Here is a 54642-nt window from a genome sequence, read left to right as displayed (position 1 = left end):
CCTCAAGAGCATTAACCAATCCTTGTTTGACTTGTCCGAGATCAAGCGTGTCCAAAATCTGGAGAAGCAAGAGCAAGGCAAGTACGGGCTTTGACCCCCCCATCGCCTGCGAAACTCCACCGTTTTTACTTGCTTGGCACGCCAGTTCTTAAGGCGGGCCTTCTTCTGTTGATTGTTCGGAGGGAACATCGGAATTCTGTCAGTTTCCCCCCGGTCGCCTTTGCGTGCTCCTTGATCGGCTTGATAGGGCGTTTGGCTCGTTCTCAGCAGGCACAGGACGCCTGCGTCATGTTCAGCACCCTTCTTGGCTTACTATTGGGCAGTGCTGTCTATCGGGCCTCTTTGCGGCTCTACGGGCCGTCCGTATCATGCGGACATTTTGTGTGTGTGATTATTGGTTCGGTGTGGCAGGCTGGCCGAAGCGCTACCATGGCGGGGAGGCGAGAGGATGTTGAAGCCCGAACACTGGCCCCTGAAGTTGGCTGGGGCATTTTGGTTCCTACTGATAGCAGGTGCAGATCTGGTCTTTCCAGGGACAAACTATTCCGCCGGCCTTGTGCTATTTCTGGCGATCCTTCTGGGTGCCGAAGCGCTGGGAGACAGGCACGGCCGACGGGGCAAGTGATGCAGCCGCGCGCTTGGTATTTTCGTACTCCTAAAGGAACGACCCATGGCCCTTCCTACACTTCGGGGCATGCGAAGATGGAGGCGGCGCGGCTGGCCAGCAAACGACCGAAACTGGAGGCCGAAACCGCGTTGATCCTTTGGCGATCGCTGGCAAAGTCTGGCTGGCAAATTGGGCACAGGGGAACCAAGTTCATCCGCTAAGTTGCGGATCGACAATTCGGCCATCAGTCGCAGATTATCAGCTTTGTAAAGCTGGCGGCCGTTTGAGCAAGTTGCTCTGGTGGTAGCGCTCCTGTCCCGGCCTCGACTGTTGGCGATACGCTGTTTTGCGCAAGGAATAGCTTCGCAATCTCACCCCGGATTGCGAAATTTACGTTCTGGGGAATGTCGCCAATGGCATCTTGCACGACCTTCGCATCCAGCTTGGAAACGACGACACCGACAATTTTTCCGGCACTGTCTAGCACTGGACCGCCCGAATTTCCCGGTTGTACGGGAGCAGAGATCTGCATTCGGTTCGGGTCTCCCTTCAGCCCCTTCAGGCTCGTTACAGCCCCTCGGGTCACGTTCAGCCCATCGAGCAAGCCATTCAGGGGGAAGCCCGCAACCGTCACATCAGAATTTAGCATGGCGGGGTTCGGTGAGAAGCTGGCGATAGGTTGCCCGGCAAGGGACGCACTGCGCAACAAGGCGAGATCGAAAGTGCCATCCGATGCAACCACGGTCATAGGCACTGCATCAATCGTGACTGACCGGCAATCCGCAATGACGTGCGCGTTGGTTAGGACGTCCCCAGCGGAAGAGACGACGAAACCCGTGCCTGAGCTGCTACCGCTATCTTGATCTGTTGGCGCCGTATCATCGGCGGCAGGTTGGGCAGGGACCGGAGAAGCTGCCGGTTTAGGTTTCGGCGCTGAACCCTCGTTGAGCATCGCCTGTGCTAACGCCCAGCCGCGCGACAGTTTGCCCTCTGGCAAATAGATCGGTGGCGCGCTGCCCGGACGGATGCTGCCACTTACAGCCGCAAAAACCCCCTTATCGACCTGAGCAGCGGAGAGCATGATCGTTGACCAGCCACCGCGGCGATAGTCTGACCGCGTGTAAAGGGTCAGGCCGTCGGCAGTTTGCGCGCTTGTTACCCATACATCGGCCCGTCTCAACAGGTAAGGTTCGGAACCCGGCCGAGCCCTATCAACAGTGAATTGGTGCAGTCTCGCGACTTGGGAGGCATCGCCTCGAGTCAGGGAGTAACCCAAGGAACTCTCTGTGTGGTTCCAGTTGCTGAAAATCTGCGAAACTTGACCGGGGCGAATTTGGCTCGTGGGAACCAGCAGGGATACATCAAGAGCGGGAAAATACTTCTCTTCCCAGCCTCCTGCCCGAAAGACGTCGGCATAGATGCCCGCGATAACGACAATGGCCCAGTTCGGCACGATCCCATTGAAGTTATTGACCGTGTTGGCCAGGTGCCGCTCAAGCGCTCTCTGGCTACCAGATCCCCAAGCGCCATCTATAATCCCGTTATATTCCCCACTGAACGCCAGTGCCGCTTGCAGGAAGCGCTTTTCGCTTGGGGTCAGGAGCCGCGCGTCAAATTCCTGCTGAAGCTCGCTGGCAGTGAAGGCTTGGGCGGGGCAGGTCATTGCCCCGAAGGCATATAGGCTTGCCGCAAGGAATCTCATGGACCAATGACCGTTTAGGCTGATCGCCACCCCCAAACCAAGGGAGTGGTCAGGGGATCGGCCTCAGGGTGTTCCGTTCCCCGAATGATAGCCAATATCCTTTCGACCGGTCCAGAGGCAGCGCGGAACTTTTGAAACCCTCAGATCGTGCGTGATTGGCAGGAAAGGCCGCGCTGTGGCTCAACCCACGCCATCTCCTTCAATCGGCTGCGAGCCTTCCCCTGGCCGTCGATAGACGTATCCCATTGGCTGTTGAACTTGTCGGGCATCAACATGGACAGAAACGGGACTCACCTTTGCATCGCTGGCGAGAAACTCGACCATGCGGGCGCGGATCGCTTCGCTCTTGCTGTTCATCATCAGATCAAGCGCCACTTCGAGAGCCCTGGCCTTGTAGAGCGCGCGCTTGGCGTCTGTGCCTTCAACAAAACGGTGCTGGGCCTCTGATAAGGTGCTCTGAACGTCCGGCCGCTTCATTGCCTTATGCCAGCCCTGCGTTGACATGCCGGCTGACTTGCAGGCGTCGGCTATGGTCGCGCCCTCTTCGACACGTAGCCTGATGGCTTCGCGCAGTTTGGATGAAATACGGGCGGAACGTTTCGGCGTGAGGGTGATGATCTTGGACATAAGGCAAAGATGCGCGCCCGAAGGTGACTATACGATGCACGGTCCAAGAGATCTATTGCGTTACCACTGCGTGCGCGGCGCCGCGAAAAGGCAGTCTAGCTAGATAAAAAAATGGAAAATCCGAAGTGCGGGCGGGGGTGGAGTATACCCAACGGCGCGCGCGATTTTTCCCCCGCCCCCCTCCCGGTCGAACCCCCTCCACCCCTCCCGATCAGGGGCGCTAGCCGGAGGCGATGGCAAGCCCCTCGCTGTCGCAAGGCTTGTCAGTGGCTTGCCAGTTCGAAGAGCGCTTGGTCAGGCCAGCGCGGCAACCTCGGCATGAGCGCGACGCACAAGAGTATCCTGCCCGATGAAGTCACACTTGTTGGCTTGATCGAAAGACATGGCAACCAAGGCCCAGACATCGGAGGCGGTGCGCGCCGGCATTATCTGCGTCAAGCGTTCAACTTCCGCCGCCTCGGCAAGATGCGCATGGATTTCGGCATCTTCTGTTGCCGCATTTGCTGAGGCCATAGCCGAGCGCCAGTGCGCAAAGGCCTGAGAGATGGATTCTACGTGGCTAAGATTCATTGGTTTCGTCCTTCTTGGTTCGTGTTTGTGGTCTGCTGCCAAAGATGCAGCAGGAGGACAAATGAACGCTACCGAACGTCTCTCGGTGGGAAAATCGGCGGGATGGCGTTCAGCCTTTGCCGAAATTCTTCAGTTTTACATGATGTTACTTGGATTATTTGGTGGCGAGGGGGGGACTCGAACCCCCGACCCTGCGATTATGAGTCGCATGCTCTAACCAACTGAGCTACCTAGCCACTTGGCGGGCTGATTATGGCGGGGGGGCGGGGGCGTCAAGGGGAAATCGCCGTTTGCCGGGTATTGGCGCGGGGCAGGGGGCTGGGTTACGGGCCGGTGGTCAGCGAAAGCGGTCGATAAGCTTATCCAGCGGGCTGCGGGTATCGGCGACAGGCTCGGGCTTCGGGGCGGACTTGGGGCGCGGCCGGGTGTCGGCCTGCGGTGCATCCTCGCGGCCCGTGCCAGAGCGGGGCGGCGCGGTACGCAAGGCCACGGCATTCATGAAGCGGGCGGTATCCCCTGCGGCAAGGTCGGTGGCACCGTCAGAGATGCCGCGCAACAGGTCATCCAGCCAGTCCTGATCGGCCTTGGCGAAATCATGCAGCACATAGGCCGCGACCGCATCCTTGTGGCCCGGATGGCCGATGCCAAGGCGGATGCGGTGATAGGCCTCGCCCAGATGCTGGTGGATCGAGCGCAGTCCATTGTGGCCGGCATGCCCCCCGCCGGTCTTGACGCGGGCCTTGCCGGGGGCAAGGTCAAGTTCGTCGTGAAAGACCGTTACATCGGCCAGCGGCAGCTTGTGAAAGGCCACGGCAGATTGCACCGACTGACCCGACAGGTTCATGAAGGTTTCGGGCTTCAGCAGAACCACCTTTTCCTCGCCCAGCCGCCCTTCGGCCACCAGACCCTGAAACGCCTTGCGCCAGGGGCCAAAGCCGTGGTCTGCCGCGATGCGGTCCAGCGCCATGAAACCGATATTGTGGCGGTTGCCCGCGTATTTCATGCCCGGATTGCCCAGGCCCACCCAAAGTTTCATGGCTACCCCCTGTGTCTGCCCTTCCTGCCGGGTTCGGCTGCAAAAAGCAAAGGGCGCGAAGGTTTCCCCTCGCGCCCCGATCAGCCTTGCGGCCGAAATCAGGCTTCGGCGGCTTCCGCAGAAACCAGACCCGACGGTGCCGCGATGTTCGCCACGGCGAAGTTGCGGGCGACGGTGGGCTTGGTGCCCGCAGGCAGAGCGATGTCTTCAATGTGGATCACATCGCCGATCTGCTTGCCGGTCAGGTCAACCGTGATGTGGTCGGGAATATCACCGGCCAGCACTTCCAGTTCGACTTCGTGGCGAACCACGGTCAGCGTGCCGCCGCGCTTGAGGCCGGGCGACGCTTCGTGATTCACGAAATCGACGTGGATGAACAGGTTGATGCGCGATTCGTCATGGATGCGCATGAAATCGACGTGGGTCGGCAGATCCTTGACCACATCGCGCTGCACGCCGCGGCAGATCACATGCACGTCGTCCTGACCTTCGATCTTCAGATTGAAGAGCGTTTGCAGGAACCGGCCAGCCTTGAGCCGCTTGAGCAGGTAGTAGTAGTTGATGTTCAGAGCGAGCGGCTCTTTGCCGTCGCCATAAACGATTCCGGGTACGTTGCCCTCACGACGAGCTTGACGAGCGGCCCCCTTGCCTGTCCCCGTCCGTACCGCAGCGGTGAAGTCTTGAGCTTCGCGAGCCATGGTATTCTCCTGATAAATAAGTCCGCCATCCTCCAAGGGTGCATGGCGCGACCGGGGGCCTATAGCGGCGAATCACCCGCGTGGAAAGCGGAAAAGTGCTGTGTGCGACGGCGCTGCCGGGCGCGATGTCGGCGGCGGGCTTGCCGCGGTTGGGGTGTCAGGCTAGGCGCTGAGGCATGATTTCCGCCCGTCTGATTACACTGGCCCGCGCACCTTTGGCCACCTTTGCCGCCATGGGCGTGCTGTGGGGCGGCTTTGCGGCCGAACTGCCAGACACCAAGGCCATGCTGGGTGTGGACGAATCCGCGCTTGGTCTGTTGCTGTTCATGACGCCGCTGGCGGCGGTGGCGGCGATGCTGGTGGCGCCCTGGCTGGGTGCGCGGTTGGGGCGGGTGGCGCTGCCAGTTGCAACGCTGGCGATGGCGGCGGCCTTTGTGCTGCCGGGGCAGGTGGGTGCGGTGGTCTGGCTGTTTCCGCTGGCGATGCTGGCCTGCGGCGCGACCACCGGTTTGACCGATGTGCTGATGAACGCGCGTGTCGCGGATCTGGAGGCGCAGACCCGGCTGCACATGATGAACCTGTGCCATGCCGCCTATTCCTTTGGCTATGCCGGGGGCGCGGTGGCCGTTGGGGCCATGCGCGATGCCGGTTGGCCACCCGCAGCGGTTCTGGCGGCGCTGAGTTTGGTTGCGGGTGCCATGGCGCTGACCACGCTCGAGGCCGATGGCCGGATTGGCGGCCTTGCCCGCCCCAAGGATCGCGCGGCGGGGCGGCTGGGGCTGTTGCCCTTGTTGGGCGGCGCGATGGTGCTGATTGCATTTCTGACCGAGAATGCGGCCGAAAACTGGTCGGCGCTGCATATCGAGCAGACGCTGGGCGGATCGCCCGCCCATGGTGCGATGGGACCGGCGGTCATGGCAATGACCATGGGGCTCGCGCGGCTGGTGGGGCAGGGCATGGTGGCGCGGGTCAACCCGGTGCGGTTGCTGACGGCGGGCGCGGCGGTATCGGCCACCGGCGCGCTGATCGCTGCGGGGGCGGTGAACCCGGCAATGGCCTATGCGGGATTTGTGGTCATGGGCATCGGGTCATCGGTGATTGCGCCGACGACCTTTTCGCTGGTTGCCAATCGTGCGGCACCGCAATCGCGCGCCCGTGCGGTGGCGCGGGCCACGCTGTATGGGTATTTCGGCTATTTCGTCGGGCCGCCGGTGTTCGGCTATATTGCCGGGCATCTGGGGCTGCGGACGGCCTTTGTTGTCGCGGCGGCGATGCTGGTCTTTGTGCCACTGCTGGCACGGCTGATCGGCAATGACCGGGTGTGAATCGCTTGACGACCGTTCGGAATCCCCCTAAAGGCCGATCAGCGAATATCGGGAGCGTACCGCTGGTGCGCCCCCTCTCTGTTTTGACACGAAGGATCACGACCATGTCGCGCGTCTGCGAACTGACGGGCAAGGGCCCGATGAGTGGCAACACGATCAGCCACGCCAACAACAAGACCCGCCGCCGGTTCCTTCCGAACCTGAACGAGGTCACGCTGATTTCCGACGTGCTGGGCAAGGCGTTCAAGCTGCGCGTCTCGGCCGCCGGTCTGCGCACGGTGGACCACCGTGGCGGGTTGGATGCGTTCCTGGCCAAGGCCAAGGATGACGAGCTGTCGGTTGCCGCCCAGCAGATCAAGAAAGACATCGCCAAGGCTCAGGCCGCCGCCTGATCTTTGCCGATCGCCAATAGGGGCCCTGCGTGCGCGTCACGCGGGGCCTTTTGGCTTTGGCGGGGTGACAAGCTGTCGCTTGGCCCCGGCGCGGCGCTGGGTTAAAAGGCGGGCATGATGCGGCATCATCCCATGATCGGCCTGTTTCTGGCGCTGTGTCTGGCGCTGACCTCGGTCAGCCTGGCAGTGGCGCGGGTGCAGGCGCCCATGGCGGGCTGGGTCGAGGTGTGCGGGACCACAGGGGCGATGGCTGTCGATGCCGATGGCCGCCCTGTCGGCCCGGTGCATCTGTGCCCCGATTGTATCGCGGCCTTTGCCGTGGCCGATCTGCACGGCGCGCAGCCGGATGCGGTGCCGCCGCAAGGCTGGGCGCATCTTGCGGTAGGGCACCTGCTGCCCTCGCAATGGGCGATGCCGCTGCTGACGGTCGAGGCGCGGGGGCCGCCGCCAAGGTTCTGAACAGCTTTCGTTTCAGATCAATCACAGGACAAGTAACATGACTTCGATCCGCACTTTTCTGGCCGCCGCTGCGGCTGCCCTTGCGCTGGCCCAACCCGCCCTTGCCCATGACACCCACCCCGAAGGCATCCATATCCATGATGCCTATGCCCGCGTGAATGGCGGTATGGGCAAGACCGGGGCGGTGTTCTTCATGATTCACAACAATACCGGGAAAGATCTTGTCATCACCGGCGTCGCCTCCGATGCGGCCAAGGTGGTGGAACTGCACACCCATGTCGAAAGCGCCGATGGCGTGATGCAGATGAACAAGATCGAAGGCGGCGTGCCGCTGCCGCAAGGCGAGATGCACGAATTTGCCCGTGGTGGCGATCATATCATGCTGATGGGGCTGACCAAGGATCTGAAAGATGGCGACAAGTTTGCCGTCACCCTGACCTTTGACGATGGTGAGACCGGCAGTTTCGAAGCAGTGGTCGATAACCAGCGCAAGGCGGGTGCTTCGATGGACATGGATGGCATGATGATGGATGGCATGGACCACAGCGCCATGGGCCACAGCTCTCCTTGAAGCGACGACAGCGCCCGGCCATGCCGGGCGCACCCCTCCTTAAGGTGCCCGATGATCCCGTTTCAGACCCTGCCCGACGCCCTGACGCCCGAAGATTGCGACCGGATCATCGCCGCCGTGCAGGCCAGTGCGATGAAGGATGCAGGTCTGGTGCGCGGCCAGACAGCGCATCATTTGCGCCGGGCAGAGATTGCCTGGCTGGATGACATTCCCGAAGGGGCCTGGGTGATGGACCGCATGGTTGGCCTGATCGCGCAGGCCAACCGCACCGCCTTCAACTTTGACCTGACCGATTTCGGCGAAAGCGCGCAGGTGGCCCGTTATGGGGCAGAGCGCGAGGGGCACTTTGGCTGGCATTCCGATATCGGGGCGGGCACCTGGGCGGCAAAGCGCAAGCTGACGGTGGTGGTGCAATTGTCGGATCCCGCCGATTACGACGGCGGCGCGCTGGAGCTGTGGCCCGACAGCAATGTTGCCACTGCACCGCGCCAGCGCGGGCTGGCCACGGTGTTCCCCAGTTTCGAGCTGCACCGGGTGACACCTGTCACCCGCGGCACCAGATGGTCGCTGACGCTGTGGGCGCATGGCCCGGCGTTTCGCTAACGGTCCAGCGCCCTCATCCAGTCCAGCGCCTGCGACGTGATCCGGTAATGGCCGGTGATGGGGAATGACATCAACAGGTCTTCCTCTTGTGCGCCGCCACCAATGTTATGAAGGATCAGGTGCTGGTCACCGTCGCTGTTCATCTGATCCGAGACGATACCGATATGCGGCAGGTTGCCCGGCAGCCGCCAGGTGACCAGATCGCCCGGCTGGTATTCGGCGGGATCGTCGCTGACCGGCAATTCGGCGCCCGCGCGTTCCAGCATCGCTTGCAGGTTTGGCACGCGGCGATGGTCGATATTGGCATCGGGGCCAGACAAAGCCCAGTTCTGCGGATAGGCGTCAAAGGCGCGGATCATGTCGGCATGGACGACGCGCTGAAGATCCAGCCCCCAGCCGGTGCGAAAGGCGCGGATCAGCACATCGGTGCAAACCCCCCGGTCGGGTGGAACATCGCCGCCGGGGTATGACAGGCCAACATAGGTCGGGTCATACCTGATGGTCACGCCAACCTGTGCGCGGGCGGCGGTGATCAGGGCGGGCATATCCTGTGCCGATGCCGGCGGCGTGGCCAGCAGCAGCGCGAAAAGGGCAACAAGAAGCAGACGCATCGGCCCAGATTGCCGCAAGGTTGCCATCCTTGCCAGAGGACTGCACAGGGGCAGGCATCTTCCCGCCAGCGTGTCCATGCGGTATCAGCAGGCATGGCCATTACCTTGACCCGCCTGACCGACCTTGCCGCCCATGGCTTCGATGACATCATCGACGTGCGCGCCCCCGCCGAATTTGCCGACGATCATCTGCCCGACGCCATCAGCCTGCCGGTGCTGGATGATGAGGAACGCGCACGGGTGGGCACGATCTACAAACAGGTCTCGCCTTTTACGGCGCGCAAGCTGGGGGCTGCGCTGGTGGCGCGCAACGCCGCCCGGCATCTGGAGGGGGTCTTGGCCGACAAGCCCGGCGGCTGGCGTCCGCTGGTCTATTGCTGGCGGGGCGGGCAGCGGTCGGGGTCATTCGCGTCGATCCTGTCACAGATCGGTTGGCGGGTGGAAACCATCGCAGGCGGCTACAAGGCATGGCGTGGGCTGGTGGTCGAGGCGCTGGGGCAGGTGCCGGATCGGGTGCAGGGCCGGGTGATCGTGCTGGATGGCAACACCGGCAGCGCCAAGACCGAACTGCTGGCTTTGATGGCGGCGCAAGGTGTGCAGGTCATTGATCTGGAGGGGCTGGCCAACCATCGCGGATCGCTGTTCGGCGCGATGGGTCCGCAACCCGGCCAGCGCGGGTTCGAGGGGCGGCTGGCCATGGCGCTGGCCAGCCTGGACCCGGCCCGCCCCGTGGTGATCGAGGCGGAAAGCGCCAAGGTTGGCGAGCGCAGCCTGCCTGCGGGCTTGTGGCGCGCCATGTGCGCCGCGCCGCGCATCGTGCTGACGGTGCCGGTGGCGGCGCGCGCCGCCTATCTGGTGCGGGCCTATGACGATCTGTCCGCCGATGTGGCGCGGCTGACGGCCATTATCGAACGGCTGCGCCCGCTGCATGCCGCCGGTGTCATCGCCCGGTGGCAGGCGCTTGCCGGGGCCGGAGAGTTTGGCGATCTGGCGCAAGAGCTGATGATTCAGCATTATGACCCGCGCTATGCCAAACACCGCAGCCGCATGGCGGTGCCGGTGACAGAGGTTGAGGCCACCAGCCTTGACCCCGCCGATCTGCGGGCGCTGGCGGCGCGGTTGGTCAGGGTTATTCAATCGTTTGATTGAATAACCTCAATCCGGGGCGGTCCGGCCACGACCTGCCCGATCCGCACTGCGTCATACCCCGCCGCGCGAAGCCGTTCCAAAATTTCCTCTGCCTGCTCGGCAGGAACGGCGGCCAGCAGGCCGCCCCCGGTTTGGGGATCATGCAGCAACGCGCGCAGGGGGCCTTCGGGCAGCATCAGCCGCCCCACCGTCAGCGCGCGGTTGGCGGGCGCGAGGCTGGAGCTTTCGCCAGCGGCAGCAAGCTTCATTGCGCCGGGCAACAGGGGGATGGTCGCAGCCTGCACCTGCGCGCCGCAACCAGAGGCATCCAGCATTTCCAGTAGATGCCCGGCAAGGCCAAAGCCGGTGACATCGGTCATCGCACGGGCAACCGGGGCCAGCACGGCGGCGGCGGGGCCAGAGGATTGCGTCATCGAGGTCAGGGCAGCAGCGACCGCCTCTCCCAATATCAGGCCGGGCAGGTGGACCACCGCCATTTCGGCGGCCATGATGGTGCCGGTGCCAATAGCTTTGGTCAGGATCAGAGCATCGCCCGGTTGTGCGCCCCCTTTTGTCAGCGCGCGGCGGGCAAGGCCGGTGACGGTAAAACCAATCGTCAGCTCACCCCCGACCGAACTGTGGCCGCCGACAACATCGGCCCCGGCCTCGGCAAAGGTGGCGGCGGCTTCGGCCATCACCTCGGCCAGCGTTTCGGCGGATTTGGTATCGGACATGCGGGGCAGGATAACTTGCGTCAGCGCCGCCTGCGGGGCGGCCCCCATCGCCCAGATATCCCCAAGCGCATGCAGGGCGGCGATCCGCGCCATCAGGCGCGGGTCATGGGTAAATCTGCGCAGGTGGTCGGTGGTGATGACCTGCACCCCCCCTTGGGCGCGCAGGATCGCGGCATCATCGCCCCGACCTGACAGCACATCGGCGCGGGCGGGCTGCGGCAGCGCCGCCAGTGCCCCGGCCAGCGCAGGCCCGCCCAGCTTTGCCCCGCAGCCACCACACAAAGGTTTCGGCCCGATCACCTCGGCCAGTCCGGGCACTGCATTGGCGGGCAAAGCGGGGGCCGGCATGGCGGGAAAATCACCGAACATGGCCATGAACTTGCGGTCGATCCGGTCTTTCAGCCGCCACAGCCACGGCCCGCCCGCGCGCAGGCCGAACTTGTCGGCCACCGCCGCCTTGTCGCCGGTTGACACCAGCTTGAGGTAGTCGCGCTGTGGATGGTAGGTGCGCAGCGGCGCCCCGGTCAGCGCGGCGCGCAGGTTGTGAAACAGCACCGGCGCCTGCCGGACGGCAAAGACCCCGGCCTTGGGGCGCGGGGCGTGCGTCATGTGGGCGCAATCGCCCGACGCAAAGACCTGCGGGTCAGAGGTTTGCAGCGTGGGGCCAACGGTCACAAAGCCGCGTTCCAGCGCCAGCCCGGTTTCGCCCAGCCAGCCCTGCGGGCGGCTGCCCGCAACCGTCAGCACGAAATCGGCCCCCAGCGTCTGGCCATTGGTCAGCGCAACCTCGGTTGCCGTGGCGCCAACCGGCGTTTCGCCGGTGACAATGGCAACGCCCGCCTTGGCCAGATGGTCCAGCAGGCTGCGTCGTGCGCCTGCGCCGATATGTGGCAGGATTTCCGCCGCCCTTTCCACCAGCGTGATCTTGGGTTGCGCCCCGCCCGCCCGCAGCCGGTAGGCCGAGGCGAGTGCCAGTTCCACCCCACCCACCCCGCCGCCGACCACGACCACACGGGGATAGGCAAGGCGGCGGGCCACAAACGCCTCCCACGCAAGGGCATAATCGCCCAAGGGTTTGGCGGCGGTGGCATGGCGGGCAAAACCGGGCAGGTCGGGCAGATCTGACCCGATGCCGATATCAAGTGAGGCAACATCATAGGGCAGCGGCGGTCGGTCGTGCAGCACGATCTGTCGGGCGGCGGTGTCGATCCCCGCAGCACGATCCAATATCAGGCGCGCGCCTGCGAACCGTGCAAGACGCACCAGATCAATCATGATCTCGTCCCGCCGGTAATGCCCCCCGATCAGGCCGGGCAACATGCCGGTATAGGGGGCGACCGGGCCTGGGTTGATCAGCGTCAGCCGCGCGCCGGGCAGCGGGGCCATCGCCCACATCCGCGCCACAAGCGCGTGGGCATGACCGCCCCCCACCAGCACCACATCGCGCATCACCGGATAGTCAGCCTGCATGGCCTGCCCCCTTTTCAGGGTTACCCTAGCGGGCGGGCGAGGCAAGGAACAGGTGCCCCGCCTGCTTGACGGCGGAAGCTTGCGGCCCGAAAGTCGGCCCATGGCGCCGCGCCCCCGCATACAGATCTCGCAGACTCTGCGGCTGGAGTTGAACACCAGCCTGCAAGTATCGATTGGCCTGTTGCGCACCGATGCAGCAGGGCTAAGTCGGTATCTGGAGGAGCAAGCGGCCACCAACCCGCATCTGCGGTTGACCCCGCCCGCCCCTGCGCCAGGCGACTGGTTGCCCCGGTGGAGCGGCGTTTTCGCCTCGGCAGGTGGTGGGGCGGATACCGAGTTCCTGCCCTCGGCCGGGCCAAGCCTTGCCGCCCATGTCGTGGCCGCCATCGAGGCGATGCGCCTGCCGCCCCGCGCCCGCCGCGTGGCGGAGGCGCTGGCCGATGCGCTGGAGCCGTCGGGCTGGCTGGGCCGGCCGTTGACGGTGATGGCCGATGAGGCGGCGGTGACGCTGGCCGAGGTGGAGGCGGTGTTGAAACAGTTGCAACAGATTGAGCCGCGCGGGTTGTTTGCCCGCGATCTGGCCGAATGTCTGGCCTTGCAGGCGCAGGAAATGGATGCGCTGGATGGTGCGATGCAGGTGGTGCTGGCCAATCTGCCGCTTCTGGCATCGGGCCAGACGGCGCGGCTGGCGCGGTTGGCGGGCTGTGACGAGGCCGGGGTTCTGGCGCGGTTCCGCCTGATCCGGGGGATGAACCCCAAGCCGGGGGCCAGCTTTGCCGGGCCGGGTGCAGCCGCCCCGCCACCCCGAGAGCCGGACCTTTTGGCGCGGGCGCGGCCCGAGGGGGGGTGGGAGATATCGCTGAACCGCTCGGCCCTGCCCACGCTGGAGGTGCGGCGGGCCGAGGCGGGGGATGCTGCACAACTGGCCGCCGCAAGGGCGCTGCAACAGGCTGTGAAGGCGCGCAATGCCACTCTGTTGCGCGTCGGCCGCGAGATTGCCGCCCGGCAGGAGGCGGCGCTGAACGACGGGGCTGCCGCGCTGGAGCCGATGACCATGGCCGATCTGGCCGAGGCGCTGGGCCTGCATAAAAGCACGATCAGCCGGGTGGTGGCGGGCACCTGCCTTGATACGCCGCGCGGGGCGTGGTGGCTGCGCCGAATGTTTTCTTCGGCCCGGCAGGGAAGTGGGGGGGCGACCTCTGCCGCGGCGCTGCGCCACCGGCTGCTGGGTCTGGTGGCGGGCGAAGACCCGCAGCGCCCGCTTTCGGATGCCGCCCTTGCGCGGGCTTTGCTTGCCGACACGGGGGTGGACCTGCCACGCCGAACCGCCGCGCAATATCGCGCCGATGCGGGCATTCCCCCCGCCCATCGCCGCCGTCGCCGCTAGGGTTTGGGGGGCCTGCCCCGCCCAAGCTGGCGAAGGCCATCGCCTTCGCCACACGGTGCAGTGGCAATCTGCACCGCCCGCCCCCCATCCCCCGGAGGGCGCTTCCCGCGCGCCCGGATCAGGCGCTGGCCTCTGGTAGTTCCGGCGGAACCGTCTCTGGCGGAAAGGTCGCGCACGGGCGGGGAAACGCCATGCGTTTCCTGATCTGCCCGCACCGAACCCTTGCCCCTGCGTCAATCCACCCCAAGACGGTCGCGAACGGGCAGGTTGCGGTCGCCGGGGGGCTGACCTTCGGGGCTGGGCGGGCTATGTCATCCCAGCGAACAGGACGGAGCGTCAGATGGCCTATTTCCTTGGGGTGGATACCGGCGGAACCTATACCGATGCGGTGATCGTGGACGAGGGCGCGCAGGCGGTTCTGGGCAAGGCCAAGTCGCTGACCACGCGGGCCGATCTGGCCCTTGGCATCGGGCGGGCGGCGGATGCGGCACTGGCCGCTGCCGGGGTGCGGGCCGACCAGATCGCGCTGGTCTCGCTGTCTACCACGCTTGCCACCAATGCGCTGGTGGAAGGGCAGGGGGGCCGCGTCGCGCTGGTCTTCATCGGGTTCGATGCGGGCGATATGGAGCGCGGCGGTCTGACCGAAGCGCTGAAGGGCGACCCGGTTATCTTGCTGGACGGCGGTCACAACCACGCGGGGGGCGAGGCTGCGCCGCTGGATCTGTCAGGGCTGGAGGCGCAACTGGTCGAACTGGCCGATCAGGTGATGGGCTTCGCCGTCGCCGCGCGGTTTGCCACGCGGAACCCGGCGCATGAGATTGCCGCGCGCGATCTGATCCGGCGGGTCACAGGGCGGCCTGTGACTTGTTCGCATGAGCTGTCGGCGCAATTGAACGGGCCGAAGCGGGCGCTGACGGCAGTGCTGAACGCGCGGCTGATCGGCATGATCGACCGTCTGGTCGCGGCCTGCGAGCGGCATCTGGAAACGGCGGGCATCAAGGCACCCCTGATGGTGGTGCGCGGCGATGGCGCGCTGATTTCGGCGGCTATGGTGCGCGAGCGTCCCATCGAAACCATCCTCTCTGGCCCCGCTGCCAGCATCGTCGGCGCGCGCTGGCTGACCGGGGCCAAGGATGCGCTGGTGTCGGACATCGGCGGCACCACAACCGACATCGCCCTGCTGAAAGATGGCCTGCCAGAGATTGACCCCGCAGGCGCGCAAGTGGGCGGGTTCCGCACCATGGTCGAGGCGGTGGCGATGCGCACCTGGGGCCTTGGCGGTGACAGCGAGGTGCATCTGTTGACGGCTGGCCTGACCGGGGGCCTGCGGCTTGGCCCGCGCCGGTTGATGCCGGTATCGCTGCTGGCGGTGGATGCGGGGCCGATGGTTCATGCCGCGTTGGACCGCTGGCTTTCGACCGAAACGGCGGGCGAGTTTGACGGGCGTTTCGTGGTGCCGATGGGCGGGCAGGCCGGGGGGCTGACCACGCGAGAAGCGGCGGTTCTGGCCCGCATCACCGAGCCGATGCCGATGGCCAGCGCCCTGACCAGCCGGATCGAGGTGGCGGCGCTGGAGCGTCTGGTGGCGCGGGGGTTGGTGATGATTTCGGGCGTGACGCCTTCGGACGCGAGCCATGTGCTGGGGCGGCTGGACGCATGGGATGGCGAGGCAGCCACAAAGGCGCTGACCCTGATCGCTCGGCGGCGGACGGGGGCGGGTGAGCGGTTTGCAGCGGATGGTGCAACCCTTGCGCAAAGCATTATCGACCAGTTGACCGACCAGACCGCCGATTGCCTGCTGGAAGCCGCCTTTGCCGAAGACCCGGCCTTTGCCGGGCAGGATGCGGGCGCGCTGGCGCGTCATGTGCTGCTGGCGAAGGGGCTGGTGAACCATCGCGGCGTCATCGCCCTGTCGGCGCGGCTGAACGTGCCGGTGATCGGGCTGGGGGCCTCGGCACCTTCCTACTATGGCGCGGTGGGCGAAAAGTTGGGCTGCGAGACGATCCTGCCTGAACACGCCGGTGTGGCCAATGCCATCGGTGCCGTGGTGGGGCAGGTCAGCCAGCGGGTGTCGGGGCTGGTCTCCTCTCCCGCCGCGGGGCGGTTCGTGGCGCATCTGGCGGATGGGTTGCAAAGTTTCACCACGGCAGAGGCCGCACTGGCCGCGATGGAGGCGGGCCTGCGGACCGAGGCCGAGGCGCGGGCACGGCAGGCGGGGGCCGAGGATCTGCACGTCATCGCCAGCCGTGAGTTGCGCGAGGCCGAGGTGGAGGGCGCGAAGATGTTCATCGAGGGTATGGTGACGGTGGTGGCCTCGGGTCGGCCACGGGTGGCGCACTGACGCCCCTCACCCCGGCCCTCTCCCCCGAGGGGAGAGGGAGAGTGCCCCATGGCCATGGCGCGCGCTTTGCCCATGCAGCGCCCCCTCTCCCCTCGGGGGAGAGGGTAGGGTGAGGGGGTCACCTCTCCGTCAGCTTCAACTCGATCCGCCGGTTCTGTGCCCGCGCGTCGGGGCTGTCGCCTTCCGCAACGGGCCGGTATTCACCAAACCCGGTTGCCGCCAGCCGCTCGGGCGGAAAGCCCAGCACTTCGGACATATAACGCACCACGGCCAGCGACCGGGCCTGCGAAAGCTGCCAGTTGTCCTTGAATTCGCCCGTGCCGGACAGGGGCACATTGTCGGTATGGCCATCAACCCGGATGATCCAGTCGATGCCGGGCGGAATTTCCGGCAGCACCTCATTCAGCGTCGCCACCACCTGCGCGATCTGGGCCTGCCCTTCAGGGGCAAGGTCGGCCGAGCCCGGCTGGAACAGCACTTCGGAGGAAAACACGAACCGGTCGCCCACAACCCGCACACCGGAGCGGCCGGCCATGATCTGGCTGATCTGGCCGAAGAATTCGCTGCGGTATTTGGCGAGGTTTTCGTTCTCGTTTTCCAGCCGCTTGCGTTCCGCCTCTTCCAGCTCCGCCCGCTTCTTTTGTTCCGAAGCCACCTGCGCCAGCGCGGAATTAAGCTGGCTGCCCAACGCATCCAATTGCACCTTGGCTTCGGCATCCTTGACGGCAGAGGCATCCAGCACTGCCTGCAAACTGCCCAACTGGCTGCGCAGGGCGGCGATCTGCTGGTTCAGCAGTTCCATCTTCTGCGCGGCCTCGACGGTCTTTTTCTGTTCTGCCGTTAGCGCGGCCTGCGCCACAGCCAGCCGGGCGGCGCGGTCATCACCCGTGGTTGCGGCCTTGGCGGCATCGGTGCGGGCGGCGGCGAGCAGGGTCAGCGTTTCCTCGGCCCGCTTGCGCTGTTCCTCCAGCGCGAGGGTCATCGAGGTCAGTTCGGTCTCGCTGCCCTTCAGCTTTTCCCGCAGCGCCTGCATGGCGGCGGCATCGACCAGACGGGCAGCTTCGGCATCGGAAATCTTGGTCTGCGCTGCCGTCAGCGCCGTCGCATCGGCCTGCCCCTTGGCGCGCAGATCGGCGACCAAAGCCTCCAGCGCCTCGCGCCTTGCGGCGGCAAGGCGGGCCTCTTCCGCCGATTTGTCGATCTCGGCGCGGGCCTTGGCGACGGCGAGGTCCAGCGCCTCTTTTTCCGAAAGCAGCTTGGTCTGCGCGGTTTGCAGATCGGTCACCTGCCCACGTGCGCTGTCGCGTTCGGACAGCAGGCTGGCCACCTGCGCCTCAAAACTCGTGATCCGGCCTTGCGCCGTGGCAAGGTCACCCTGCGCTGCCTGCAACTGCCCGGTCAGCGTGGCGATCAGGGCGGATTGCTTGTCGCCCTCGGCCTGCGCGGCGCTCAGCGAGGCCGACAGGTTCCCCACCTGCGCCTGCAAATCGGTGGCCTTTTGTTTTTCCAGGCCCAAGGCATCGGCCAGTTGCGCGACGGTCTGGTTCAGGTCGTCCAATTCCGTGGTCTGGGTGGTGATCGTGTCGCGCAACACGGCCTGCATCACGGTAAAGATGGTCAGGATGAACATCATCACCATGAGGAGCGTCGTCACCGCATCGACGAACCCCGGCCAGATATGAGAGGAATCGCGCCGGCGCGACAGGCCCATGCTTCAAGCCCGCCCACGCGCCAGTTGCCGCACGGCGGCGGTTAGCGCCGACAGGTCGGAACGCAGGTCGGTGACGGATTCCTGCCGCCCCGCCGCCAGTTCCTCCAGTATCCGCAGCAATTGCACGTCGATTGACCGCAGGCGCATCCGGCTTTCGGCATCGACTTGCGATTTGCTGTCCTCGCCAGTCAGGGCGGCGATCAGACGGTCTTGCCCCTCGGCCATGCGTATCAAGGTGGCGGCCTTTCCCTGTTCGGCCACGGCTACGCGGGCCAGTTTGGCGATGGCCGCCGTCAACTGATCCAGCTTTTCATCCGTCGCTTGCCGGTTCGCCTCGCCCTGCGCGATCAGGGTCTGCAACACCTCGACCTGACCTGTCACATGGTCCAGCATCGCCGAAACGGCGGCAGTCTCGCCATCGCTTTCCGGCCCGGCAAAGCCGAGGCGGGTGATCGAGGACAGCCATTCCTCCAGCTCTCGGTAAAACCGGTTCTGGCCGTGGCCCGCGAACAGCTCCAGCAGCCCCAGCACCAGCGATCCGGCCAGACCCATCAGGGATGAGGAAAACGCCGTGCCCATGCCGCCCAACTGGTTTTCAAGGCCACCCATCAGTTTCTGGAACACCTGAAGGCCGCTTTCCCCCTCTTTCGGGGCAAGGCCGCGAATGGTTTCCACCACCGCAGGAACCGTGGTGGCAAGGCCGTAGAAGGTGCCAAGAAGGCCAAGGAAAATCAGCAGGTTGATCAGATAGCGGGTAATATCCCGCGCCTCGTCTATCCGCGTTGCCACCGATTCCAGAATAGAGCGGGACGAGGAGGACGAAATCTGCATCTTCGCCCCGCGCGACCGCAGCAGCGCGGCAAGGGGGGCCAGAAGACGGGGCGCTGCCGCCTCTTCCGCGCCGGTATCGTGGCGGACAAAGCGTTCGATCCAACTGACCGATTGGGCAAGGGTGAACACCTGCCAGAAACAGGTCAGCACCCCAAGAAAGAACACAGCGGCGATAAAGCCGATCAGATAGGGGTTGGAATCCACAATCCCGATCAGCGTGCCATGAATGGCCCAGACCCCCGCCCCGATCAGGGCGCAGGCCACCAGCATGAACACGATCTGACGGATCGGCTGGCTGAAATAAGAGGGGGTCGCGCGGTCTGGTTTTTCCATCGGTTGGTCCGAAGGTGCTGCTCGGGCGCAAGCATAGCAGGCGGCGGGCGGCTGCCAAGCAAAACCCGTGCGACACCTGGTCTAAAGTGCGTGAACGCGCGCCACCAGCCACTCCAGATCGGGGTCGCCGATGCCCAGCTGCGCTAGATGCTGTGTGGTCGCGGTCAGATAGTCGCGGTTCGGGCCGCGCCCGCCCACGGCATGGGCGATGATCTGGGCCTGCTCTTCCAGCCGCAAGTGGCAATATTGCACATGGTGGGGGTCGATCACATAGACCAGCGCGCTGACTTGCGCGCCATCCACCAGATCAACCGGCAATTCGCGCTCCAGATAGGCGGAGGAAATCAGCTCTCGTTCCCGCAGATCGGCCAGCGTTTGCGCCTCAGCCCCCGGGGCGACGCGAAAGGCCACGCCGTCGCAATGCGCGCCGGGCAGGGCATCCAGCGCCAGCACAAGGCCGGGCTTTTCCTCGGTGCCGCGATGATGGATCGAGCGCATGCAAAAGCTGCGGTGCCAGTCGTGCAGTCGCGCCACGCGAAACTCGGCCACCGGAAAGCCCGGATGCCAGATCAGCGAGCCATAGCCGAACACCCACATGTCATGCGCCATAACTGGCCCTCCTGTTGCCAGCGGTGTAATCAGGCGGGGAAGCGAAAGGAAGCCCCGGACATGCGTGCCCTGACCTGGATTGTGGTTGTTGTTGCGGCGCTGTGGGGGGGATTCTGGTTCGTGGCCAGCACCGCTGTGCAGCGCGGGGTCGAAGGGTGGTTCACCGACCAGACCGCCAGTGGCATGGTGGCTGAAAAGGCCGGGCTTCGGGTGGCGGGCTTTCCCAACCGGATTGACCTGACGGTGACGGGCCTGCACCTGGCCAACCCTGTGACGGGGGCAGGATGGCGCGCGCCCGAGGTGCAGGTTTTCTCGATGTCGTGGAAGCCCTGGCACCTGATTGCGGCGCTGCCGGGCGGGCAGGTGCTGGATCTGCCGGGCCAGTCAGTCACGCTGGACGGCACGGACATGATGGGGTCGCTGGAACTGCATCCTGGCACGGCGCTGGGGCTGAACCGCATCCGGGCGGATGGACAGGGGGTCAAGCTGACATCGACCGCAGGCTGGACGCTGGCGGCGGCCAAGGTGGTTGCCGCGACCGAGGAAGACCCCAGCATGGCCAACACGCATCGTCTTGGCCTGACGGTCGAAGAGGTATCGCCCGATCCGGCCTTTGTGCGGGCGCTGGCCGATCCGGGCTTGCCCGCCGTCATTCCGCGCCTGCATCTGGATGCCTATGCCACGCTGACCGCCCCGATTGACCGTTTCGCGGGGCAGACCCATCCACGCCTGTCGGGGCTGGACCTGAAGGACCTGAGCCTTGACTGGGGCCCGCTGACGGTGAAGGCGGTGGGCAAGCTGGTGCCCGATGCGACAGGTCTGGCCGAGGGCGAAATTGCTTTGACCATCACCGACTGGCGCCGCGCGATGAAGGTGATCGTGGCGATGGGCGCGCTGACACAGGATCAGGCGGATGTGCTGTCTAACGGGCTGGAAACGCTGGCCAAGGCCGGGCCGGACCCCGATGTCTTGAACCTGCCATTGCGGGCAGCGAACGGGCGGCTGTCGCTGGGGCCGTTCCCGTTGGGGCCTGCGCCGCAGTTGGATTAGCGACAGTAGGCACCATAGCTGTAATGCGCCGTGTCGAAATGCAGATGATTTTCGTGGAACCCGTCCGATCCGGGGCCAAGCGTGGTGCCAAAGATGCCGCAGGCGGCTTTGTGGGCGCGGCGGATCTGGGCGTTGTAATCGTTCAGCACGGTCCAGCTTGACCCGTCGCTGAAGGTGAAGCCGGCGATGTCTATGGCGTTGCCCCGGCCATGTTCGCTGATCTTGTTGCCCTTCACATTGTTGCGGGGGCGACAGATGTAGCTGGCCGCGATCTGCAATTCGACCACCTTGCGCCCGCGCATGGCGGGGCGCAGACCACCCTCGATCCAGCGGTGGAGCGCGACGGCGGTCTGGCAGTTGATGGTGGCAGGTTGCGACAGGCGGATGCCTGCGACAGCTGTTACACGGATCGGTTCCTCGACCCCGCAGCCCTGCACCTTGGACGAGATGGGCGCCAGCTTTTCACCGATGATGTCTGGGTCACCACAGATCGCGCCGCCTTGCGCCTTTTTGCGCTTGCGCTTGCTGCTGCGGGACTCGGGCATGGGGTCCGGCATCGGTGCGGCGGCCAGCTCCACCTCGGGCGCAGGCAGTTGGCCAAGGTTTTCGGGGCGTGGCCGGGGCCGCATCGAGCTTTGCATCGTGGCTAATGGCAGCAAGGCTTCGGGTTGCGGTGCGGACTGGGCCAGTGCGGCAGGTTGGGCCAGTGCGGCAGGCCGGGGTCTGGGGCGCAATCCGGCGCGCAAAGTGGCCAGCGGCACCAAGGGTTCGGGTTGCGGTGGTGTTGCCATCACCTCAGCCACCTCAGCCACCGTTGCCGTCGCAGGGCGTGGCTTGGGCATAAGCGAGGTCGCGGGGGCGTCGGCCCGGACCGGCAGGGCCGCCAGCGCGGCCAATAGACAAAGAGTGCGGGCGGCCCCGGCCCGCATCATTCGCCCGGTTTGGCCGGGGGCGCCACGCGGCCGAAATCGGGGGCAGCGGTGTCTTGCCCGGCTTCGATGATGCCACGGCGAATGGCGCGGGTGCGGGTGAAATAATCGAACAACTGCTGCCCGTCGCCCATGCGGATAGCGCGCTGGAGGACAAAAAGCTCCTCGGTAAAGCGGCCGAGAATATCCAGCACGGCATCCTTGTTGGTCAGGAACACGTCGCGCCACATCGTCGGATCACTGGCAGCAATGCGGGTGAAATCACGAAAGCCAGAGGCGGAATACTGGATGACTTCGGAGTTTGATACCCGGCGCAGGTGATCGGCCACGCCCACCATGGTATAGGCGATCAGATGCGGGGTGTGCGAAACGACGGCCAGCACAAGGTCGTGGTGGGCGGGGTCCATCTCATCCACTTTGGCGCCCATGCCCTCCCAAAGGGCACGCAGGTGCGCCGTAGCCTCTGGCGAGGACTGCTCAATCGGTGTCAGCAAGCACCAGCGGTTGACAAACAGGCTGGCAAAGCCCGACCGGGGGCCGGAATGTTCGGTTCCGGCAAGGGGATGGCCGGGCACGAAGGCCACGCCTTCGGGCAAATGCGGAGCCACCGCCTCGATCACGGCCTGCTTGACGGAGCCGACATCTGTCACCGTGCAGCCGGCGGCCAAATGCGGGCCAATCTCGGCGGCAATGGCATCCATCGCTCCCACCGGCACGGCCAGTACCACCAGATCAGCGCCCTGCACCGCCGCTGCCGCAGTATCGAAAACCCGGTCGCACAGGCCGATTTCCAGCGCCGTCGCGCGGGTTTCGGGCGATTTCGCATGGCCGACAATCTCGCCCGCCAGCCCGTTTTCGCGCATGGCATGGGCCATGGACGAGGCGATAAGCCCCAGCCCGATCAGGGCGACGCGCTGGTAGATCACCGTCATTTCATGCCCTTGAACTGTCCGATGGCATGGGCCACGCGCCGGCACGACGCCTCATCCCCCACGGTGATGCGCAGGCAGTTGGGCAGCTTGTAGCTGGCCACTCGGCGCACGATCAGGCCCTGTTGTTGCAGATAGGCATCGCAAGCCTCAGCCTCTTCCACGCTGGCAAAGCGGGCGAGGATGAAGTTGGCCATGGAGGTATCAGACGGAACGCCCAAAGCCGCCAGCGCCTCGGCCAGCCATACGCGCATGCGGGCATTGTCGGCCCGGCATTTGTTGACGTAATCTTGGTCGCGCACGGCGGCCTCGGCGGTATCAAGCTGGGTGTTCGACAGGTTAAACGGCCCGCGAATGCGGTTCAGCACATCGATGATCGCCTTTGGCCCATAGGCCCAGCCGATGCGCAAACCCCCCAGACCATAGATTTTGGAAAAGGTGCGCGTCATCACCACGTTCTCGCGCGCCGATACCACCGAGGCCCCGCCGTCGAACCCTTCGACATATTCGGCATAAGCCCCGTCCAGAACCAGAATCGCCTGCGGCGGCAGGCTGTCGGCCAGCCGTTCCACCTCGGCCGTCGAAATCATCGTGCCGGTCGGGTTATTTGGGTTGGCCAGAAACACCAGACGCGTGCGGCGGTTGCAGGCCTTGAGAATGGCATCCACATCCGTCGTGCGATCGCGCTCTGGCACCTCGACCGGGGTGGCACCCACCGCCATGGCGCTGATGCGGTACATCAGGAACCCGTGTTCGGTGAAGACCACCTCTTCCTTCGGCCCGGCATAGGCCTGGCACAGAAAGGTGATGATCTCATCCGAACCGACACCGCAGATGATGCGGGCAGGCTCCAGCCCATGCACCTCTCCGATCGCCTCGCGCAGCGGGGTGTGGTCGGTCGAGGGGTAACGGTGCAGCGCATGAACCGAGCGCGCGAAAGCGTCCTTGGCCTTGTCGGACGGGCCGAAGGGGTTTTCGTTTGACGACAGCTTCACGGCATTGGCCACGCCTGCGACGGCGGCCTTGCCGCCCTCATACAAGGCAATGTCCATGATACCCGGCTGCGGGCGGATCAGGTCGCTCATCGGAATCCTCTGGGGTTCGTGGCGCGGGTTTTAGCCGGGGGGGGGCGTCAATGCCAGCAGCAATTCTGTCACGCCATGCGGGACTTTATTTTGATCAAATTATTCGCCATAAGGAATCGAACCACAGCGGAGGCCCCCATGACTGCCCCCAAGACTGCCCCGATGACTGCTGAAGTGATAGCCGGAATTCCCGTTGCACGGCTTGAGTCTTTCGCCAAGCGTGAAGCGAAACGCTATGCCAAGGCGCGGCCAAAGGCGAAACACGCGTTGGAGGCCGGGGCAAACGTGTTTCTGGATGGTGTGCCGCTGCACTGGATGAAAGACTGGCCGATGCCGCATTTGCCGTTGGTTGCCAAGGCTCATGGTGCAGTGATCGAGGATATTGACGGCCACAGAATCGATGATTTCTGCCTTGGCGATACCGGCAGCATGTTTGGCCATTCGCCTGCCCCCGTGGCCAAGGCGATCCGCCATCAGGCCCGCCGCGGCCTGACCTATATGCTGCCCACCGAAGATGCGTTGGAGGCCGGGCGGCTCTTGTCCGAGACCTTCGGTCCGATGCGCTGGCAGATCGCCACCACCGCCACCGATGCCAACCGCTTTGCCATTCGCGTGGCGCGGGCGGTGACGGGGCGGCCCAAGATCCTTGTGTTCAACGGTTGCTATCATGGCACGGTTGATGACGCGATGGTGGAACTTGACGGGGGTAAAACCCGCAATCGACAGGGCCTGATGGGGCAGGTGGCGGATCTGACCCTTGGCGCGGTCTGTGTGGAGTTCAATGATCTGGCTGCGGTCGAGGCCGCACTGTCCAAGGGCGATGTCGCCGCCATCCTGACCGAGCCGGTGATGACCAATTCCTGCATGGTGCTGCCCGATGCCGGGTTCCACGACGGGTTGCGCACCCTGTCACGCCGCCATGGCGCGCTGCTGATCATGGATGAGACGCATACGATTTCCAGCGGTCTGGGCGGCTATACCCGCGTGCATTCGCTGACCCCTGATATGTTCGTGGTCGGCAAATGCGTGGCGGGCGGCATGCCCACCGCCGTCTGGGGCATGACCGAGGAACTGGCTGCCCGCTACTCCGAGGCGAATGCTAATCGCGCGCCCGGCCATTCCGGCATGGGCACCACCTTGTCGGCGAACCCGATGCAATTCGCCTGTCTGAAGGCCAACCTGTCGCAGGTGATGACCGCCCCGGCCTATGCCCATATGGAGAAACTGGCCGAGCGCCTGTCGCATGGCCTGCGCAAGGTGATCGGCCGGGTCAAGGCACCGTGGCATGTGGTGCGCGTTGGCGCGCGGGTGGAGTTCATCTGTGCGCCCGGCCCGCTGAGGAATGGCGCCGAGGCGGGCCTTGCCCACCAGCCGCAGGTTGAGGCCGCGCTGCATACTGCGCTGTTGAACCAAGGCTGTCTGATCGCACCCTTCCACAACATGATGCTGATCAGCCCCAAGACCAAAAAGGCGCAAGTGGACCGCCTGATCGCCGCCTTCGATACCGCCATCACCGAACTTTTCGCCTGAGAAAACCATGACACAAGCTAACAGCCCCTCCGGCTCCACCGTCGCCGAAGCCGAAGCCTTCCTCGCCGCCCATCCCGAGATCGAAGCCTTCGACATCATCCTGCACGATTCGAACGGCATCGGGCGCGGCAAGATCATCCGCCGCCATGAACTGCTGTCGATTTACAAGGGCGGGCGGCACATGCCGATCTCGATCCTCGGCCTCGATATCTGCGGTGAGGATGTGCATGAGACCGGGCTGATATGGGATGAGGGCGACGGCGACCGCCGCGCCTGGCCCATTCCCGGTACGCTGGTGCCGCTGGCCGGAACCACCCCGCCGCGCGGCGAGGTGTTCATGTCGCTTTACAACCTCGATGGCAGCCAGATGACCTCTGACCCGCGCCACGCCTTACAGCGGCAGGTCGATGCGCTGGCAAGCGAAGGGCTGTTTCCGGCAGGGGCGTTTGAGCTGGAGTTTTTTTTGCTTGAGAATGAGCGCGACGCGAACGGCAAGATGATCCCGGCGCGCGATGTGCTGGACGGGCGGCGCAACTCAAAAACCGATGTCTATTCGGTCGATCAGCTTCACGGCATGTTGCCGCTGTTCAATGACATCTATGAAGGGGCCAAGGCGGCGGGCATCAAGGCGGAAACGCTGATTTCCGAATTCGCGCCGGGCCAGTACGAACTGACCCTGCATTACCGCGAAAACGTCATGCAGGCAGCGGATGACCTGATGCGGCTGAAGCGGCTGGTCAGAATGCACGCGCGGCTGCATGGCCGCACCGCCTGCTTCATGGCCAAACCGAATGAGGATTACGCCGGGTCGGGCATGCACTTCCATGTCTCGCTGCAAGACGCCAAGGGCACCAATGTGTTCATGGAGGCGGTTGAGGGCCAGTGGAGCGACACCATCCGCCATGCCATCGGTGGGTTGCGGCAGACCATGGGCGAATCAATGCTGGTCTTCGCCCCCCACGCCAACAGCTGGCGTCGCTTTGCCAGCCAAAGCTATGCACCGGTCTCGCCCACCTGGGGCGTCAACAACCGCTCGGTCGCGCTGCGCATCCCGGCGGGCGACATCCGCGCCCGGCGGGTGGAACACCGCCCGGCAGGCGTGGACGCCAACCCCTATCTGGTCGCGGCCACCGTGCTGGCAGGCATCCGCCACGGGCTGAAACATCGCATCGACCCCGGCCCCGAGGTGACGGGAAACGGCTATGATGCGGTGACGGATATCGTGATGCCCGACGATTGGCGCTCGGCCATCAAGGCCGCCACCGGATCGACTTTTCTGAAAGAGGCGCTGGGCGAAGAGATGCACCGTACGTTCACCGCAGTGAAGGCCGCCGAATATGCCCGCGTCATGCGCACGGTCAGCGAAGTAGACTTCGACCTTTACCTGCATACGGTGTAAGGGCGGACCTGTCGGCAGCGGGGGCGCTTCGCCCCCCGCACCCCCCGAGGATATTTCCAGAAGGGGAAGGTGAAAGCGTCGCTCTTTCCCTTCCCCTTCTGGAAATATCCTCGGGGGGTGCGGGGGTGTGAAACCCCCGGCGGTTGCGGTCAGCGCACGGCGTCCAGTTCGGCGTCCTTCATCCGACAATCGCGCGCGCTGTCGGGGGCGCAAGCGCGGGGGGACAGGTCTTTGGTCAGGCAGATGCGGACCTCTTGGATCATGCCCTGGTCGCAGGTCACGGTGATTTCGTCGCGTGTAAGGCCGGGGTTCGCCTCAAGGAACGCATCCTCGATGACCGAGGCGGGCAAGGTCATGTCTTTGCGGATTCGGGCAAAAACCGGCGGCAGGGTGATGCTGTCATGCGCGGCGCGGGCAGTCTTGTAGAAATCGGGCGCCGACTGGCCTGCGCAGCGGCCGTGTTTTTTCCACTGATAGAAGGCAAGGCCCGAACCGCCCATGATATCGGCCATTGCTGCCGTCTCGGCGCGGGTCGGGTCGCGCTGGGCGGTGCGGCAATAGCTGGGCCAGCCCTGCTCCTTTTGCGGCCAAAGCCCGTGCAGCACCCAGGTCAGCCCGCGCCCAGTCTGGCATTGCGGATCACCCCGCGCATCGCCGGTCAGCGCGCACCAGTTTGATGACCAGGACAGCGACATCACATAATAGTCGAAATCGCCCGCCCGTTCACCCTCGGCCCAGGCAGGGGCGGCGAAGCAAAAGGCTGCGAGGGCAAGGGCCAGTCTGCGCATTTCCACTTTCCCTTTGCTGCATTTCGCGCTATGGCCACGGCTGAACTCCCTGAAAACGTGGAATTCGCGGGCCTGAAAACCTGCCGCCGTTTTCCCGGCTTGGGAGAGATTTGTAAAGGTCCACCCGCGTGGTGGGACAAAGCTGTAAGGAGCGAGAGATGAACAAGCCTCTCATGGCCCGCGCGACCGCCGTCTGGCTGGTGGACAATACGACGCTGACCTTTCGTCAGGTCGCCGAATTCTGCGGCATGCACGAACTGGAAGTGCAAGGCATCGCCGATGGCGATGTGGCAGGCGGGGTAAAGGGGTTTGACCCCATCGCCAACAACCAGCTTGACCAGATCGAGATTGACCGGGGTGAAAAAGACCCGCTTTACAAGCTGAAGTTGAAATACAACGCGGCGGCTGTGGGTGAGGAAAAGCGCCGTGGCCCGCGTTATACGCCGCTGTCCAAGCGTCAGGATCGCCCGGCCGCCATTCTGTGGCTGGTCAAGTTCCACCCGGAACTGAGCGATGGCGCGATTGGCAAGCTGGTGGGCACCACCAAGCCGACGATTCTTGCGATCCGCGAGCGAACCCACTGGAACATCAACAATATTGCCCCGGTCGATCCGGTTGCGCTGGGTCTGTGCAAGCAGTCGGAACTTGACACCGCCGTTCAGGCTGCCGTGCGCAAGCGGGCCGCCGATGGCGTGGTAATGACCGATGACGAGCGGCGCAAACTGGTCTCGACCGAGCAGTCGCTGGGCATGGCACCCGATGCGCGGGTGCCGAACGGACTGGAAGTCTTTGGCGACGACGAGGAAGAAGACAAGCGCGGCCCTTCGGACTTTTCAAATGCCGAAAGCTTCTTCAACTTGCCGCAAGGCGGGCATGACGACGACGAGGATGACCACCGCTAAGGCGGGTTGCCCAAGGTATCAAAAAGGCGCGGAAACCTCCGCGCCTTTTTTTATGTACGGATTTTGGCTTCCCGTTACTGTGCCCCTCCCCACAATGTGGAGGGGGGCCTTGGCAGGCGGGTGGTGGAAATGCCGGTCTAGCGGGCCAGCAGCACAGGCACTTGCGCCTGTTCCAGCATGGCGCGGGTGGCCCCACCCAGAATCGCCTCGCGGAAGCGCGAATGGCCATAGGCACCCATGACCAGAAGATCGGCGTCGATGTCAGCGACGTGGCGGGCGATCACTTCGGATACTTTGGGCAGCGATTTGGCCAGCACGCTGACCTCGGCCTTGGCCCCATGGCGCACCAGCATCTGGCACAGATGACCGCCGGGGTCTGACCGTTCCGGGCCGTGCTGGGGCGGATCGACCACGGTGATGTCAACCTTGTCGGCCGATTTCAGGAAAGGCAGGGCGGCGCGGGCCGCAGCCATCGCCTCGGCCCCCTGGTTCCAGGCCAGCACAATACGGCGCGGCACCGGGTTTTCGGGCAAGCCTTGGGTCGGCAGCACGATCACCGGAACCCGGCCTTCGAACAATGCAGCCTCGACCACAGCTTCGGAATCGGCCCCCTTGCCTGCACCGTAGGGGCGTGCCAGCACAACCAAATCGGCAAAGCGCGCGCGCTGGGCTACCAGATCGGTCAGCGCGCCGATCTGGGTGACCGCCGCCTCGACGCTATAGCGCAGGTCTTCGGGCTCGGCTTTCAACGCCTCGGTCACGGCAGCTTCGATGGTGCGGGCATCCTCTTCGGCGCGCTCGATGGCGATCTGCATCAGTTCGGCACCCGATCCTATATAGGTATAGCCAAGCTGGGTGCGGTCGATGCCCAGAACCAGAATGTCCAGGTGGGCATCCTGAGAGCGGGCAAGACGAGAGGCGGCAGCAATGGTGCCGGGCACGTCTGCCACGAAGTTCAGGACGGTGAGAAGTGATTTGTAGGCCATGAGGAGGGTCTCCCTTGCGGCTGATTTCCTGATTGAAGTCTTGCCCGTGTTACGAATTGGCGCATTGACCTTGATCAAGCCGAGATCACTATTGCGTTGACATGGATCAAGGCCCGGTTCGCGCACATTTGCGACAAGCGGCCTGTCAAAGTTCCCGGCGGGTGCGTGGTTGATTCCCGCGCGCAAGACCGGGGCGCACAGACGAAGGGACGCAAAATGTGGGATTACATAAAACTGATCGTGCTGGGCGCGGTGGCGGTTCTTGCCGCTATCGCGGCCAACTATGCGCACGATCTGCCTTATATGGTGAATGCCATCGTCGTCATGCTTGCTGCTGCCATCACCTTTGTGTGGCAGTTGCGGCATGTGGGCGAGTCGGCTGTTCACCCTCAGAACGAATATCTTGACAGCGTGATCCGCGCCGGGGTGATCGCGACGACCTTTTGGGGGATCGTCGGGTTTCTGGTCGGTGTGGTCATCGCCTCGCAACTGGCCTTTCCCTCGCTGAACATTTCGGGGGTCGAGGGAATTCTGAACTTTGGTCGCCTGCGGCCGCTGCACACCTCGGCGGTGATCTTTGCCTTTGGGGGCAACGCGCTGATCATGTCGGCATTTTATGTGGTTCAGCGCACCTCGGCGGCGCGGCTTTGGGGCGGGAACCTGGCGTGGTTCGTGTTCTGGGGCTGGCAGTTGATGATCGTTCTGGCCGCCACCAGCTATGTGCTGGGCGGCACCCAGGGCAAGGAATACGCCGAGACGGTCTGGTACATCGACTGGTGGATCGTCGTCGTCTGGCTTGCATTCCTGCTGGTGTTCATCGGTACCCTGTGGAAGCGCAAGGAACCCCACATCTACGTTGCGAACTGGTTCTACCTGTCGTTCATCATCACCATTGCCATGCTGCATGTGGTGAACAATCTGGCGATCCCGGTCTCGATCTTTTCTTCGACCTCGGTTCAGGTCACGGGCGGGGTGCAGGATGCCATGACGCAATGGTGGTATGGCCACAATGCGGTGGGCTTTTTCCTGACGGCCGGTTTCCTGGGGATGATGTACTACTTCGTGCCGAAACAGGCAGAGCGGCCTGTGTTCAGCTACAAGCTGTCGATCATCCACTTCTGGGCGCTGATCTTTCTGTATATCTGGGCCGGTCCCCACCACCTGCATTACACTGCGCTGCCTGACTGGGCCTCGACCCTTGGCATGGTGTTCTCGGTCATGCTGTGGATGCCGTCCTGGGGTGGCATGATCAACGGCCTGATGACGCTGTCGGGTGCCTGGGACAAGCTGCGCACTGACCCGATCATCCGCATGATGGTTGTCTCGATCGGCTTTTACGGCATGTCCACCTTTGAAGGCCCGATGATGTCGATCAAGGCGGTGAACTCGCTGTCGCACTATACCGACTGGACCATCGGTCACGTTCATTCCGGCGCGCTTGGCTGGAACGGCATGATCACCTTTGGCGCTCTGTATTTCCTGACGCCGCGCCTGTGGAACCGCGAAGGTCTTTATTCGCTGAAACTGGTGTCCTGGCACTTCTGGCTCGCCACCATCGGGATCGTGCTTTACGCTGCCTCGATGTGGGTGTCGGGCATCATGGAAGGCCTGATGTGGCGCGAAGTGGATGCCAACGGCTTCCTCGTGAACGCCTTCGCCGACACCGTGGCTGCGAAGTATCCGATGTATGTGGTGCGGGCTGTGGGCGGGCTGATGTTCCTCGCCGGTGGTGTGATCATGGCCTACAACCTTTACATGACCGTCAAGGCCCAGCCGGTGAAAGCCGTGGTGAATGCCAACAACTTCGTTCCGGCGGAGTGAGGGGGAAAAGATGTCCATTCTCGACAAACATAAAAAGATCGAAACCCACGCCACGCTGCTTCTGGTCCTGTCCTTTCTGGTCGTGACCATCGGCGGTCTGGTAGAGATCGTGCCCCTGTTCTACATCCAGAACACCATCGAGAAGGTGACAGGGGTTCGCCCCTACACCCCGCTCGAACTGGCGGGACGCGAGATCTATGTGCGCGAAGGCTGCTATGTCTGCCACAGCCAGATGATCCGCCCGATGCGCGACGAGGTTGAGCGCTATGGCCACTACAGCCTTGCGGCGGAATCGATGTATGACCATCCGTTCCAGTGGGGGTCCAAGCGGACCGGGCCAGACCTTGCCCGCGTCGGCAACCGCTATTCGAACGCCTGGCATGTTGATCACCTGACCAACCCGCAGGCGGTGGTGCCGGAATCGGTGATGCCGAAATATGCCTTCCTGTCGGGCCATGTGATCGACGGGCAGTATATCGCGGATTCGATGTGGGCGAACCGTGTTGTCGGTGTGCCTTACACCGATGACATGATGGCCAACGCCAAGGCGGACTTTGCAGCGCAGGCTGATCCCAATGCCGATACCGCCGGTTTGCAAGAGCGTTACGGTGCGGCGGCGTTCAAGCATCTGGATGTGACGGTTGCAAACTTTGACGGTCAGCCTGAGCTGACCGAAATGGATGCGCTGATCGCCTATCTTCAGGTGCTGGGCACGATGGTGGACTTTTCCACCTACACGCCCGATCCGTCGCGGTAAGGGGGGCAGCATGGAACTTTACAGCCTGCTGCGCGAATTCGCCGACAGTTGGGCGTTGCTGCTTCTGACGTTGATCTTTGTGGGGGTTTTCCTCTGGGTCTTCCGTCCGGGCAGCCGGGCCATTCACGACGACATCGCGAATTCGATCTTCCGCAATGAAAAGCAACCCGCCGCAGAGGGGGCCGATCAGGCCCCCGCCATGCGGCCCGCGAAGGAGGCGTGATGTCATGTGCGCCAAGCAAGTAAAAAAGGTTCAGGCAGAGGTTCCGACCACGGGACACAGCTGGGACGGCATCGAGGAATACGACAATCCGATGCCACGCTGGTGGGTTTGGGTGTTCTACCTCTCGATCCTGTTCGCCATCGGCTACAGCATCGCCTATCCGGCCTGGCCGCTGATCCATGGGGCCACCCGCGGCTTCCTGGGTCAGAACACCCGCGCCGATGTCGATGCCGAGATCAAGCGCTTTGACGATGCCAATGCCGCCATCAAGGCCAAACTGGTTGCAGCCCCGCTGGACCAGATCGCCCAGGATGACGAGTTGAAGCAATATGCGCTGCGGGCCGGGGCCTCGGTTTTCAAGAACAACTGCGCCCAGTGCCACGGAGCAGGGGCAGCGGGCGTTCAGGGCAAGGGCTATCCCAATCTTCTGGACAATGACTGGCTGTGGGGCGGCACCGTGGATGACATCCACACCACCGTAACCCACGGCATCCGCAACACCACCGATGCCGACGCCCGCTATTCCGAAATGCCGAAATTCGGCGTGGATGCACTGCTGGAACCGGCACAGATCGGTGATGTGGTGGAATATGTCCTGCAAATCTCGGGTCAGGACCATGACGCGGCCAAGGCTACGGCGGGCGCGCAACTGTTTGCCGACAATTGCGCGGCTTGTCACGGACCAGAGGGCAAGGGCGACCGTGCGCAAGGCGCGCCGAACCTGACGGATGCAATCTGGCTTTACGGCGGCGACCGCGACACCATCACCCATACCGTAACCTATGCGCGGTTCGGCGTGATGCCCAATTGGAACGAGCGTCTGTCGGAAGACGAAATCCGCGCCGTGGCGACCTATGTCCACAGCCTTGGCGGCGGTGAATGATCCTGCCCTGACGGGTGACGAAAGGGGGCCTTCGGGCCCCCTTTTTCATGTCCGGTCTTTCCGGTTCAGAACCTGTCGCGGCCCGGCAGGTGCCAATGGGGCGGCGCGGGCCAATTGCGCGGCGTTGGCGGTTCGTCGCGGTCATCTGTCCGGGCCGCAATTCGGAAAGCATTGGCAAGAAGGGTCAGCATGGCATCCTCGCATCGTGTAAGTTCATCACTTGAATTTACGCCAGTTTGGCGCATCCTGACAGGAAACCTATTTCGCATACCGTAAGTCAGGCTTACATGGACATCTGGAAGATCCTGCCACCCCTTGCCGCGCTGCGCGCCTTTGCCGCTTGGTCTGATACCGGGTCGATGACGATTGCTGGCCAGCGGCTGAACGTCTCTCATGCCGCGATCAGCCAGCAAGTCCGCGCGCTGGAGGGGTATCTGGGCCTGACGCTGGTGGATCGCAGTACCGCGCCGCCACGTCTGACGGCGGATGGTGCGCGGCTGGCCGATTCCTTGCGCGCGGGCTTTGGCGGCATGGCGCGCACCATTGCCGAATTGACCGGGGCCGACGCCGGGCGGCCCTTGCAGATCACCACCTCGCCCAGTTTCGCAGGCGCCTGGTTGTTGCCCCGCCTGACCGGGTTTCGCGCGCTGCACCCCGAAATCAGCCTGATGCTGGACCCGGCGACAGAGCTGCGCGCCCTGACCTCTGGCGGGATCGACCTTGCGATCCGCTATGGCCTTGGTCAGTGGACGGGCGTCGAAGTGCAACTTTTGATGCCGACGCCCTTGGCCATCGTGGCCGCTCCGCATCTGGTTGAGGGCGTGGGCCAGGGCGATCTTGCGGCGCTGACCCATCTGCCCTGGATCCATGAGCCGGGCACCGATGACCGCTGTGCCCTGTTCGGCAGCCATGGCCTGACCGTTGAGGGGGGCGGCATGGTGTCGCTGCCCGGCAATCTGATGATCGAGGCGGCACGCATGGGGCAGGGCATCGCCATCATCTCGCGCCTGCTGGTGCAGGGCGATCTGGAGGCTGGGCGGTTGCGCCTGCTGCACCAGATTGACAATGGCAAGGGCTATTGGCTCGTGCGCCGCCCCGGCCCACAGCGCCCCGAAGCGCGCGCCTTTTCCCGCTGGATTCTTCAGGAAACCCGCGAATTTCGCCCCGTTTGATTCAGGTCAAAGTGCGGGCGGGCGGATTGTGCATTTCTATCCCCACGCTGCGATGCAGATCGCGGCCCGGCACCGACGCCCCATCCTGTTCGCGCGTTTCCTGGGGGCGTCGGCGCCACTTTTCACGGCCCGGCTTTGGTCGGGCCTTTTTGTTTGCTATCCTGCCCGCGCCGCCATGCCGCATCGAAATGTTATCTTGCGGATAAGAGATTGATGCAGGTCAATGCGACCAGACGGTCAGGCGCCGATAGGGTGCAGGACCGGAACAGCCAAACGGCCGGAGCAAGCCCTGTGAGCACGCCAGATACCAACCCACCCAGCCTTTATGTCGCGCGTGAGCCGATTTTCCCCAAGCGAGTGAAGGGCAACTTTCGCACGCTGAAATGGTGGCTGATGGCGGCCATGCTGGGGGTTTATTACATCACGCCCTGGCTGCGCTGGGACCGGGGGCCTGCGCTGCCCGATCAGGCGGTGCTGCTGGATCTGGCGAACCGGCGGTTCTTTTTCTTCATGATCGAGATCTGGCCGCAGGAATTCTATTTCGTCGCGGGCCTGCTGATCATGGCGGGGCTTGGGCTGTTCCTGTTCACCAGCGCGGCCGGTCGGGTCTGGTGCGGCTATGCCTGCCCGCAGACGGTGTGGACCGATCTTTACATTCTGGTCGAGCGCTGGGTCGAAGGCGACCGCAACGCCCGCATCCGCCTGTTCCGCCAGAAATGGGACGCCGAAAAGATCCGCAAAAGTGCGATCAAATGGACGCTGTGGTTGCTGATCGGGCTGGCCACCGGCGGGGCCTGGATTTTCTATTTCACCGATGCGCCGACACTGGCGCGCGATCTGGTGACGGGGAACGCCCACCCCATCGCCTATACCACCATGTTCATTCTGACCGCGACGACCTTTGCCTTTGGCGGGTTCGCGCGCGAACAGATCTGCATCTATGCCTGCCCCTGGCCGCGGATTCAGGCCGCGATGATGGACGAAGACACCCTGACCATCGGCTACCGCGAATGGCGCGGAGAGCCGCGTGGCAAACCGGGCGTCGCGGGCAACGGCGACTGCATCGACTGCATGGCTTGCGTGAATGTCTGCCCGATGGGAATCGACATCCGAAACGGCCAGCAACTGGCCTGCATCACCTGCGGTCTGTGCATCGACGCCTGTGACGAGATGATGGACAAGGTGGGCAAGCCGCGCGGGCTGATCAGCTATCTTGCCCTGACGGATGAGACGCGCGAGCGTGCGGGCCAACCGCCGAAATCGGTGTGGAAGCATGTGTTCCGCGCCCGCACCGTGCTTTACACCGCGTTGTGGGCGTCGGTGGGCGTCGGGCTGGTGGTTGCGCTGTTCCTGCGCTCTCCCATCGACGTGAACATCACGCCCGTCAGGAACCCTGAATTTGTCGTGTTGTCGGATGGGTCCATTCGCAACAGCTATGATCTGCGGCTGCGTAACAAATACGGGCAGGACCACTGGTTCGCCTTCTCGGCCACCACTGACCGGGGCGAGACGTTCGTTCTGTCGCTGGAGGGCGAGGACAGCCTGAAGGTCCGGGTTCCAGCCAACGAGACCAGCACCCAGCGCTTGTTCATCACCGCGCCCGCTGGCACAATCGGGGCCACAGCCGACCGCAGCGAAATTCGGCTGTGGGTGCAGGATCTGGGCGCTGTCGATGGCACGGCTGCCGTGCCGGGGCGCGACAGGGTTCACAAAGACACCGTGTTCAACGGAAAGGCGAACTGAGATGACCGAACTGACCGGCAAGCATGTTCTGGCGATCACCGTGGCCTTTTTCGGCGTGATCATCGCGGTGAATACGGTTCTGGCCGTCAAGGCGGTCAGCACCTTTCCGGGGCTGGAGGTGGAAAACTCTTACGTCGCCTCGCAGACCTGGGACAAGGAAATGGCGGCGCAAAAGGCGCTGGGCTGGCGACTGACTGAAGATTACGACGAGGCGGGAAAGGAGCTGCTGCTGACCTTTACCGACAGCGCAGGCCAGCCGGTTCAGGTGCAATCGCTCAAGGTTCTGGTGGGGCGCCCGACCGAAGCCAAGGATGACCTATACCCCGATTTCGCGCATGAGGCCGGGGTTTATGTGGCCAAGGTGCCGTTGGCCCCCGGCAAATGGATGCTGCATGTCGAGGCCGTGGCGCAGGATGGCACGCTCTATCGTCGCCGCATCGACCTGATGGTCGAGGGGTAAAGCCATGACCGCCCAGCCGGAACCCGCCGACTTTGTGCCCGCCGCCTCGGCCTGCCCTGCCTGTGTGGCGGCCCCTTCGGCTGAACGGCTGGCGCAACTGGCGCAGCATCACCATGCGCGGCTGATGCTCTCTTTGCCGACAGCGCATTGCGCGGCCTGCATTTCCACGGTGGAAAACGCGGTGCAGGCGGTGCCGGGGGTGCAGGGCGCGCGGGTCAATCTGACCCTGAAGCGCGTCGCGGTGGATGCGGAGGCGCATGTCACCGCTGCTGATCTGATCGAGGTGCTGAAAGGCGTGGGGTATGAGGCGCATGAGCTGGACCCCGGCCTTCTGACCGCGACCGAGGCTGACAAACAGGCACGCGACATTCTGATGCGGCTGGGCGTGGCGTTCTTTTCCATGATGAACATCATGCTGCTGTCGGTCGCCGTCTGGTCGGGGGCCGAGGGGCCGACACGCGATCTGTTCCATTGGATTTCCGGGGCGATTGCCTTGCCGACGGTGCTGTTTTCCGGCCAGCCCTTTTTCAAATCGGCCTGGATGGGGCTGCGCGCCCGCCGGGTGAACATGGATTTCCCGATCTCGCTGGCGCTGGTTCTGGCCACCTCGATCTCGATCTTTGAAACCTTCGAATCCGGCAGCCATGCCTATTTCGATGCCGCCGTTATGTTGTGCTTTTTCCTGCTGCTGGGCCGCTATCTGGACCAGAAAACCCGCGCTGTGGCCCGGTCGGCGGCCGAGGAACTGGCCGCTTTGGAGGTGCCGCGCGCGACGGTGTTGGTGGATGGGGCAGAGGTGGTGCGCCCGATTGCCGAGGTGGCGGTGGGCGATCTAGTGCTGGTGCGTCCCGGCGGGCGGATGCCAGTGGATGGCGTGGTAACCGAGGGCGCGTCAGAACTGGACCGTTCGCTGCTGACGGGCGAAAGCCTGCCGGTCTTTGCCGGGCCGGGCATGGTGGTTTCTGCCGGAGAGGTCAACCTGACCGGCCCCCTGACGCTGCGGGTAACGGCGGCGGGGCGCGATTCCAGCCTGCACCGCATGGCCGATCTGGTTGCGGTGGCAGAAAGCGCACGCACGAAATACACCACGCTGGCCGAGCGGGCGGCGCGGCTTTATTCGCCGCTGGTCCATACCCTGTCCTTTTCCGCCTTTGCCTTTTGGATGTGGAAAACCGGTGGCGATGTGCGCTTTGCCATCAACATCTCTGCCGCCACGCTGATCATCACCTGCCCTTGTGCGCTGGGGCTGGCCGTGCCTGCCGTGGTGACCTCTGCCAGCGGCAAGCTGTTCCGCAAGGGCCTGCTGATCAAGCACGGCACCGCGCTGGAGCGGCTGGCCGACGTGGATACGGTGGTCTTCGACAAGACTGGCACCCTCACCATGGGCACGCCAGAGGCGACCAATCTGGCCGATCATCCGCGTCAGGCGGTCGAGGTGGCGGCGGCGCTGGCGGGGGCATCATCGCACCCGCTGGCCGTGGCGCTGGCGCAAGCCGCGCGTGCGGCAGGTATTGCGCCCGCAAGGGTGGAGGATCTGCGTGAGGTGCCGGGCTACGGCATCGAAGGGCGCTGGAAGGGCCAGACCGTCCGCCTTGGCCGCGCCTCGTGGTGCGAGGCGGAAGAGGCGGTGATGACCGCCACTTATCTTTGCACCGGCGAGGGCAAGGCCCGCGCCTTCACCTTTACCGACCGCCTGCGCCCCGGTGCCGAAGCGGCGGTTGCGGCCTTGACCGTGCAAGGTAAACACATCCGACTGATTTCGGGCGATACCGAGGGCGCGGTGGCAGCCCTTGCGCAGCGGTTGGGTATTGCCGACTGGGCCAGCGGTGCGCTGCCTGCGGAAAAGGCGGCGCTGGTGCGTGACCTGACCGACAGGGGCGCTCGGGTTCTGATGGTGGGCGACGGGCTGAATGATACGGCGGCACTGGCGGCGGCGCATGTCTCGATCTCGCCCGCCACGGCGCTGGATGCGGCGCGGACGGCTTCGGATATCGTGCTGTTGGGGCAAGACATGGCCCCCATCGCCGATGCCACCCGGATCAGCAAACAGGCACGGCGGCGGATTATCGAGAATTTCGCGCTGTCGGCGGGGTATAATGTGATCGCGGTGCCCTTGGCGCTGATCGGATCGGCCACGCCGCTTGCGGCGGCGCTGGCGATGTCGCTGTCGTCAATCACCGTTTCGATCAACGCGCTACGGCTCAAGTGATGAGGCTGACGTAATGGAAATCCTGTCGATCCTGATTCCGGTTTCGCTGTTTCTGGGCGGCATCGGGCTGGTGGCGTTCTTCTGGGCAATGAAGACGCGGCAGTTTGACGACCCGCAGGGTGACGCGAACCGGATTCTGACCAAGGATTGGGACGACCACCCAAGGCCATAACCAAGTTCCTTCGAAGGAACTTTAGTCTAGGCGCGACCGGCCGTGGCCGAAAGGGTGATGGGGTCGATGCCCATGGTTTTCAGCGCAGCCCCCCATTTCGCCGGATCATCCTCGGCAAAGATCAGCGCAGGTTCGGCCTCGGCGGTCAGCCAGTCGTTGCGGGCAATCTCATCTTCCAACTGGCCCGGGCCCCAGCCGGAATAACCCAAGGCCAGCAGCGCGCGATGGGGCCCTTCGCCCCGCGCCAGCGCTTCCAGCACGTCCAGCGTGGCGGTCATGCCGTAGCCGCCGGGGATTTTCATCGTCGTCTCGCCCCCGCGATAATCGCGCGAATGCAGCACAAAACCGCGCCCGCGTTCGACCGGACCGCCATAGCGGATGCGAATCTCGCGGCCCTCTTCGGCGCGGGGAATCTCCAGATGCTCCAGCAGGTTTGACAGCGACAGGTCGGGGATCGACTTGTTGACGATCAGACCCATCGCGCCCTCATCCGTATGGGCGCAGATCAGGATCACGCTTTTTTCAAAACGCGGATCGCCCAAGGCTGGCATGGCAATCAGCAGCTTTCCGGTCAGGTCCATCGAATCGCCCCCCATAGGATAAGGATGGGCGCTTGGGCGGCGATGCTCAAGCGCCCATCGCCCAAAGTTGATTTCCATGGCGGCAGGCTTTGCCTATGGTGCAGGGCATGATGAAAACGGTTCTTGCCCTGACCGCGTTGCTTGCAACGCCTGTCCACGCCTTCAGCCAGGATGATGTGCTGTCTGGTCGGTTGTTGCCCGGCTGGCGGATGGAGAACGGCAATCAGATGGCTGCGATGGATCTGCGCCTGTCGCCGGGCTGGAAAACCTATTGGCGCGCGCCGGGTGAGGCGGGGATTCCGCCCGAATTCGACTGGTCGGGGTCGGACAACATCAAGGCGGTGCGGTTTCACTGGCCCAGCCCGTCGGTGTTTCATTCGAACGGGTTGCAGACTGTGGGCTATCACGACGCGCTTGTCCTGCCGGTCGAGATCACGCCGAAAGACCCCTCGCGCCCGGTGACCGTGCGGCTGCGGGTTGATCTGGGGGTGTGCAATGACATCTGCATGCCTGCAGAGCTGAGCTTTTCCGGGCAGTTGCCGGCTGCGGGCAAACCCGATGCGGCCATTCGCGCCGCCCTTGCCGATCAGCCGCGCCGGGGCGCCGATGCAGGGCTGAAGGCAATCTCTTGCACCGTGGCACCCATCGCCGATGGGCTGCGCCTTACCGCGCGGATCGACCTGCCCAAGCGTGGGCCGGAAGAGGTGGTGGTGATCGAGAATGGTGACCGCAGCGTCTGGGTGTCCGAGGCCGATACCGAGCGGCAGGGGGCGTTGCTGGTCTCATCTGCCGATATGGTGCCCCCGGGCGGCGGGGCCTTTGCGCTGGATCGTAAGGGGGTAACGGTGACGGTTCTGGGCGAAGGCCGGGCGGTCGAGATTGCGGGCTGCCCCGCGCCGTGACCTGCAATAGTGCGTGCAAAGCACGCACCCTACCCAAAGGATGAAACCGCGGCGCTGTTGGCCCATAGGGTGGGCGCTTTGCACGCACCACTCACCCCACGCACCATCACCGACCCGGCGTCACGCCCCATCCAGCCGCGCCTTCAGCGCCAGCAGGTCGGCCCAGGCGTCACGCTTGGCCAGGGGCGTGCGCAGCAGATAGGCGGGGTGCGTCATCGGCAGCAGCGGTTTTCCCAGCGCCTGCGACCAGTTTCCCCGCGCCTTCAGAATGCCCTTCGCCCCGGTCAGGGCCAGCAGAGGCGTGTTGCCCATGACAACAATGACCTGCGGATCAACCAGCGCGATGTGCCGCTCGACAAAGGGCTGCATCATGGCAATCTCTGCCGGCTCCGGGTCACGGTTTGCCGGGGGGCGCCACGGCATGACATTGGTGATGTAAAGTGCCGCCTCACTGTCGGGGGATTGGCGCGACAGGCCGATGGCGGCGAACATCCGGTCCAGCAACTGCCCGGCGCGGCCCACGAAGGGCAGGCCTTCAAGGTCTTCGTCCCGGCCGGGTGCCTCACCTAGGATCAGCACACGCGCCCGTGGGTTGCCGTCGGCGAACACGGTGTTGCGGGCGCCCTTTTTCAGCTCGCAATGGTCAAAGGCGGCAATCGCCTCGCGCAGCGCGGCCAGATCGGGCGCACGCGCGGCGGCGGCGCGGGCGGCGGCCACCGGGTCTGGCTTGTCCTCTATCGTCGGCGGCGCGGGCTGGGGCCTTGCAGCTTCGCCCCGTGCAGGGTCATTGCGGGCGGGCGCTGCGGGCCGGGGTATCTGCACCTTGGGTGCTGCCTCGGCCAGATCATAGCGGTTGACCGGCCCTTCCATCAGCACATCGGTCACGCCCAGATCGGCCTGCCAGGCAAGGGCGGCCAAAGCCGCCTCCCAATCCGCACCGATCTGATCCGCGATTCCCATGGGCGTCAGGGTAGGGCCATGGCCGGGGCGCGGCAAGGCGGCTTGCCCCGCGCCTGCCCCTTTGCGATAAGCACCCAAACCAGCCGGAGAAAGCCCATGACCTTTCGCGCCCGCCACCTTTTGGGGATCGAGCAGCTTTCGCCGCAGGAAATCGTGACCGTCCTTGATCTGGCCGACCGCTATGTCGATCTGAACCGCCGCACGGTGAAATCGTCCGACGTGCTGGCGGGAATGACGCAGATCAACATGTTCTTTGAAAACTCCACCCGCACGCAGGCCAGTTTTGAACTGGCGGGCAAGCGGCTGGGGGCGGATGTGATGAACATGTCGGTCGCGTCCTCCAGCGTGAAGAAGGGCGAGACGCTGATCGACACCGCGATGACGCTGAACGCCATGCACCCCGACCTTTTGGTGGTGCGGCATGGGGCCAGCGGGGCGGTCAACCTTCTGGCACAAAAGGTGGATTGCGCCGTGCTGAATGCAGGCGACGGGCGGCACGAACACCCGACGCAGGCCCTGCTGGACGCGCTGACCATCCGCCGCGCCAAGGGCCGTATCCAGCGCCTGACCGTGGCGATTTGTGGCGACATCGCACATAGCCGTGTGGCCCGTAGCAACCTGATCCTGCTGGGCAAGATGGAAAACCGCATCCGCCTGATCGCCCCCCCCACCCTGATGCCTGCGGGCGTGGGCGAGTTCGGGTGTGAGCTTTACGACAACATGGCCGAGGGGCTGAAAGACGCCGACGTGGTGATGATGCTGCGCCTTCAGCGCGAGCGGATGGATGGTGGCTTCATCCCGTCGGAGCGGGAATATTACCACCGCTATGGCTTGGATGCCGAGAAACTGGCCCATGCCAAGCCCGATGCCATCGTGATGCACCCCGGCCCGATGAACCGCGGGGTCGAGATCGACGGTGAGATCGCCGATGACATCAACCGGAGTGTGATTCAAGAGCAGGTGGAAATGGGCGTCGCCGTCCGCATGGCCTGTATGGACCTGTTGGCACGGAACCTGCGGGCCGAGCGCGGGCGGCGGGCGGTGGAGAGCTATGTGTGAAGGCCGAAAGCTGGCAGCACTACTTTCGTCCTGACGAACGCCTGCTGTGGCAGGGTGCGCCCGTTGCAGGCTTTCATCAGCGCAGCAAATCATTGTTTCTGATGATATTCGGCCTGCCTTTCCTTGTCATCGGCATTGCCGTTTTCATCTTTGGTGTCCATCGCCTGTCCGTGGCCCAAACCACCTCTGACGCAGGATTGGCGGTGTTTTTTGCCGCCTTTGGCCTGCCCTTCGGCGGGGTTGGCGGGTTTCTGGTTTTTGGCCCGTGGATCGAGGCGCGGACGGCGGCGCGCCATGTCCGCTATGCCCTCAGCACACGGGCGGCCTATGTCTCGCGGTCCGCATTTGGCCGCAAATTGAGCGTCTATCCGATCCTGCCCGCCACGGCGCTGGAGTTGGAAAAGGGCAAACGCGCTGACAGCCTGTGGTTTCATGCGCGGCTGGAGCGCGACTCGGATGGTGATCTTGGCACAGTACGCGCCGGATTTGAAAACATCGCCGATGCTGAAAACGTGTATCATCTCATTCGCGCGCTACAGGACAATCCACAGCCATGACACCCGACCCCCACCGCAAACCCACCAAATCCGAGATGCGGACCGGCGGTATGGTTGCCACCGCCGTCCTGGTGTTTCTTGTTCTTTTCACCGTCGCTTTCGTGGTTCTGGCGGGCTAACATCGGGCCAAGGGGCGGAGGAGCAGCCATGGCCCGGATTGAACGTGACAGCATCCATGCCGCCCCGGCCTCTTTGCAGGGTGATGAAAAGCTGGTGGCGACCTTTGCACCTGATTTGCACAGCTATCTGAAAAGCAACGCCATTCTGGCCGTGATCGCCGCTGCGGGGGGCGGGGTGGCCTTGGTTGCCTTGGGCAGCCCCTATCCCTGGACGGGGCCGCTGGCCGCGATATTGGCCATCGGGTTGCGCGCCGCTTTTCTGAAATCCGAGGTGATGCAGGAAGACTGGCGCATGACCACGCGGCGCCTGCTTGGCCCCGGCGGGCGGATCGTGCCACTGTCGCAGGTGAAAGAGGCGCGGACATTTCTTGATGCGGCGCAGATCGTGACCAAGGCAGGCGACAAGCATCTTATCAAGTTTCAGGCAGATCCGGCGGCGACGGTTTCGGCAATTCTGGCTGCCCGCGACGCGCGCCGCCCCATTTAACCAGTGTAAGAGGCCCCAATGACCCAATCCCCGCCGCCCGGATGGGAGAACATCCTTGCCCCCGGTGAAACCATTCTGTGGCAGGGTCAGCCCGATGCGCGGGTGGATTGGGGCGGGCTGGCGCGGCCGACCACCGTCTTTGGGCTGGTGTTCATGGCTTTCGCGCTGTTCCTGATGACCAACACGGGGGCGACGCACCCGGGCGCTGCGCTGTTCCTGATCCCCTTTCTGCTGGTCGGGGCGCATCTGGCCATTGGTCGACTGTTCTGGGAGGCGTATCTGCGTGGCAAGACACACTACACCCTGACAGATCGCACCGCCTTTATCGCAACCAATGCAATGGGCAAGCGCGACCTGCGGCGCGTTGCCTTGTCGCCCGGCCTGCCGCTGACCTTGCAGGAAGGCGCGCCCGGTTCGGTTCTGTTCGCGGTGGACGAGCGCCAGATCCGCGGGCGCTGGCAAGGCTCGCACAGCGATGGCATGTATGTGCCCGCCAAGACGGTGCGCCGCCCGGTGGGGTTTTTGCGCATATCAGATGCAGGCCGGGTGTTTGGCCTGATGCAGCAGGCCACCGCCGCGCTTGCCGACCAGCCCCCGGCGCGCTAGGCAGGCGCGGACAGCGAAGGGGCCCCCGATGACCGTTACCGTTTTCCAGAACGTCCGCGTGATCGACCCGGAGACCGGCAATGACGAGGTGGGCAGCCTGACCATCGAAGGGGGTGTCATCACCGCCCATGGGGCCGCGGCACCGAAAGGCGCGGTGGTGGTTGACGGTGGCGGCCTGTGCCTTGCCCCCGGCATCGTCGATTGGGGTGTGAAGATCGGCGAGCCGGGCGAGCGCCACCGCGAAAGCTTTCGCTCTGCGGGCCTTGCGGCGGCGGCGGGCGGCGTGACCACCATCATCGCCCGCCCTGATACCACCCCCGCCATCGATACCCCCGAAACGCTGGAATTCGTCACCCGCCGCGCGGCTGAAGCCAGCCCCGTGCGCATCCGCCACATGGCCGCGCTGACCAAGGGTCGGCAGGGGCGAGAGATGACCGAGATCGGCTTTTTGCTGGATGCGGGCGCCATTGCCTTTACCGATGTGTTCCACGTCGCAACCGAAACCAAGGCCCTGTCGCGGGCGCTGACCTATGCCCGCAGCCTTGGCGCGCTGGTGATCGGCCATTCGCAGGAACCGGGCCTCTCGGCGGGTGCGGCCACCACCAGCGGCAAGTTCGCCAGCCTTCGCGGCCTGCCCGGCGTGTCGCCGATGGCCGAGCGGATGGGGCTGGAGCGTGACCTCGCCTTGGCCGAAATGACCGGCGTGCGATACCATGCCGACCAGATCACCACCGCCCGCAGCCTGCCCGCGCTGGCCCGCGCCAAGGAACAGGGGCTGGATGTGACGGCAGGTGTGTCGATCCACCACCTGACGCTGAACGAATTCGACGTGGGCGACTATCGCACCTTCTTCAAACTCACGCCCCCCCTGCGGTCAGAAGATGACCGGCTGGCCATGGTACAGGCGGTGGCCGATGGGCTGATCGACGTGATCGGCAGCTTTCACACCCCGGCGGATGAGGAATCCAAACGCCTGCCGTTTGAAGAGGCGGCTTCGGGTGCCGTGGGCCTTGAAACCCTGTTGCCCGCCGCCTTGCGCCTTTATCATGCCGGGGCGCTGGACTTGGCCGGCCTGTTCAAGGCCCTGGCGCTGAACCCGGCCAATCGCCTTGGCCTGCCGCAAGGTCGGCTGTCGGTGGGCGCGCCCGCCGATCTGGTGTTGTTCGACCCCGATGCGCCTTTCGTGCTGGACCGCTTCAGGTTGCGGTCGAAATCGAAGAACACGCCGTTTGACGGCGCGCGGCTGGAAGGTAAGGTGCTGGGAACCTGGGTTTCCGGCAACTGCGTATTCGAGGCGAACTGACATGCCCCCCATTACCTCTGCCCCCCTGTCGCTGATCATCGTCGGCGCTCTGGCGTATCTTTTGGGGTCCATTCCGTTCGGAGTGGTGATCACCCGATTGATGGGGCTGGGCGATCTGCGTCAGATCGGCTCGGGTAACATTGGCGCCACCAATGTGCTGCGCACCGGCAACAAGGGCGCCGCGCTGGCGACCCTGCTGCTGGATGCGGCAAAGGGGGCGATTGCGGTGCTGATCGCGCGGGCCACGGTGGGCGAGGATGCGGCGCAACTGGCCGCCTTGGCCAGCTTTCTGGGCCATCTGTTCCCGGTCTGGCTGGGGTTTCGTGGCGGCAAGGGGGTTGCGACCTTTCTCGGCACACTGATCGCGCTGGCATGGCCGGTTGGGCTTGCGGCCTGTGCGACCTGGCTGGTGGCGGCGGTTCTGTTCCGCATCTCCTCGCTTGCGGCGCTGATTGCGGCGGCGCTGTCGTCGCTGTGGTGCTTTGTGTTTGATCAGGGGACGATGCTGTTTCTGGTGGTTGTGCTGACGGCGCTGATCTATCTGCGCCACTGGCCCAATCTGGAGCGGATCAAGGCCGGAACCGAACCGAAGATCGGGCAGAAAAAGGCATGAAAACGCTGATCCTGCTGGCCGCCCTTGTCTTGCCTGCCACCGCACAGGCGGGCATTACCGCCGAAGATATTCTGACCGAGGCCAAGGCCGATTGCGCCAGTTTCGACAATGGCACCGTGACCATGGCAGCGGATGCCGTGACTGCGGTTGACCTTACCGGCGACGGGCAACCCGAAAGCATTGTGGATTGGTCGAAGTTCGCCTGTTCCACCATGGCCAGCGCCTGGGGTGGCACGGGGGGCAGCATGGTCTCGGTTCTGATCGGGGAAACCCGGTCGGACTACATGGCGCTGGGCTGGAAAGTGGTTGATTTCGGCGGGCCGGTTCTGCTGTTGCAAGTGCATGGCGCGGAATGCGGTGGCACCGGATCGGACCCTTGTGTGGATGCCGAGGTGTGGAACGGGCAGGTGATGATGTCGGTCCGCACGGTGGGTGGCGATGAAGACAGCCAGCCGGTGGAAGGCGAGGGCGAAGACACTGCCAAGGACGCCGCCGCGCCCTGATATTGGCGACAGTCACTCCCCTGTCCCTCCCCGCCAAGGGGGAGGAGAAAAACAGGACTGCTGTCGTGCCTTACAGGCTGGTGGCCGCGTAGATCGGTTCCAGCGATTTGCCCCAAGTGCCGTTATACAGGTCGAGCAAACGGTCGGCCTGGGTTTTGCCGGTGGCCAGCGACTGCATCAGCGGCGCAAGGTGGCGTTCTTCGCCCAAGCCCCGCGCGGCAAGGCCCGCGTGCGACAGGCCCACGGCGGCGCGGGCAAGGTCGATCAGCTTGATGCCATTCGCCTCTCCGGCCAGCGCCGAGACAGAGGCGGCGATCCGCAGCCCTTCGCGGGTTTCGGCTTCAAAGCCCTTGACCAGATCCCAAGCGGCATCCAGTGCCGTCTGATCATACATCAGCCCCACCCAGAACGCGGGCAGCGCGACGATATGGGCGAAATCGCCGCAGTCGGCCCCGCGCATCTCGATGTATTTCTTCACCCGCGCCTCGGGGAAAACCGTGGTCATATGGTCGGCCCAGTCGGACAGGGTGGGCTTTTCACCCGGCAGGGCGGGCAGTTGGCCTTTCAGGAAATCGCGGAACGATTGGCCAAGCGCGTTGATGTATTTGCCGTCGCGGTAGACGAAATACATCGGCACATCCAAAACCCAATCGACATAGGCCTGAAAGCCCATGCCCTCATCAAAGGCAAACGGCAGCATGCCGGTGCGGCTGGCATCCAGATCACGCCAGATGCGGCCACGCCAACTGCGGTGGCCATTGGGCTTGCCGTCAAAGAACGGGCTGCTGGCAAACAGTGCGGTCGCCACCGGCTGCAAGGCCAGCGCCACGCGCAACTTTTTCACCATGTCGGCTTCGGACGCATAGTCGAGGTTCACCTGCACTGTCGAGGTGCGGTACATCATCTGCGTGCCGTGGGTGCCGACGCGGCCCATATAATCGGTCATCAGGCGGTAACGGCCCTTGGGCATCACGGGCATCTGGTCATGGTGCCATTCCGGTGCAGCCCCGATGCCCATGAAGCGGATGCCAAGGGGCGTGGCGATGCTGGCCACCTCATCCAGATGCTGGCGCAGCTCTGCTTCGGTTTCATGCACGGTGGCGACGGGCGCGCCCGACAATTCGAACTGGCCGCCGGGTTCCAGGCTGATGTTCGCCAATCCACGCGTCAGGCCGATGATATTGTCGCGCTCACGCACGGGGGACCAGCCGAATTTCTGCTCAAGCCCTTGGAACAGCGCGGAAACCGAGCGGTCGCCGCCATAGGGCAGGGGCGCGCGGCTGCCCTCAAGCCAGCCAAACTTTTCATGTTCGGTGCCAAGGCGCCACTGGTCCTTGGGCTTGCAGCCAGATTCCATATAGGCGGCAAGCTGCGAAAAGTCCTCGATCAGGCCGCCGCCAGACTGGGGAATCGACATGATGGGGAACCTCGTTATTAGGACTGCAATAAGACTGCTCTGGGCGCACATGGGTGTCTTGTCGGCGCGGACAAGTCAAGGGCGCGCGGCGTCGGTTCAGGGGCGTGCCACGACACCTGCGCCCGGCCGCCGCCAGACCATGCGCATCCCGGCCAGCCCGTCTGGCACGGGCAGATGCCCGCCGCTGCCCGGCTCTGGCCCAAGGGCTGCGACCAGATCGGCGGTGCCCATTCCGGGCAGGCTGGCAAAGGCATCAAACAGTCGGTCGGCCCCCGCCGCATCGACGGGAACCAGAATGGCCTGCCCGTCGGCCTGTTTCAGCCGCCACAGCCGCCTGCCGCGCAGGGTGATCAGCTTGATCTCCACCAGTTCCGGCAGGCTGACAAAGCCGCCGATCTCGGGGCCAAGATAGGAAATCTGGCCCTCGTCCACCTCGACCACACCCGGCGCGCCGACCTCTTGCCCGAACCGCAGTCGTCGCCAGGCGTTGAGGCCAAGGCCAGCGCCAAGCGCCAGAATACCCGCCCCTGCCGGAATAAGGATCAGCCCGCCCAGCCGGATGAACCACAGCCCCACCGCGCCAATGGCCGCCGCCGCAATCACCTCGCGCCAGCGGTAAAGGGCGGCACGCACCGCCGGGCGGATCATTTCCAGTCTCCCAGATGGGCCTGCCACAGGGTGATGGCGGCCACTGCCGCCGTTTCGGCCCGCAGGATGCGTGGCCCCAGCGAGGCGGCAACAATCTGCGGCAGGGCTTGCAGGCTGGCGCGCTCTTCGGGGGTAAAGCCGCCTTCGGGGCCGATCAGAATCGCCCAAGGGCCGGGGGGCAGGCCAGCAAAAGTGGCGGCAGTGCCCGCAAGCCCCTCATCCGCCCACAGGATGCGGCGGCCCGTTGGCCAGCTTGCCAGAAGGCGGTCCAACGGCTGCGCCTCAGCCACCTCGGGCACGACGGTCGCACCGCATTGCTCGGCGGCCTCAATCGCATGGGCGCGCATCTTGTCTTGGCGGATGCGGTCGCCTTGCGTCCGCCGGGTCAGCACCGGCAAGATGCGCGCGACGCCCAGTTCGACCGCCTTTTCCACGACAAAATCGGTGCGGGCCTTTTTGATGGGCGCAAACAGCAGCCACAGGTCGGGCGGGGGCCGCAGCGGGGCCACCTGCGCCTCGGCCCGCAGAATGCCCGCACGCTTGCCCGCCTGTTCCACCCGCGCCAGCCATTCGCCATCGTGCCCGTTGAACAGCGCCACCGGCGCGCCGGGTGCCAGCCGCATGACGTTGAACAAGTAATTGGCCTGCCCTTCGCCGACCGCCACGGGTTGCCCCGCCGCCACGGGCTGATCTACATAAAGCCTGATCTTTGCCTGTTCCATGAAAGCCAAGCTATGTCCGCACCGTCAGAATTGCCAGAGCCTGCCCAGCCTTTGGCCGACATGCGGGTGGCCGATGCCGCAGCGGGCAATTGGGTAGACCGCTACGCCCCGGCCCCCATGCGCCCCTATCTGCGGTTGTCGCGGGCTGACAGGCCGATCGGCACCTGGCTGCTGCTGGTCCCCTGCCTGTGGGGCATCGCGCTGGCCGCCATGGCAGATGGGTTCCGGCCATGGGATATCTGGCTGGCGGTGTCCTGCGCCGTGGGGGCGTTTGTGATGCGGGGTGCGGGCTGCACCTGGAACGACATCACCGACCGCAAGATTGACGCGCAGGTCGCGCGCACAAGGTCGCGGCCCATCCCCTCGGGTCAGGTCAGCGTGCGGGGCGCGCTGGTCTGGATGGGGGTGCAGGCGGTCATCGGGGCAGCGATCTTGCTGAGTTACAACCGCGCGGCCATTTTGCTGGGGGTGCTGTCGCTGCTGCCGGTCGCGGTCTATCCTTTTGCCAAGCGGTTTACCTGGTGGCCGCAGGTCTTTTTGGGCATTGCCTTCAACTGGGGTGCCTTGCTGGCCTATGCCGCCCATGCGGGCGAGGTGCGGTTACCTGCCCTGCTGCTTTATGCCGCCGGGATTGTCTGGACGCTGTATTACGACACGATCTATGCCCATCAGGACAAAGAGGATGACGCGCTGATCGGGGTGAAATCGACCGCGCGGCTGTTTGCGGAAAACTCTCGCCAATGGCTGTTCGCCTTTCTTGTGCTGAGTGTTTTGCTGATGGCGGGCGCGGTCATGGCCGCCGTCCTGCCGACGGGGCGTGTTTTGCCGCTGCTTTTGGGGCTGGCGGGGGCCTGGGCCATGGGGTGGCACATGGTCTGGCAGATGCGTGGGCTGAACCTGGATGACCCTGCCGCCTGCATGCGGGCCTTTCGGTCCAACCGCGATGCCGGGCTGATTGCTGCGCTGTTTCTTGCCGCAGGGGCCATGGTTTGATTGATCGTTGCGCGCCCGCGCCTTAAGCAGGCCAAGCTGCCTGTCCTGCCGATTCCCAAGCGAATGCGCCCTTGATCAAACTGCCTTCTCTTCGCCTCTCGCAGACGCTCCTTGCCTGGGCGGCCTTTGTGGCGGCTGGTCTTCTGTTCCTGCTGGTCGCGGCGATTGCCTCGTTGGTGGTCGAACGCATTTCCGGGTCTGCCGTGCGCAGCCGCTTGCTGAATGAAGGGATCACTTGGGTCGAGGTGCGGGCCGAGGGCTTGCAGATCCAGCTTTACGGCACCGCCCCGAACGAGGCGCAGCGCTTTCACGTCGTCAAACTGACCGGCGACATGGTGGAAAACTCTCGCATCCGCGACCGGATGGATGTCGCGCCACCGAAGGCGTTCGAACCGCCGAAATTCTCGCTGGAAATGCTGCGCAACGATGACGGCATTCAGTTAATCGGCCTTTTGCCCGACGGGGCGCAGCGCGATGATCTGCTGGCCAAGGCGCAGGCGTTGCAGGTGGGCAGCGAGGTGCAGAACATGATCGAAACCGCCGCCTATCCCGCGCCCGACGGCTGGCAGCCTGCGCTGGATTTTGGCGTAGCGGCGCTGACGATGTTGCCGCGTTCCAAAGTGTCGGTGTCGCCCGATGGCGTTGCGGTCACCGCAATCGCCGCAAGCGATGCCGAGCGGCGCAGCTTTGAGGCGGCACTGGCGGGTGTGCGGCCCGAGGGCCTGCCTGTCACGGTTGAGATTTCGGCGCCAAGGCCGGTGATCACCCCCTTTACCTTGCGTTTCGTAAAGGATGCTGGTGGCACGCGGTTTGATGCCTGTTCCGCCGATACCGACAAGGCCCGCAGCCGGATTGTCGCCGCCGCCCGCGATGCCGGGGTGACGGGGCGCATCTTGTGCGCCGTGGGTCTTGGCGTGCCCACGCCCTCTTGGGCGGATGCGGCGGCTGCGGGCATTGCCGCAGTTAGTGCGTTGAGCGAGGCGACCATCACTTTCCGCGATGCCGATGTCACGCTGGAGGCGGGCGCAGGCGTTTCACAGGCCGATTTTGACCGGGTGGTCGGCGATCTGACCGCCACCTTGCCAGAGGTATTCTCGCTGGATGCCAAGCTGGCGAAATCTGAAACGGTGCAGCAGGGGCCTGCCGAATTCACCGCCGTGCTGAATGGCGAAACGGGCCGGGTCGAACTGCGCGGCCGCCTGACGGATGAGGCGCAACGCGATGCTGTCGGTGCCTTTGCCACGTCGCTCTTCGGCACGGGCAAGGTGTATCTGGCCCCGCGTCTGGATGCCGAAACCCCCGATGGCTGGCCAGTGCGGGTTCTGGCGGGCCTTGAGGCGCTGGCCCAGTTGAAAGAGGGCAAGCTGGTGGTGCGGGCCGATGCGGTCACCGTTTCGGGCGTTACCGGGTCGCAGGTGGCCAAGGCGCGCATCTCTCAGGTGCTGTCGGACAAGCTGGGGCAGGGCCAGACCTTCAAGGTCGATGTGCGTTATGATGAGGCGCTGGACCCCATCGCCTCGGTTCCCACGCCGCAGGAATGCGCCGAGGACGTGGCCGATGTGCTGAAACGCCACAAGATCAAGTTCGCGCCGCAATCGGCCGAGATCGAGGGCGCGTCGAATGCCGCGATCGAAGCGTTGACCGATGTGCTGAAACGCTGCCCCGGCGCGCGGATGGAAATTCAGGGCCACACCGATTCCCAAGGGTCGGACGGCGGCAACCTGTCGCTGTCGCAGGCGCGTGCCGAGGCAGTTCTTCTGGCGTTGCAAGGCCGTCAGGTCGATGTGTCGGGCATGAGTGCAAAGGGCTACGGCGAAACCCAGCCCATCGCCGACAATGCCAGCGAAGAAGGCCGCGAGGTCAACCGCCGCATCGATTTCGTGCTGGCCGGTGTGCAGAAGGCCGCCGCCGCGCCACAAGTCGGTAAAGACAGGGACGCCGCACCCGCCGCATCGCCCGAGGTTTCGCCAGAAGCCGCCGAAGACGATTCCCCGTCGCTTGCGCCAAAAAAGATCACCGTCCGCCCCAAACCGCGCCCCGAAAAGCAGGGCTGACAGGAAAGACCCGATGAACCGCATCGAATTCATCTTTTCAACCGCCATCGTGCTGTTGCTGGCTTTCGCGCTGGGCTGGTTCACCTATTGGCTGCTGCACCGCTTTACCCGCGTTGCGGGCGGCGACATGGGCGAAATGGACAGGCTGGCCCAATCGCTGCACGAAGCCGAAGAGGTCCGCGATCAGGCGCTGCTTTATATGGAAAACCGCGAGGCCGAGTTGCTGAACCAGATCGCCCAGACCGAGGCAGAGCTGCGCGCCGCGATGGAAGGCCTGCGCGACGCCCGGCTGGAGGCGGAAGAGATGCGCGGTTATATCGAACGGATGCACGCCAATTCGTAAGACTGGTGCGTGGGGGCCAAGCACCAGTCCCCGTGGTCACAGCCCGTCGAGACAGGCCGCCATCAGCGCCGAACCGGGGCTTTCCAGCCCGTCGATCACATTGAAATGGTGCAGGCCGGGCGCGACCGTCCAGTCACAGGCCCAGCTTTCCGACAGGGTGCGCGCTTGCCACAAAAAGGCCGGGCGCTCTTGCCCACCCACCCAGACATGGGCCTGAACGCTTGCGCGCAACGGGTGCTGACAGGGGCTTTCCGTCAGCGCCTCTGCCTCATTGATCCGCAGGTCCGCGTTCATCGCGGTGGCCCTCAGTGGCCGCAGATCGGCAAGGGGTGAAATCGGCACCACCCGCGCCACGGGCACCTGCTGATCGGGGCAGGCCATCCGGGCCGCCAGATGCCCGCCTGCTGAATGGCCCGTCACCACCACCGGCCCGGCAACAAGCGCCGCCGCTGTCTGCACCGCCGCCGCCACCTCATGCGTCATGTCGGAAATCCGCACGGCGGGGGCCAGCGTGTAAGACGGCATCGCCACCGCCCACCCCCGCGCCACCGCGCCCGCCGCCAGATGCGACCAGCTTTCGCGGCCAAACTCCAGCCAATAGCCGCCATGGACGAACATCATCAGCCCGCGCGCCGCGCCCTCTGGGCGAAACAGGTCCAGCTTTTGGCGGGGGCCGGGGCCATAGTCATGCGTGCTGAACCGCGCGCCAAGGCCCGCCCGGAACCCCGCTGCCTTTTGCGCCCACAGGTCCGGCAGCCCCTCTGACCCCGGAATGAAGGCGCCATTGGCGTATTCGCGGTCCATATCCATCCGATGACTCCAGTTCAGTGCAGAATTTCAGTCCAGCCGGGTAGCGCCAGCTAGACTTTTTAGCCCCTGTCGGCCATGTCATGTCCATCCCGAAAAACGAAGGAGGGCGTGATGCTCGATTCCGTAACCAATCTGCGCGATCTGCTGAAAGACCCCTCGCTTCTGGCAACCCAGGCCTATGTGGCGGGCGAATGGGTCGATGCCGCCGACGGCGCGACGTTCGAGGTGACGAACCCCGCCCGTGGCGATGTGATTGCCCGCGTTCCCAATCTGACCCGCGCCGATGCTGCCCGCGCCATTGCCGCCGCCGCCGTGGCGCAAAAGGAATGGGCCGCCCGCACCGGCAAGGAACGCGCCGCGATCATGCGCAAGTGGTTCGACCTGATGATGGCCAATCAGGACGATCTGGGCATCATCCTGTGCGCCGAAATGGGCAAGCCGCTGGCCGAGGCCAAGGGTGAGATCGCCTATGGCGCGTCGTTCATCGAATGGTTTGGCGAAGAGGCCAAGCGCGTTTACGGTGAAACCATCCCCGGCCATCAGCGCGACAAGCGCATCACGGTGATCAAGCAGCCGATCGGCGTTGTCGCCTCGATCACGCCGTGGAACTTCCCCAATGCGATGATCACCCGCAAATGCGCCCCGGCGCTGGCGGTGGGCTGCGGCTTTGTCGCCCGCCCGGCGGCGGAAACCCCGCTGTCGGCGCTGGCGCTGGCGGTGCTGGCCGAACGCGCCGGTCTGCCCAAGGGCATCTTCTCGGTCATCACCTCGGCCCGTGCGTCCGACATCGGCAAGGAATTCTGCGAGAACCCCATCGTCCGCAAGCTGACCTTTACCGGCAGCACCGAGGTGGGCCGCATCCTGCTGCGTCAGGCGGCAGAGCAGGTGATGAAATGCAGCATGGAACTGGGCGGCAACGCGCCCTTCATCGTGTTTGACGACGCCGATCTGGACAAGGCCGTCGAAGGCGCGATGATTTCCAAGTTCCGCAACAACGGCCAAACCTGCGTCTGCGCCAACCGCATCTATGTGCAGGCCGGCGTCTATGATGCCTTTGCCGAAAAGCTGAAGGCCGCCGTGGCCAAGACCAGCGTTGGCGATGGGCTGAAGGATTCGGTGCAGTTCGGGCCGCTGATCAACATGGATGCCTTGGAAAAGGTCGAAGAACACATCGCCGACGCC

General features: G+C 64.4%; 56 protein-coding genes and 1 tRNA gene (2 of these 57 cut by a window edge). 35 read left to right on the top strand and 22 right to left on the bottom strand.

Annotated features, from left to right (window positions below):
- A protein-coding gene (locus JI744_RS12425; protein ID WP_202661395.1) for a hypothetical protein crosses the window boundary here: on the top strand, positions 1-94 show its 3' portion. The gene continues 404 nt to the left of window position 1, outside the view; the window shows 94 of its 498 coding nt (coding positions 405-498); its start codon lies beyond the left edge, outside the window; its stop codon occupies positions 92-94.
- A gap of 757 nt (positions 95-851) precedes the next feature.
- On the opposite strand, the gene JI744_RS12420 is transcribed toward JI744_RS12425, so the two are convergent.
- From JI744_RS12420 to JI744_RS12395, 6 genes are all read right to left on the bottom strand, one after another.
- Positions 852-2270, bottom strand: a complete 1419-nt coding sequence (locus JI744_RS12420; RefSeq protein ID WP_202661393.1) for a S1 family peptidase — start codon at positions 2268-2270, stop codon at positions 852-854.
- A gap of 219 nt (positions 2271-2489) precedes the next feature.
- Entirely contained in the window at positions 2490-2936 is a 447-nt protein-coding gene (locus tag JI744_RS12415) for a hypothetical protein (RefSeq protein WP_202661391.1), read from the bottom strand.
- 294 nt (positions 2937-3230) lie between these two features.
- Positions 3231-3506 carry a hypothetical protein gene (locus tag JI744_RS12410; RefSeq protein WP_202661389.1) on the bottom strand — a complete coding sequence of 92 codons (276 nt, stop codon included), beginning with the start codon at positions 3504-3506 and terminating at the stop codon, positions 3231-3233.
- Between the two features lie 159 nt (positions 3507-3665).
- Positions 3666-3742 (bottom strand) — tRNA-Met (locus tag JI744_RS12405).
- A 101-nt stretch (positions 3743-3843) separates the two neighbouring features.
- Positions 3844-4542 carry an aminoacyl-tRNA hydrolase gene (gene pth / locus JI744_RS12400; protein ID WP_202661387.1) on the bottom strand — a complete coding sequence of 233 codons (699 nt, stop codon included), beginning with the start codon at positions 4540-4542 and terminating at the stop codon, positions 3844-3846.
- A gap of 98 nt (positions 4543-4640) precedes the next feature.
- Positions 4641-5240: a 50S ribosomal protein L25/general stress protein Ctc gene (locus JI744_RS12395; protein WP_202661385.1), complete on the bottom strand. Its 600-nt coding sequence runs from the start codon at positions 5238-5240 to the stop codon at positions 4641-4643.
- A 176-nt stretch (positions 5241-5416) separates the two neighbouring features.
- Here JI744_RS12395 and JI744_RS12390 point away from each other — a divergent pair, with 176 nt between their 5' ends.
- From JI744_RS12390 to JI744_RS12370, 5 genes are all read left to right on the top strand, one after another.
- Positions 5417-6565: an MFS transporter gene (locus JI744_RS12390; protein WP_202661383.1), complete on the top strand. Its 1149-nt coding sequence runs from the start codon at positions 5417-5419 to the stop codon at positions 6563-6565.
- Between the two features lie 104 nt (positions 6566-6669).
- Entirely contained in the window at positions 6670-6957 is a 288-nt protein-coding gene (gene rpmB, locus JI744_RS12385) for a 50S ribosomal protein L28 (protein ID WP_202661381.1), read from the top strand.
- 117 nt (positions 6958-7074) lie between these two features.
- Entirely contained in the window at positions 7075-7416 is a 342-nt protein-coding gene (locus JI744_RS12380; RefSeq protein ID WP_202661379.1) for a hypothetical protein, read from the top strand.
- Between the two features lie 37 nt (positions 7417-7453).
- Positions 7454-7987: a copper chaperone PCu(A)C gene (locus tag JI744_RS12375; RefSeq protein ID WP_202661378.1), complete on the top strand. Its 534-nt coding sequence runs from the start codon at positions 7454-7456 to the stop codon at positions 7985-7987.
- 51 nt (positions 7988-8038) lie between these two features.
- Positions 8039-8590 carry a 2OG-Fe(II) oxygenase gene (locus tag JI744_RS12370; RefSeq protein ID WP_202661377.1) on the top strand — a complete coding sequence of 184 codons (552 nt, stop codon included), beginning with the start codon at positions 8039-8041 and terminating at the stop codon, positions 8588-8590.
- Here the strand turns inward: JI744_RS12370 and JI744_RS12365 are convergent.
- The gene (locus JI744_RS12365; RefSeq protein ID WP_202661376.1) at positions 8587-9201 is read right to left on the bottom strand and encodes a DUF1287 domain-containing protein; all 615 of its coding nucleotides are present in this window, start codon (positions 9199-9201) and stop codon (positions 8587-8589) included. The two genes, JI744_RS12370 and JI744_RS12365, sit on opposite strands and share 4 nt — an antisense overlap.
- A gap of 93 nt (positions 9202-9294) precedes the next feature.
- On the opposite strand from JI744_RS12365, the gene mnmH reads away from it, so the two are divergent.
- Positions 9295-10350 carry a tRNA 2-selenouridine(34) synthase MnmH gene (mnmH, locus tag JI744_RS12360; protein ID WP_202661374.1) on the top strand — a complete coding sequence of 352 codons (1056 nt, stop codon included), beginning with the start codon at positions 9295-9297 and terminating at the stop codon, positions 10348-10350.
- Here mnmH and selD read toward each other — a convergent pair.
- The gene (selD, locus tag JI744_RS12355) at positions 10335-12533 is read right to left on the bottom strand and encodes a selenide, water dikinase SelD (protein WP_202661372.1); all 2199 of its coding nucleotides are present in this window, start codon (positions 12531-12533) and stop codon (positions 10335-10337) included. The two genes, mnmH and selD, sit on opposite strands and share 16 nt — an antisense overlap.
- A 100-nt stretch (positions 12534-12633) precedes the next feature.
- Here selD and JI744_RS12350 point away from each other — a divergent pair, with 100 nt between their 5' ends.
- Both JI744_RS12350 and JI744_RS12345 read left to right on the top strand, forming a co-directional pair.
- Positions 12634-13920, top strand: a complete 1287-nt coding sequence (locus JI744_RS12350; RefSeq protein WP_202661370.1) for an RNA polymerase factor sigma-54 — start codon at positions 12634-12636, stop codon at positions 13918-13920.
- Positions 13921-14260: 340 nt separating this feature from the next.
- Positions 14261-16261, top strand: coding sequence for a hydantoinase/oxoprolinase N-terminal domain-containing protein (locus JI744_RS12345; RefSeq protein ID WP_202661368.1), 2001 nt, complete (start codon positions 14261-14263; stop codon positions 16259-16261).
- 118 nt (positions 16262-16379) lie between these two features.
- Here the strand turns inward: JI744_RS12345 and JI744_RS12340 are convergent, their stop codons facing one another.
- The 3 genes from JI744_RS12340 to JI744_RS12330 all read right to left on the bottom strand — a co-directional run bounded on the left by JI744_RS12340 (position 16380) and on the right by JI744_RS12330 (position 19745).
- Positions 16380-17972 (bottom strand): peptidoglycan -binding protein, encoded by a 1593-nt coding sequence (locus tag JI744_RS12340; RefSeq protein WP_202661366.1) that lies wholly within the window; start codon positions 17970-17972, stop codon positions 16380-16382.
- A gap of 3 nt (positions 17973-17975) precedes the next feature.
- Positions 17976-19136, bottom strand: coding sequence for a biopolymer transporter ExbB (locus JI744_RS12335; protein WP_202661364.1), 1161 nt, complete (start codon positions 19134-19136; stop codon positions 17976-17978).
- Between the two features lie 81 nt (positions 19137-19217).
- Positions 19218-19745 (bottom strand): gamma-glutamylcyclotransferase, encoded by a 528-nt coding sequence (locus JI744_RS12330; protein WP_202661361.1) that lies wholly within the window; start codon positions 19743-19745, stop codon positions 19218-19220.
- 60 nt (positions 19746-19805) lie between these two features.
- Here JI744_RS12330 and JI744_RS12325 point away from each other — a divergent pair, with 60 nt between their 5' ends.
- Positions 19806-20795 carry a DUF2125 domain-containing protein gene (locus tag JI744_RS12325; RefSeq protein ID WP_202661360.1) on the top strand — a complete coding sequence of 330 codons (990 nt, stop codon included), beginning with the start codon at positions 19806-19808 and terminating at the stop codon, positions 20793-20795.
- Here the strand turns inward: JI744_RS12325 and JI744_RS12320 are convergent.
- From JI744_RS12320 to hisC, 3 genes are read right to left on the bottom strand one after another with little or no spacing between them, the layout of a single operon-like run.
- Positions 20792-21727: an extensin-like domain-containing protein gene (locus JI744_RS12320; RefSeq protein ID WP_236019413.1), complete on the bottom strand. Its 936-nt coding sequence runs from the start codon at positions 21725-21727 to the stop codon at positions 20792-20794. The genes JI744_RS12325 and JI744_RS12320 overlap by 4 nt on opposite strands.
- Entirely contained in the window at positions 21724-22656 is a 933-nt protein-coding gene (locus JI744_RS12315; RefSeq protein WP_202661358.1) for a prephenate/arogenate dehydrogenase family protein, read from the bottom strand. The genes JI744_RS12320 and JI744_RS12315 overlap by 4 nt, the downstream gene beginning before the upstream one ends.
- The gene (gene hisC / locus JI744_RS12310; protein WP_202661356.1) at positions 22653-23738 is read right to left on the bottom strand and encodes a histidinol-phosphate transaminase; all 1086 of its coding nucleotides are present in this window, start codon (positions 23736-23738) and stop codon (positions 22653-22655) included. The genes JI744_RS12315 and hisC overlap by 4 nt, the downstream gene beginning before the upstream one ends.
- A gap of 138 nt (positions 23739-23876) precedes the next feature.
- Between hisC and JI744_RS12305 the strand changes: the two genes are divergently transcribed.
- Both JI744_RS12305 and JI744_RS12300 read left to right on the top strand, forming a co-directional pair.
- Positions 23877-25268: an aspartate aminotransferase family protein gene (locus JI744_RS12305; protein ID WP_407927590.1), complete on the top strand. Its 1392-nt coding sequence runs from the start codon at positions 23877-23879 to the stop codon at positions 25266-25268.
- Positions 25269-25275: 7 nt separating this feature from the next.
- The gene (locus JI744_RS12300; protein WP_202661354.1) at positions 25276-26667 is read left to right on the top strand and encodes a glutamine synthetase family protein; all 1392 of its coding nucleotides are present in this window, start codon (positions 25276-25278) and stop codon (positions 26665-26667) included.
- Between the two features lie 149 nt (positions 26668-26816).
- On the opposite strand, the gene JI744_RS12295 is transcribed toward JI744_RS12300, so the two are convergent.
- A complete protein-coding gene (locus tag JI744_RS12295) occupies positions 26817-27455 on the bottom strand; it encodes a ribonuclease T2 family protein (RefSeq protein ID WP_202661352.1) in 639 nt (212 codons plus the stop codon).
- A 158-nt stretch (positions 27456-27613) separates the two neighbouring features.
- On the opposite strand from JI744_RS12295, the gene JI744_RS12290 reads away from it, so the two are divergent.
- Positions 27614-28357 (top strand): DUF1013 domain-containing protein, encoded by a 744-nt coding sequence (locus JI744_RS12290; protein WP_202661350.1) that lies wholly within the window; start codon positions 27614-27616, stop codon positions 28355-28357.
- A 137-nt stretch (positions 28358-28494) separates the two neighbouring features.
- On the opposite strand, the gene JI744_RS12285 is transcribed toward JI744_RS12290, so the two are convergent.
- Entirely contained in the window at positions 28495-29343 is an 849-nt protein-coding gene (locus JI744_RS12285) for a universal stress protein (protein WP_202661348.1), read from the bottom strand.
- Positions 29344-29559: 216 nt separating this feature from the next.
- Here JI744_RS12285 and ccoN point away from each other — a divergent pair, with 216 nt between their 5' ends.
- The 9 genes from ccoN (at position 29560) to ccoS (ending at position 38783) form a co-directional block, all read left to right on the top strand.
- A complete protein-coding gene (gene ccoN, locus JI744_RS12280) occupies positions 29560-31164 on the top strand; it encodes a cytochrome-c oxidase, cbb3-type subunit I (RefSeq protein WP_202661346.1) in 1605 nt (534 codons plus the stop codon).
- Between the two features lie 10 nt (positions 31165-31174).
- Positions 31175-31921, top strand: coding sequence for a cytochrome-c oxidase, cbb3-type subunit II (gene ccoO / locus JI744_RS12275; RefSeq protein ID WP_202661344.1), 747 nt, complete (start codon positions 31175-31177; stop codon positions 31919-31921).
- Between the two features lie 10 nt (positions 31922-31931).
- Positions 31932-32144 (top strand): cbb3-type cytochrome c oxidase subunit 3, encoded by a 213-nt coding sequence (locus tag JI744_RS12270; RefSeq protein ID WP_202661342.1) that lies wholly within the window; start codon positions 31932-31934, stop codon positions 32142-32144.
- Positions 32145-32148: 4 nt separating this feature from the next.
- Positions 32149-33027, top strand: a complete 879-nt coding sequence (gene ccoP / locus JI744_RS12265; protein WP_202661340.1) for a cytochrome-c oxidase, cbb3-type subunit III — start codon at positions 32149-32151, stop codon at positions 33025-33027.
- 287 nt (positions 33028-33314) lie between these two features.
- Positions 33315-34199: a LysR family transcriptional regulator gene (locus tag JI744_RS12260; protein ID WP_202661339.1), complete on the top strand. Its 885-nt coding sequence runs from the start codon at positions 33315-33317 to the stop codon at positions 34197-34199.
- Positions 34200-34490: 291 nt separating this feature from the next.
- Entirely contained in the window at positions 34491-35942 is a 1452-nt protein-coding gene (ccoG, locus tag JI744_RS12255; protein WP_202661337.1) for a cytochrome c oxidase accessory protein CcoG, read from the top strand.
- Position 35943: 1 nt separating this feature from the next.
- On the top strand, positions 35944-36402 hold the full coding sequence (locus JI744_RS12250) for a FixH family protein (RefSeq protein ID WP_202661335.1): 459 nt from the start codon (positions 35944-35946) through the stop codon (positions 36400-36402).
- Positions 36403-36406: 4 nt separating this feature from the next.
- Positions 36407-38611, top strand: a complete 2205-nt coding sequence (locus tag JI744_RS12245) for a heavy metal translocating P-type ATPase (RefSeq protein ID WP_202661333.1) — start codon at positions 36407-36409, stop codon at positions 38609-38611.
- 13 nt (positions 38612-38624) lie between these two features.
- On the top strand, positions 38625-38783 hold the full coding sequence (gene ccoS / locus JI744_RS12240) for a cbb3-type cytochrome oxidase assembly protein CcoS (protein WP_202661330.1): 159 nt from the start codon (positions 38625-38627) through the stop codon (positions 38781-38783).
- A 26-nt stretch (positions 38784-38809) separates the two neighbouring features.
- Here ccoS and JI744_RS12235 read toward each other — a convergent pair whose 3' ends face one another.
- A complete protein-coding gene (locus JI744_RS12235) occupies positions 38810-39364 on the bottom strand; it encodes a YqgE/AlgH family protein (RefSeq protein ID WP_202661322.1) in 555 nt (184 codons plus the stop codon).
- 107 nt (positions 39365-39471) lie between these two features.
- Here JI744_RS12235 and JI744_RS12230 point away from each other — a divergent pair, with 107 nt between their 5' ends.
- Positions 39472-40266 (top strand): protein-disulfide reductase DsbD domain-containing protein, encoded by a 795-nt coding sequence (locus JI744_RS12230; protein ID WP_236019411.1) that lies wholly within the window; start codon positions 39472-39474, stop codon positions 40264-40266.
- A 120-nt stretch (positions 40267-40386) separates the two neighbouring features.
- Here the strand turns inward: JI744_RS12230 and JI744_RS12225 are convergent, their stop codons facing one another.
- Positions 40387-41226 carry a uracil-DNA glycosylase gene (locus JI744_RS12225; RefSeq protein ID WP_202661318.1) on the bottom strand — a complete coding sequence of 280 codons (840 nt, stop codon included), beginning with the start codon at positions 41224-41226 and terminating at the stop codon, positions 40387-40389.
- 96 nt (positions 41227-41322) lie between these two features.
- Between JI744_RS12225 and JI744_RS12220 the strand changes: the two genes are divergently transcribed.
- From JI744_RS12220 to JI744_RS12190, 8 genes are read left to right on the top strand one after another with little or no spacing between them, the layout of a single operon-like run.
- Positions 41323-42285: an aspartate carbamoyltransferase catalytic subunit gene (locus JI744_RS12220; protein ID WP_202661316.1), complete on the top strand. Its 963-nt coding sequence runs from the start codon at positions 41323-41325 to the stop codon at positions 42283-42285.
- Positions 42282-42842, top strand: coding sequence for a hypothetical protein (locus tag JI744_RS12215; RefSeq protein WP_202661314.1), 561 nt, complete (start codon positions 42282-42284; stop codon positions 42840-42842). Before JI744_RS12220 ends, JI744_RS12215 begins: the two co-directional genes overlap by 4 nt.
- Positions 42839-42961, top strand: a complete 123-nt coding sequence (locus JI744_RS19245) for a hypothetical protein (protein ID WP_268885796.1) — start codon at positions 42839-42841, stop codon at positions 42959-42961. The genes JI744_RS12215 and JI744_RS19245 overlap by 4 nt, the downstream gene beginning before the upstream one ends.
- A 28-nt stretch (positions 42962-42989) precedes the next feature.
- A complete protein-coding gene (locus JI744_RS12210; protein WP_236019410.1) occupies positions 42990-43448 on the top strand; it encodes a hypothetical protein in 459 nt (152 codons plus the stop codon).
- A gap of 18 nt (positions 43449-43466) precedes the next feature.
- Positions 43467-44054 (top strand): hypothetical protein, encoded by a 588-nt coding sequence (locus tag JI744_RS12205; RefSeq protein WP_202661312.1) that lies wholly within the window; start codon positions 43467-43469, stop codon positions 44052-44054.
- A 28-nt stretch (positions 44055-44082) separates the two neighbouring features.
- Entirely contained in the window at positions 44083-45357 is a 1275-nt protein-coding gene (pyrC, locus tag JI744_RS12200; protein WP_202661310.1) for a dihydroorotase, read from the top strand.
- A gap of 1 nt (position 45358) precedes the next feature.
- Positions 45359-45970 (top strand): glycerol-3-phosphate 1-O-acyltransferase PlsY, encoded by a 612-nt coding sequence (plsY, locus tag JI744_RS12195; protein ID WP_202661308.1) that lies wholly within the window; start codon positions 45359-45361, stop codon positions 45968-45970.
- A complete protein-coding gene (locus tag JI744_RS12190; RefSeq protein ID WP_202661306.1) occupies positions 45967-46473 on the top strand; it encodes a hypothetical protein in 507 nt (168 codons plus the stop codon). The genes plsY and JI744_RS12190 overlap by 4 nt, the downstream gene beginning before the upstream one ends.
- A gap of 70 nt (positions 46474-46543) precedes the next feature.
- Here JI744_RS12190 and JI744_RS12185 read toward each other — a convergent pair whose 3' ends face one another.
- From JI744_RS12185 to JI744_RS12175, 3 genes are all read right to left on the bottom strand, one after another.
- Positions 46544-47890: a glutamate--cysteine ligase gene (locus JI744_RS12185; RefSeq protein WP_202661304.1), complete on the bottom strand. Its 1347-nt coding sequence runs from the start codon at positions 47888-47890 to the stop codon at positions 46544-46546.
- A 96-nt stretch (positions 47891-47986) separates the two neighbouring features.
- Complete coding sequence (locus JI744_RS12180; protein ID WP_202661302.1) at positions 47987-48538, bottom strand: hypothetical protein; 552 nt, start codon at positions 48536-48538, stop codon at positions 47987-47989.
- Positions 48535-49260 carry a 16S rRNA (uracil(1498)-N(3))-methyltransferase gene (locus JI744_RS12175; RefSeq protein ID WP_202661300.1) on the bottom strand — a complete coding sequence of 242 codons (726 nt, stop codon included), beginning with the start codon at positions 49258-49260 and terminating at the stop codon, positions 48535-48537. The genes JI744_RS12180 and JI744_RS12175 overlap by 4 nt, the downstream gene beginning before the upstream one ends.
- A gap of 12 nt (positions 49261-49272) precedes the next feature.
- Here JI744_RS12175 and ubiA point away from each other — a divergent pair, with 12 nt between their 5' ends.
- The 3 genes from ubiA (at position 49273) to JI744_RS12160 (ending at position 52650) form a co-directional block, all read left to right on the top strand.
- Positions 49273-50253, top strand: a complete 981-nt coding sequence (gene ubiA, locus JI744_RS12170) for a 4-hydroxybenzoate octaprenyltransferase (protein ID WP_202661298.1) — start codon at positions 49273-49275, stop codon at positions 50251-50253.
- A gap of 71 nt (positions 50254-50324) precedes the next feature.
- On the top strand, positions 50325-52307 hold the full coding sequence (locus JI744_RS12165; RefSeq protein ID WP_236019409.1) for an OmpA family protein: 1983 nt from the start codon (positions 50325-50327) through the stop codon (positions 52305-52307).
- Between the two features lie 13 nt (positions 52308-52320).
- Entirely contained in the window at positions 52321-52650 is a 330-nt protein-coding gene (locus tag JI744_RS12160) for a hypothetical protein (RefSeq protein ID WP_202661296.1), read from the top strand.
- Positions 52651-52686: 36 nt separating this feature from the next.
- Here JI744_RS12160 and JI744_RS12155 read toward each other — a convergent pair whose 3' ends face one another.
- Positions 52687-53460 carry an alpha/beta hydrolase gene (locus JI744_RS12155; RefSeq protein WP_202661294.1) on the bottom strand — a complete coding sequence of 258 codons (774 nt, stop codon included), beginning with the start codon at positions 53458-53460 and terminating at the stop codon, positions 52687-52689.
- Between the two features lie 111 nt (positions 53461-53571).
- On the opposite strand from JI744_RS12155, the gene JI744_RS12150 reads away from it, so the two are divergent.
- Positions 53572-54642, top strand: the 5' portion of a protein-coding gene (locus JI744_RS12150; RefSeq protein WP_202661292.1) for an NAD-dependent succinate-semialdehyde dehydrogenase. The gene runs 408 nt beyond the window's last position; 1071 of the gene's 1479 nt are visible here — the first part of the coding sequence; the start codon lies at positions 53572-53574; its stop codon lies off the right edge, out of view.

The organism is Fuscibacter oryzae (genome assembly GCF_016765795.1).
GTDB classification, from domain to species: Bacteria; Pseudomonadota; Alphaproteobacteria; order Rhodobacterales; family Rhodobacteraceae; genus Fuscibacter; species Fuscibacter oryzae.
The sequence above is the reverse complement of the archived record's forward strand: the minus strand, read 5'-3'. Positions and strand labels throughout refer to the sequence as shown.

What these genes read in the sequence shown, in the direction of transcription:
- JI744_RS12420 (WP_202661393.1), bottom strand. Translation starts at nt 2,270, where the DNA reads ATGACCTGCCCCGCCCAAGCCTTCACTGCCAGCGAGCTTCAGCAGGAA.
- JI744_RS12415 (WP_202661391.1), bottom strand. Translation starts at nt 2,936, where the DNA reads ATGTCCAAGATCATCACCCTCACGCCGAAACGTTCCGCCCGTATTTCA.
- JI744_RS12410 (WP_202661389.1), bottom strand. Translation starts at nt 3,506, where the DNA reads ATGAATCTTAGCCACGTAGAATCCATCTCTCAGGCCTTTGCGCACTGG.
- pth (WP_202661387.1), bottom strand. Translation starts at nt 4,542, where the DNA reads ATGAAACTTTGGGTGGGCCTGGGCAATCCGGGCATGAAATACGCGGGC.
- JI744_RS12395 (WP_202661385.1), bottom strand. Translation starts at nt 5,240, where the DNA reads ATGGCTCGCGAAGCTCAAGACTTCACCGCTGCGGTACGGACGGGGACA.
- JI744_RS12390 (WP_202661383.1), top strand. Translation starts at nt 5,417, where the DNA reads ATGATTTCCGCCCGTCTGATTACACTGGCCCGCGCACCTTTGGCCACC.
- rpmB (WP_202661381.1), top strand. Translation starts at nt 6,670, where the DNA reads ATGTCGCGCGTCTGCGAACTGACGGGCAAGGGCCCGATGAGTGGCAAC.
- JI744_RS12380 (WP_202661379.1), top strand. Translation starts at nt 7,075, where the DNA reads ATGCGGCATCATCCCATGATCGGCCTGTTTCTGGCGCTGTGTCTGGCG.
- JI744_RS12375 (WP_202661378.1), top strand. Translation starts at nt 7,454, where the DNA reads ATGACTTCGATCCGCACTTTTCTGGCCGCCGCTGCGGCTGCCCTTGCG.
- JI744_RS12370 (WP_202661377.1), top strand. Translation starts at nt 8,039, where the DNA reads ATGATCCCGTTTCAGACCCTGCCCGACGCCCTGACGCCCGAAGATTGC.
- JI744_RS12365 (WP_202661376.1), bottom strand. Translation starts at nt 9,201, where the DNA reads ATGCGTCTGCTTCTTGTTGCCCTTTTCGCGCTGCTGCTGGCCACGCCG.
- mnmH (WP_202661374.1), top strand. Translation starts at nt 9,295, where the DNA reads ATGGCCATTACCTTGACCCGCCTGACCGACCTTGCCGCCCATGGCTTC.
- selD (WP_202661372.1), bottom strand. Translation starts at nt 12,533, where the DNA reads ATGCAGGCTGACTATCCGGTGATGCGCGATGTGGTGCTGGTGGGGGGC.
- JI744_RS12350 (WP_202661370.1), top strand. Translation starts at nt 12,634, where the DNA reads ATGGCGCCGCGCCCCCGCATACAGATCTCGCAGACTCTGCGGCTGGAG.
- JI744_RS12345 (WP_202661368.1), top strand. Translation starts at nt 14,261, where the DNA reads ATGGCCTATTTCCTTGGGGTGGATACCGGCGGAACCTATACCGATGCG.
- JI744_RS12340 (WP_202661366.1), bottom strand. Translation starts at nt 17,972, where the DNA reads ATGGGCCTGTCGCGCCGGCGCGATTCCTCTCATATCTGGCCGGGGTTC.
- JI744_RS12335 (WP_202661364.1), bottom strand. Translation starts at nt 19,136, where the DNA reads ATGGAAAAACCAGACCGCGCGACCCCCTCTTATTTCAGCCAGCCGATC.
- JI744_RS12330 (WP_202661361.1), bottom strand. Translation starts at nt 19,745, where the DNA reads ATGGCGCATGACATGTGGGTGTTCGGCTATGGCTCGCTGATCTGGCAT.
- JI744_RS12325 (WP_202661360.1), top strand. Translation starts at nt 19,806, where the DNA reads ATGCGTGCCCTGACCTGGATTGTGGTTGTTGTTGCGGCGCTGTGGGGG.
- JI744_RS12320 (WP_236019413.1), bottom strand. Translation starts at nt 21,727, where the DNA reads ATGATGCGGGCCGGGGCCGCCCGCACTCTTTGTCTATTGGCCGCGCTG.
- JI744_RS12315 (WP_202661358.1), bottom strand. Translation starts at nt 22,656, where the DNA reads ATGACGGTGATCTACCAGCGCGTCGCCCTGATCGGGCTGGGGCTTATC.
- hisC (WP_202661356.1), bottom strand. Translation starts at nt 23,738, where the DNA reads ATGAGCGACCTGATCCGCCCGCAGCCGGGTATCATGGACATTGCCTTG.
- JI744_RS12305 (WP_407927590.1), top strand. Translation starts at nt 23,877, where the DNA reads ATGACTGCCCCCAAGACTGCCCCGATGACTGCTGAAGTGATAGCCGGA.
- JI744_RS12300 (WP_202661354.1), top strand. Translation starts at nt 25,276, where the DNA reads ATGACACAAGCTAACAGCCCCTCCGGCTCCACCGTCGCCGAAGCCGAA.
- JI744_RS12295 (WP_202661352.1), bottom strand. Translation starts at nt 27,455, where the DNA reads ATGCGCAGACTGGCCCTTGCCCTCGCAGCCTTTTGCTTCGCCGCCCCT.
- JI744_RS12290 (WP_202661350.1), top strand. Translation starts at nt 27,614, where the DNA reads ATGAACAAGCCTCTCATGGCCCGCGCGACCGCCGTCTGGCTGGTGGAC.
- JI744_RS12285 (WP_202661348.1), bottom strand. Translation starts at nt 29,343, where the DNA reads ATGGCCTACAAATCACTTCTCACCGTCCTGAACTTCGTGGCAGACGTG.
- ccoN (WP_202661346.1), top strand. Translation starts at nt 29,560, where the DNA reads ATGTGGGATTACATAAAACTGATCGTGCTGGGCGCGGTGGCGGTTCTT.
- ccoO (WP_202661344.1), top strand. Translation starts at nt 31,175, where the DNA reads ATGTCCATTCTCGACAAACATAAAAAGATCGAAACCCACGCCACGCTG.
- JI744_RS12270 (WP_202661342.1), top strand. Translation starts at nt 31,932, where the DNA reads ATGGAACTTTACAGCCTGCTGCGCGAATTCGCCGACAGTTGGGCGTTG.
- ccoP (WP_202661340.1), top strand. Translation starts at nt 32,149, where the DNA reads ATGTGCGCCAAGCAAGTAAAAAAGGTTCAGGCAGAGGTTCCGACCACG.
- JI744_RS12260 (WP_202661339.1), top strand. Translation starts at nt 33,315, where the DNA reads ATGGACATCTGGAAGATCCTGCCACCCCTTGCCGCGCTGCGCGCCTTT.
- JI744_RS12250 (WP_202661335.1), top strand. Translation starts at nt 35,944, where the DNA reads ATGACCGAACTGACCGGCAAGCATGTTCTGGCGATCACCGTGGCCTTT.
- JI744_RS12245 (WP_202661333.1), top strand. Translation starts at nt 36,407, where the DNA reads ATGACCGCCCAGCCGGAACCCGCCGACTTTGTGCCCGCCGCCTCGGCC.
- ccoS (WP_202661330.1), top strand. Translation starts at nt 38,625, where the DNA reads ATGGAAATCCTGTCGATCCTGATTCCGGTTTCGCTGTTTCTGGGCGGC.
- JI744_RS12235 (WP_202661322.1), bottom strand. Translation starts at nt 39,364, where the DNA reads ATGGACCTGACCGGAAAGCTGCTGATTGCCATGCCAGCCTTGGGCGAT.
- JI744_RS12230 (WP_236019411.1), top strand. Translation starts at nt 39,472, where the DNA reads ATGATGAAAACGGTTCTTGCCCTGACCGCGTTGCTTGCAACGCCTGTC.
- JI744_RS12225 (WP_202661318.1), bottom strand. Translation starts at nt 41,226, where the DNA reads ATGGGAATCGCGGATCAGATCGGTGCGGATTGGGAGGCGGCTTTGGCC.
- JI744_RS12220 (WP_202661316.1), top strand. Translation starts at nt 41,323, where the DNA reads ATGACCTTTCGCGCCCGCCACCTTTTGGGGATCGAGCAGCTTTCGCCG.
- JI744_RS19245 (WP_268885796.1), top strand. Translation starts at nt 42,839, where the DNA reads ATGACACCCGACCCCCACCGCAAACCCACCAAATCCGAGATGCGGACC.
- JI744_RS12210 (WP_236019410.1), top strand. Translation starts at nt 42,990, where the DNA reads ATGGCCCGGATTGAACGTGACAGCATCCATGCCGCCCCGGCCTCTTTG.
- JI744_RS12205 (WP_202661312.1), top strand. Translation starts at nt 43,467, where the DNA reads ATGACCCAATCCCCGCCGCCCGGATGGGAGAACATCCTTGCCCCCGGT.
- pyrC (WP_202661310.1), top strand. Translation starts at nt 44,083, where the DNA reads ATGACCGTTACCGTTTTCCAGAACGTCCGCGTGATCGACCCGGAGACC.
- plsY (WP_202661308.1), top strand. Translation starts at nt 45,359, where the DNA reads ATGCCCCCCATTACCTCTGCCCCCCTGTCGCTGATCATCGTCGGCGCT.
- JI744_RS12190 (WP_202661306.1), top strand. Translation starts at nt 45,967, where the DNA reads ATGAAAACGCTGATCCTGCTGGCCGCCCTTGTCTTGCCTGCCACCGCA.
- JI744_RS12185 (WP_202661304.1), bottom strand. Translation starts at nt 47,890, where the DNA reads ATGTCGATTCCCCAGTCTGGCGGCGGCCTGATCGAGGACTTTTCGCAG.
- JI744_RS12180 (WP_202661302.1), bottom strand. Translation starts at nt 48,538, where the DNA reads ATGATCCGCCCGGCGGTGCGTGCCGCCCTTTACCGCTGGCGCGAGGTG.
- JI744_RS12175 (WP_202661300.1), bottom strand. Translation starts at nt 49,260, where the DNA reads ATGGAACAGGCAAAGATCAGGCTTTATGTAGATCAGCCCGTGGCGGCG.
- ubiA (WP_202661298.1), top strand. Translation starts at nt 49,273, where the DNA reads ATGTCCGCACCGTCAGAATTGCCAGAGCCTGCCCAGCCTTTGGCCGAC.
- JI744_RS12160 (WP_202661296.1), top strand. Translation starts at nt 52,321, where the DNA reads ATGAACCGCATCGAATTCATCTTTTCAACCGCCATCGTGCTGTTGCTG.
- JI744_RS12155 (WP_202661294.1), bottom strand. Translation starts at nt 53,460, where the DNA reads ATGGATATGGACCGCGAATACGCCAATGGCGCCTTCATTCCGGGGTCA.